Annotated in this window: 41 protein-coding genes and 2 riboswitches (2 of these 43 running past the window's edge); of the genes, 9 read left to right on the top strand and 32 right to left on the bottom strand. The window is 67.8% G+C overall.

Features of this window, described 5'->3' with window-relative positions; translation table 11 throughout:
- From AC5RWD_RS07090 to AC5RWD_RS07080, 3 genes are all read right to left on the bottom strand, one after another.
- Positions 1-953: the 5' portion of an MFS transporter gene (locus AC5RWD_RS07090; protein ID WP_494019339.1), read on the bottom strand. Its footprint begins 430 nt before the window's first position; the window shows 953 of its 1383 coding nt (coding positions 1-953); the start codon lies at positions 951-953; the stop codon falls past the left edge of the window.
- 257 nt (positions 954-1210) lie between these two features.
- The gene (gene metX, locus AC5RWD_RS07085; protein ID WP_494019338.1) at positions 1211-2425 is read right to left on the bottom strand and encodes a homoserine O-acetyltransferase MetX; all 1215 of its coding nucleotides are present in this window, start codon (positions 2423-2425) and stop codon (positions 1211-1213) included.
- Between the two features lie 12 nt (positions 2426-2437).
- Positions 2438-2553: riboswitch (SAM riboswitch) on the bottom strand.
- A gap of 106 nt (positions 2554-2659) precedes the next feature.
- Positions 2660-3976: a bifunctional o-acetylhomoserine/o-acetylserine sulfhydrylase gene (locus AC5RWD_RS07080; protein ID WP_494019337.1), complete on the bottom strand. Its 1317-nt coding sequence runs from the start codon at positions 3974-3976 to the stop codon at positions 2660-2662.
- A gap of 42 nt (positions 3977-4018) precedes the next feature.
- A riboswitch (SAM riboswitch) is annotated at positions 4019-4135 on the bottom strand.
- Between the two features lie 127 nt (positions 4136-4262).
- On the opposite strand from AC5RWD_RS07080, the gene AC5RWD_RS07075 reads away from it, so the two are divergent.
- The gene (locus AC5RWD_RS07075; protein WP_494019336.1) at positions 4263-4901 is read left to right on the top strand and encodes a VOC family protein; all 639 of its coding nucleotides are present in this window, start codon (positions 4263-4265) and stop codon (positions 4899-4901) included.
- 168 nt (positions 4902-5069) lie between these two features.
- On the opposite strand, the gene AC5RWD_RS07070 is transcribed toward AC5RWD_RS07075, so the two are convergent.
- A complete protein-coding gene (locus AC5RWD_RS07070; RefSeq protein ID WP_494019335.1) occupies positions 5070-5849 on the bottom strand; it encodes a CPBP family intramembrane glutamic endopeptidase in 780 nt (259 codons plus the stop codon).
- 111 nt (positions 5850-5960) lie between these two features.
- On the opposite strand from AC5RWD_RS07070, the gene AC5RWD_RS07065 reads away from it, so the two are divergent.
- On the top strand, positions 5961-6641 hold the full coding sequence (locus AC5RWD_RS07065; RefSeq protein ID WP_494019334.1) for a histidine phosphatase family protein: 681 nt from the start codon (positions 5961-5963) through the stop codon (positions 6639-6641).
- A 52-nt stretch (positions 6642-6693) separates the two neighbouring features.
- Here AC5RWD_RS07065 and AC5RWD_RS07060 read toward each other — a convergent pair whose 3' ends face one another.
- The 5 genes from AC5RWD_RS07060 to tdh all read right to left on the bottom strand — a co-directional run bounded on the left by AC5RWD_RS07060 (position 6694) and on the right by tdh (position 12285).
- Complete coding sequence (locus tag AC5RWD_RS07060) at positions 6694-7482, bottom strand: DeoR/GlpR family DNA-binding transcription regulator (protein ID WP_377949935.1); 789 nt, start codon at positions 7480-7482, stop codon at positions 6694-6696.
- Positions 7483-7592: 110 nt separating this feature from the next.
- Positions 7593-8804: an imidazolonepropionase gene (gene hutI, locus AC5RWD_RS07055; protein WP_494019333.1), complete on the bottom strand. Its 1212-nt coding sequence runs from the start codon at positions 8802-8804 to the stop codon at positions 7593-7595.
- 11 nt (positions 8805-8815) lie between these two features.
- Positions 8816-9952, bottom strand: coding sequence for an NAD(P)/FAD-dependent oxidoreductase (locus AC5RWD_RS07050; protein ID WP_494019332.1), 1137 nt, complete (start codon positions 9950-9952; stop codon positions 8816-8818).
- 28 nt (positions 9953-9980) lie between these two features.
- Positions 9981-11177 (bottom strand): glycine C-acetyltransferase, encoded by a 1197-nt coding sequence (locus tag AC5RWD_RS07045; RefSeq protein ID WP_494019331.1) that lies wholly within the window; start codon positions 11175-11177, stop codon positions 9981-9983.
- A 61-nt stretch (positions 11178-11238) separates the two neighbouring features.
- On the bottom strand, positions 11239-12285 hold the full coding sequence (gene tdh, locus AC5RWD_RS07040; protein ID WP_494019330.1) for an L-threonine 3-dehydrogenase: 1047 nt from the start codon (positions 12283-12285) through the stop codon (positions 11239-11241).
- Positions 12286-12417: 132 nt separating this feature from the next.
- On the opposite strand from tdh, the gene AC5RWD_RS07035 reads away from it, so the two are divergent.
- Positions 12418-13326 (top strand): LysR family transcriptional regulator, encoded by a 909-nt coding sequence (locus AC5RWD_RS07035; RefSeq protein ID WP_494019350.1) that lies wholly within the window; start codon positions 12418-12420, stop codon positions 13324-13326.
- A gap of 101 nt (positions 13327-13427) precedes the next feature.
- Here AC5RWD_RS07035 and gatB read toward each other — a convergent pair whose 3' ends face one another.
- The 4 genes from gatB to AC5RWD_RS07015 form a co-directional block, all read right to left on the bottom strand.
- On the bottom strand, positions 13428-14933 hold the full coding sequence (gatB, locus tag AC5RWD_RS07030) for an Asp-tRNA(Asn)/Glu-tRNA(Gln) amidotransferase subunit GatB (protein ID WP_494019329.1): 1506 nt from the start codon (positions 14931-14933) through the stop codon (positions 13428-13430).
- Complete coding sequence (gene gatA, locus AC5RWD_RS07025; RefSeq protein ID WP_494019328.1) at positions 14933-16507, bottom strand: Asp-tRNA(Asn)/Glu-tRNA(Gln) amidotransferase subunit GatA; 1575 nt, start codon at positions 16505-16507, stop codon at positions 14933-14935. The genes gatB and gatA overlap by 1 nt, the downstream gene beginning before the upstream one ends.
- Before the next feature lie 3 nt (positions 16508-16510).
- Positions 16511-16807: an Asp-tRNA(Asn)/Glu-tRNA(Gln) amidotransferase subunit GatC gene (gatC, locus tag AC5RWD_RS07020; protein WP_003802035.1), complete on the bottom strand. Its 297-nt coding sequence runs from the start codon at positions 16805-16807 to the stop codon at positions 16511-16513.
- 171 nt (positions 16808-16978) lie between these two features.
- Positions 16979-18448: a CitMHS family transporter gene (locus tag AC5RWD_RS07015; RefSeq protein ID WP_494019327.1), complete on the bottom strand. Its 1470-nt coding sequence runs from the start codon at positions 18446-18448 to the stop codon at positions 16979-16981.
- 199 nt (positions 18449-18647) lie between these two features.
- Here AC5RWD_RS07015 and AC5RWD_RS07010 point away from each other — a divergent pair, with 199 nt between their 5' ends.
- Both AC5RWD_RS07010 and AC5RWD_RS07005 read left to right on the top strand, forming a co-directional pair.
- A complete protein-coding gene (locus tag AC5RWD_RS07010; protein WP_494019326.1) occupies positions 18648-20360 on the top strand; it encodes a sensor histidine kinase in 1713 nt (570 codons plus the stop codon).
- Between the two features lie 24 nt (positions 20361-20384).
- Positions 20385-21047: a response regulator gene (locus AC5RWD_RS07005; RefSeq protein ID WP_494019325.1), complete on the top strand. Its 663-nt coding sequence runs from the start codon at positions 20385-20387 to the stop codon at positions 21045-21047.
- An 80-nt stretch (positions 21048-21127) separates the two neighbouring features.
- Here the strand turns inward: AC5RWD_RS07005 and AC5RWD_RS07000 are convergent, their stop codons facing one another.
- The 19 genes from AC5RWD_RS07000 to AC5RWD_RS06910 form a co-directional block, all read right to left on the bottom strand.
- Positions 21128-21511 carry a RidA family protein gene (locus AC5RWD_RS07000; RefSeq protein WP_494019324.1) on the bottom strand — a complete coding sequence of 128 codons (384 nt, stop codon included), beginning with the start codon at positions 21509-21511 and terminating at the stop codon, positions 21128-21130.
- A gap of 37 nt (positions 21512-21548) precedes the next feature.
- Complete coding sequence (locus AC5RWD_RS06995; protein WP_494019323.1) at positions 21549-22061, bottom strand: GNAT family N-acetyltransferase; 513 nt, start codon at positions 22059-22061, stop codon at positions 21549-21551.
- A 344-nt stretch (positions 22062-22405) separates the two neighbouring features.
- Complete coding sequence (locus AC5RWD_RS06990; RefSeq protein ID WP_494019322.1) at positions 22406-23245, bottom strand: inositol monophosphatase family protein; 840 nt, start codon at positions 23243-23245, stop codon at positions 22406-22408.
- Positions 23242-25533, bottom strand: coding sequence for an NAD-dependent DNA ligase LigA (gene ligA, locus AC5RWD_RS06985; RefSeq protein WP_494019321.1), 2292 nt, complete (start codon positions 25531-25533; stop codon positions 23242-23244). Before ligA ends, AC5RWD_RS06990 begins: the two co-directional genes overlap by 4 nt.
- Positions 25534-25583: 50 nt before the next feature.
- Positions 25584-26249 carry a hypothetical protein gene (locus tag AC5RWD_RS06980; RefSeq protein WP_494019320.1) on the bottom strand — a complete coding sequence of 222 codons (666 nt, stop codon included), beginning with the start codon at positions 26247-26249 and terminating at the stop codon, positions 25584-25586.
- Between the two features lie 88 nt (positions 26250-26337).
- Complete coding sequence (locus tag AC5RWD_RS06975; protein ID WP_494019319.1) at positions 26338-30810, bottom strand: type VII secretion EssC family protein; 4473 nt, start codon at positions 30808-30810, stop codon at positions 26338-26340.
- Positions 30807-31511 (bottom strand): hypothetical protein, encoded by a 705-nt coding sequence (locus tag AC5RWD_RS06970; RefSeq protein WP_494019349.1) that lies wholly within the window; start codon positions 31509-31511, stop codon positions 30807-30809. The genes AC5RWD_RS06975 and AC5RWD_RS06970 overlap by 4 nt, the downstream gene beginning before the upstream one ends.
- Positions 31512-31557: 46 nt before the next feature.
- Positions 31558-33231 (bottom strand): serine/threonine-protein kinase, encoded by a 1674-nt coding sequence (locus AC5RWD_RS06965; RefSeq protein ID WP_494019318.1) that lies wholly within the window; start codon positions 33229-33231, stop codon positions 31558-31560.
- On the bottom strand, positions 33228-35027 hold the full coding sequence (locus AC5RWD_RS06960) for an FHA domain-containing protein (protein ID WP_494019317.1): 1800 nt from the start codon (positions 35025-35027) through the stop codon (positions 33228-33230). The genes AC5RWD_RS06965 and AC5RWD_RS06960 overlap by 4 nt, the downstream gene beginning before the upstream one ends.
- Positions 35014-35892 (bottom strand): PP2C family protein-serine/threonine phosphatase, encoded by an 879-nt coding sequence (locus AC5RWD_RS06955; protein WP_494019316.1) that lies wholly within the window; start codon positions 35890-35892, stop codon positions 35014-35016. Before AC5RWD_RS06955 ends, AC5RWD_RS06960 begins: the two co-directional genes overlap by 14 nt.
- Positions 35889-37046, bottom strand: coding sequence for an RDD family protein (locus AC5RWD_RS06950; RefSeq protein ID WP_494019315.1), 1158 nt, complete (start codon positions 37044-37046; stop codon positions 35889-35891). The genes AC5RWD_RS06955 and AC5RWD_RS06950 overlap by 4 nt, the downstream gene beginning before the upstream one ends.
- 293 nt (positions 37047-37339) lie before the next feature.
- On the bottom strand, positions 37340-39763 hold the full coding sequence (locus AC5RWD_RS06945; protein WP_494019314.1) for a transglutaminase TgpA family protein: 2424 nt from the start codon (positions 39761-39763) through the stop codon (positions 37340-37342).
- Positions 39760-41040: a DUF58 domain-containing protein gene (locus tag AC5RWD_RS06940; RefSeq protein WP_494019348.1), complete on the bottom strand. Its 1281-nt coding sequence runs from the start codon at positions 41038-41040 to the stop codon at positions 39760-39762. Before AC5RWD_RS06940 ends, AC5RWD_RS06945 begins: the two co-directional genes overlap by 4 nt.
- 61 nt (positions 41041-41101) lie before the next feature.
- Entirely contained in the window at positions 41102-42073 is a 972-nt protein-coding gene (locus AC5RWD_RS06935) for an AAA family ATPase (RefSeq protein WP_494019313.1), read from the bottom strand.
- Positions 42074-42154: 81 nt separating this feature from the next.
- Positions 42155-48259, bottom strand: coding sequence for an Ig-like domain-containing protein (locus tag AC5RWD_RS06930; protein ID WP_494019312.1), 6105 nt, complete (start codon positions 48257-48259; stop codon positions 42155-42157).
- Between the two features lie 292 nt (positions 48260-48551).
- Entirely contained in the window at positions 48552-49742 is a 1191-nt protein-coding gene (locus tag AC5RWD_RS06925; protein WP_494019311.1) for an adenylate/guanylate cyclase domain-containing protein, read from the bottom strand.
- Complete coding sequence (locus tag AC5RWD_RS06920; protein WP_494019310.1) at positions 49732-50331, bottom strand: PH domain-containing protein; 600 nt, start codon at positions 50329-50331, stop codon at positions 49732-49734. The genes AC5RWD_RS06925 and AC5RWD_RS06920 overlap by 11 nt, the downstream gene beginning before the upstream one ends.
- Positions 50324-51337, bottom strand: coding sequence for a biotin--[acetyl-CoA-carboxylase] ligase (locus AC5RWD_RS06915; protein WP_494019309.1), 1014 nt, complete (start codon positions 51335-51337; stop codon positions 50324-50326). Before AC5RWD_RS06915 ends, AC5RWD_RS06920 begins: the two co-directional genes overlap by 8 nt.
- A 133-nt stretch (positions 51338-51470) precedes the next feature.
- Positions 51471-52373, bottom strand: coding sequence for an SDR family oxidoreductase (locus AC5RWD_RS06910; protein ID WP_494019308.1), 903 nt, complete (start codon positions 52371-52373; stop codon positions 51471-51473).
- 231 nt (positions 52374-52604) lie between these two features.
- Here AC5RWD_RS06910 and AC5RWD_RS06905 point away from each other — a divergent pair, with 231 nt between their 5' ends.
- The 4 genes from AC5RWD_RS06905 to AC5RWD_RS06890 all read left to right on the top strand — a co-directional run.
- A complete protein-coding gene (locus tag AC5RWD_RS06905; protein ID WP_494019307.1) occupies positions 52605-54188 on the top strand; it encodes an acyl-CoA carboxylase subunit beta in 1584 nt (527 codons plus the stop codon).
- Entirely contained in the window at positions 54185-54412 is a 228-nt protein-coding gene (locus tag AC5RWD_RS06900) for an acyl-CoA carboxylase subunit epsilon (protein WP_494019306.1), read from the top strand. Before AC5RWD_RS06905 ends, AC5RWD_RS06900 begins: the two co-directional genes overlap by 4 nt.
- Positions 54413-54462: 50 nt before the next feature.
- Positions 54463-56163: a DUF885 domain-containing protein gene (locus tag AC5RWD_RS06895; protein WP_494019305.1), complete on the top strand. Its 1701-nt coding sequence runs from the start codon at positions 54463-54465 to the stop codon at positions 56161-56163.
- Positions 56164-56398: 235 nt separating this feature from the next.
- Positions 56399-57671, top strand: partial view of a dicarboxylate/amino acid:cation symporter gene (locus AC5RWD_RS06890; RefSeq protein WP_494019304.1) — the 5' portion only. The gene runs 131 nt beyond the window's last position; only the first 1273 of its 1404 coding nucleotides appear in the window; the start codon lies at positions 56399-56401; the stop codon falls past the right edge of the window.

Here is a 57671-nt window from a genome sequence, read left to right as displayed (position 1 = left end):
TTGCGGCCGAAGCGGTCCGACAGCTTGCCGACCACCGGCACAGCGGCAAAGTGCACTGCGTGGGCGAGCAGGAGCAGCAGCAGGATCCGGCTCGTGTCGGCCTGGACCACCGTTTTCAGGTACGTGATGGAGAACGTCACCACGAGGTAGTAGAGGATGTTCTCGGCAAAGCGCAGGCCCATGGCAGTGAAAACGCCGCGCGGGTAGCGCTTGAAGACCTCGGCAACGCCGTAGCCCTTGTGCCCGGCCTCGACTTCCTTGCGGGCCTCGAGGAAGATCGGGGCGTCATTGACCTTGGTGCGGATGTAATAGCCGATCACGACGATCACCGCGGAGAGCCAGAACGCCACGCGCCAGCCCCAGCCAAGGAACGCTTCCTGGGTCAGGGTGGAGGACAGGATGAACAGCACGGCGGTGGCGAGCAGGTTGCCCATGGGCACGGCGGACTGCGGCCAGCTGGCCCAGAAGCCGCGGGACTTGCTGGGGCTGTGCTCTGCCACGAGGAGGACCGCGCCGCCCCATTCGCCGCCGACAGCGAAGCCCTGGGCGAACCGCAGGAAGACCAGGAGCGCGGGTGCCCAGTAGCCGATCTGCTGGAACGTCGGCAGGCAGCCCATCAGGAAGGTGGAGACGCCCACCAGGATGATGCTCAGCTGCAGCAGCTGCTTGCGGCCGAACTTGTCGCCGAAGTGGCCGAAGACGATGCCGCCGATCGGGCGGGCAACGAAGCCAACGGCGTAGGTGAGGAAGGCGGCGATGATGCCATCCAGCTCCGTGCCGGCATTGGGAAAGAATGTCTTGCCAAAGACCAGGGTGGCAGCCGAGGCGTACAGGAAGAACTCATACCACTCCACCACGGTGCCGGCCATGGACGCCGTGACGACTTTCTTCAGGCCTGAGGCCTTGATATCGGTTTCCTCTGTACGCCTTGCGGCGGAGCTTTCCGTACTCATTGCGAACTCCTTCGGCGTCTTCCTCGACACCACGGGGACCAGTCGGTGGCGAACGGGTGTGATGCGCACCACGAACGCCGGATTCAACGAGTATGGTCTGCCGAAGACGCAAGCTCAACGCCAAATAGTGCAGGGCACATCTGCATAAATGCACAGGGAGGAACCGGCATCGCCGCGCCACAGCAGGAAGACGGCCGCCGTGGAGGCACCGGCGTGGCCCCGGCCACGGTCGGGTTCCGGCCGAGCGGCGGCGCGCATCAATTGAGGAGGTGAGCCCTGAGCTGGGCGTTCAGCTGACCGATCTCCGTGAGGAACCCGTCGTGGCCGATCGGCGAATCGATCATGTGGACATCCACATTCCCCGGCAGGGCCTCGGCGAGTTCCAGCGACTGGGCGGGAAAGTACAGCCGGTCCGTCTCCACGGCGGCAACGAAGAAGTCTGCGGAGGCCCGCGCCAGGGCTTCCTTGAGTGTCCCCCGTCCCCGGGTGACGTCATGGCTCATGAGTGCTTCCGTGAGGGCGATGTAGCTGTTGGCGTCAAAGCGCCGGACCAGCTTGTTGCCCTGGTGGTCGAGGTAGCTCTCCACCTGGTACCGGCCGCGGCCCGCCAGGGCTTCGGCCTGCAACGGCTCTTCAGGGGTCTGGGCGTTCCTGCCGAACCGGAAATCCAGTTCGTAGGCAGACCGGTAGGTGATGTGCGCGATCCGCCGCGCGAGCGCCAGGCCCTCCGCGGGTTCGGGCCCGCCGTAATAGTCACCGCCGTTGAAATGGCGGTCCTGCCGGATGGCAAGGGTCTGCGCCTGGGCGAAGGCGATTTGTTCAGCCGTGCTCCTGGCGCCGACCGAGATGACACCGCAGCGGCGCACACGCTCCGGGAAGGTCACGGCCCATTCGAGGGCGCGGGCGCCGCCCATGGATCCGCCCACCACGGCGTGCCAGCTCGTGATGCCAAGCCGGTCGGCAAGCCTCGCCTCGGCGACGGTGGAGTCCCTGAGCGTCACCAGCGGAAAGCGTGAACCCCAGGGTTTGCCGTCCGGGGCGGTCGACGACGGTCCCGTGGACCCGTAACAGCCGCCCAGGATGTTGATGGAAATGACAAAGAACCTGTCAGTGTCCGCCGGCGCACCGGGCCCTGCGAGCTGTTCCCACCAGCCCTCCTCGTTTCCGGCACCCCGTGTGACGTGCGTGCTGCCGGTGAGGGCATGCTGAACGAGGATCGCGTTGGAACCGTCCGAGTTGAGCGTTCCCCAGGATTCGTAGGCCAGCGTCACGTCCGGCAGGAAGCCTCCGGCCTCCAGCTCCAGGCTGCCGATGTTGACATACCGGACTGTGCCATCCTCAGTGGTACCGCGGCCATCCTGACTCGTACGGCCGCCATCCTGATTTGTACCGCCGGGAACGGTGCCGTTCAAAGCAGTGCCGTGCGGAGCCCCGGCGGCCGGAAAGTCGGTGCTGCTGACAGAAATCGTCATGGGTAAACCTCTTCTACGCGCTTGCCCGCCGGCAGCTGTCCGGCAGGCCAGGTCTTCACCCGGGGCACCCCACCGCGGAAGGAGGGTTGCCGGCCAGCAAGCCGGGGCTGTCGCTGGCACTCATGACCTGTTGCCCAGTTTACGAAACAGGCGGACATCTTCGCGAAGAATGTGACGGCTGTGTGACTCCCGGCCCGCCGCCCGGGCCGGGAGTTCCACCCGCGGCACCGGAAATCAGGCGCCTTTCGCGGCGCGGAATCCGGCGTCGAGGTCGGCCAGGATGTCATCGATGTGTTCCAGGCCGACGGACAGCCGCACCAGGCCCGGGGCCACCCCAGCCACGCTCTGCTGCTCCGGCGTCAGCTGGCTGTGCGTGGTCGACGCCGGGTGGATGACGAGGGAGCGCACGTCACCGATGTTTGCCACGTGGGAGTGCAGCTCCAGGGCATCCACGAAGCGCTTGCCTGCCTCAGCCCCGCCGGCCACCGTAAAGGCCACCACCGCGCCGGTGCCCTTGGGCCCGTACTTCAGGCCGCGCTCATACCAGGGGCTGGACGGCAGCCCGGCGTAGGCTACGGACTCCACGTCGCTGCGGGCTTCCAGCCAGCCGGCCACCGCCACCGCATTGGCCACGTGGCGCTCCACCCGCAGGCTCAGCGTTTCCAGGCCCTGCGCAATGAGGAAGGCATTGAACGGGGACACCGCGGAACCCAGGTCGCGGAGCAGCTGGACCCGCGCCTTGAGGATGTAGGACAGGTTGGCTCCCAGGGCACCGTCCGCGCCGAGGTCGCGGGCGTAGACCAGGCCGTTGTAGGTGGGGTCCGGCGTGTTGAAGCCGGGAAAGCGCTCCGGGTCCTTGCCGAAGTCGAAGTTGCCCGAATCCACGATGACACCGGCAATGGCGGCACCATGCCCGCCCAGGTACTTGGTGGCCGAGTGCACCACGACGTCCGCGCCCCACTCGAGCGGCCTGATGAGGTACGGCGTGGACAGGGTGTTGTCCACGATGAGGGGAACGCCGGCCTCGTGCGCGGTCCGGGCAACGCCTTCGATGTCCAGGACGTCCTGCCGGGGGTTGGACACCACCTCGGCAAAGAAGAGCTTGGTGTTGGGCTGTACGGCGTCGCGCCACTGCTCAAGGTTGTCCGGGTCGGCCACGAACGTGACGGACACGCCGAACTTCTTCAGGGTGTGGGCAAGCAGGTTGTAGGTGCCGCCATAGAGGCTGGGGCTTGCCACCACGTGGTCGCCGGCCTCGGCGATGTTGAGGATGGCGTACGTTTCTGCGGCCTGGCCGGAGCTCAGGAGCAGCGCGGCGAGCCCTCCTTCCAGGCTGGCGATCCGCTGTTCAACGGCGTCCTGGGTCGGGTTGCCGATCCGGGTGTAGATGGGCGCGATCTCGGCGAGCGCGAAGCGGTCCGCCGCGCTTTCGGCGCTCGGGAGGACGAACGACGTCGTCTGGTAGATCGGCAACGACCGAGCACCGGTGGCATTGTCAGGCACCTGGCCGGCGTGGATCTGGCGGGTTTCGAACGACCATGCGTTGGACATGCAGGCTCCTCTGCTCAAGGGGCATGTGCTGGTCCCGGCACAGGCCCGCGCTTGCCGCCCGGCGGGCGCCGCGCAGCCAGGTCCTCACCCGGGGCACCCCGCCGCGGTGGAGGGTTGCCGGCCAGCGAGCCGGGGCTTTTTTCGCTGGCACTCATGACTGCGATCAGTGTAGGAACCGCACTGTTACGCGCACAGCTTTGTGACGAACTTCGTCAAAGTATGGACTTTTTTCCAAGTTAGGAGACCCTAAGCTGAGAGCCCCGTCACAAAGTGCCAAGATGAGGGCATGCGCATGGATCACGTCTCTTACGCCTGTGAACACGATGGCCTCGCGGCCACCACCGAACGTATCTCCTCTGCCCTCGGCGTCGAAGCCGTTAAGGGCGGAGTGCACCCCCGGTTTGGGACCCGGAACATGATTATTCCGCTGGCCGGCCACAAATACCTTGAGGTTGTTGAGGTCCTGAACCACCCGGCGTCGGACAAGGCGCCGTTCGGCCAGGCCGTCCGGGCCAGGTCCGCGGCGGGCGGCGGCTGGATGGGCTGGTGCGTCGAAGTGGACGACCTCGCCCCGTTCGAGGAGCGCCTTGGCCGCTCCGCCGTCAACGGCAACCGGAAGTTCCCCGACGGCCGGGAGCTGGTCTGGAAGCAGATCGGCATCCTGGGCCTGATCGCGGACCCGCAGGTTCCGTACATGCTCAAGTGGGAGGGCGATCCGGGACTGCACCCGTCCAACGCCTATGACAGCAATGTGAAGATGTCCAGCCTCACGATTGCGGGCTCTGCCGAGCGTGTGACCGAGTGGCTCGGCGAGCCCGTTGAACGGCCGCTTGAGGATGTCGCGGTGAACTGGGTGGCCCCGCACGGCACGCCGGGAATCCTCTCCGTCACGTTCGAAACCGCAGCGGGCGCCGTCACAATCTGACGCACTTCCTGCCCTTCACTTCGGCCGCCATCAGCGGGTGCCAACGACGCCACCCGCCGATGGCGGCCGAATCATTTTTAACGGCTGTACCCAGCCCCTCAGGATCACGAGAGCCTCAGGATCACCAGCCCCTCAGGATCACCAGCCCAGGACCTGGCCCCACGACGACTAGCCCAGCCCGACGGCCTTGCCGAACAGGCTGAAGCCCACGAACGCGACAATGTCCAGCAGGGCGTGCGCGATGACGAGCGGCATCACCCGGCGGGTTTTGGTGTAGACCCAGGCGAAGACCACGCCCATGATGGCGTTTCCAATGAAGGGCCCGAACCCCTGGTAGAGGTGGTAGCTGCCGCGGAGCATTGACGAGACAAAGATCGCCAGCGACGTGGACCAGCCGAACTTGGAGAACCGGTCCAGCAGGTAGCCCACCACGATGACTTCCTCCACGATCGCATGGCGCATGGCGGACAGGATCAGCACGGGCACCGTCCACCAGTAGGCGTCCAGGCCGCTGGGGATGATCGCCGTCGTGATGCCCAGGGCACGGCCGGCCGCGTACAGGCCCAGCGACGGGATGCCGATCAGGGCAGCCAGCCCGAGCCCCTGCAGCAGGTCCTTTCCGGGTCGGGCAAAGTTGAAGCCCAGCTTCTGGAACGCCGAACCGGCGTCATGGCCGGACCCGGAGTTCGCCCGTCTCTGGTCTGTCATGAAGTAGATCACCAGCAGGACGGGCACCAGGGCGAAAATGATGTCCAGCAGCTGGTAGGTCAGGTCGAAGTACTCGCGCGTGCTTTGTGACCTGTTCAGCGTGGACGTCCCCTGCGCCAGCGGTGCCCGGGTCATCTTGTCCAGCAGCTGCACCACGGAATAGACGGCGGACTGCCCCAGCGACAACCCCAGGACAATCCACACTTCAAACCGCAGCCGACGGCGGGAGGGAACCAACATGTTCCTATCTTGCCTCCACCTGCTGGTACTTTCCTGTCAGCTGCCGGTTCCTGCGTACTGTCAGCCTGCCGGTTCCTGTCCGGCCGCGGGCTGACCCTATGCTGGGGAACTATGAGCGCTCCCGGGAAAATCATCATGATCCGGCACGGCCAGTCGGCGGCCAACGCGGATACCTCCATCTACAACAGGGTGCCCGATTACCGGATTCCGCTGACGGAGCTCGGGCTGGAGCAGGCGAAGGCCGCCGGGGAGCGCATCCGCCGTGAGCTGGACGGACGGCAGGTGAGCGTCTACGTCTCTCCCTATCTCCGCGCCCACCAGACCCTCGAGGCACTGAACCTTGGCTCCCTGACGGAGCGGGTCATCGAGGAGCCGCGGCTGCGCGAGCAGGACTGGGCCAACTTCCAGATTTCGGGCGACATCGAGGACCAGAAGGAACTCCGCAACGCCTACGGCCACTTCTTCTACCGTTTCCGGGAGGGCGAGTCGGGCTCGGACGTGTACGACCGGATCTCCTCCTTCATGGAGACCCTGTACCGGCACTGGTCCAAGCCGGACTACTCCCCCAACGCCCTGCTGGTCACGCACGGGCTGACCATGCGCCTGTTCTGCATGCGCTGGTTCCACTGGTCGGTGGAGTACTTCGAGTCGCTGAACAACCCCGAAAACGCCGAAATCCGCATGCTGGTGCGCAACAGCCTGGGCAAGTACGAACTCGACACGCCCTTCACCCAGTGGGTGGACCGGCGGGTGGACGAGACGGTGCTGGACGCCCCGCCGGTGATTTTTTAAAACGCGCCTCCAGGGCTGGGGCCTGGCTGCCTGCGAACCAAGTGCCGTCTTTCTAGGCCCCGGCCACGATCACTTCGGTGCCCCGCGCCTCAAAGGCGGCCTTGTCTGCCGCCGAAATGCCCGAGTCGGTGATGAGCCGGGTGAAGTTGTAGCCGTCCATCGTGGCGAACGCCCGGCGGCCCACCTTCGAGGAATCCGCAATTACGTAGGAAACGCTGGCCCGGCTGGCCAGCAGCGCGTTGACCGTTGCCTCGGCCTCGCCGGTGTTGGTGGGACCCACCTCGGCGTCGATGCCATTGACCCCGATGAAGGCAATGTCCAGCACGACCTTCTGCATGATGATGTCCGTGTACGGGCCAACGAGCTCATAGGAGCGCGTGTTGAGGATGCCGCCTGTCACCATCACTTTAATGTTGGGCCGGACGGCAAGCTGCGAGGCGATGTTGATGGCATTCGTGACCACCGTGAGGGTGGGCTGGTTCGACGGCGAGTTGAGGTCTTCGCGGGTGGCCAGGATCTGTGCCAGGGCAGTGCTCGTGGTGCCGCCGCAGAGCCCGATCACCATGCCCGGGGCGATGAGTGCCGAGGCCGCCAGGGCGATCTCCTGCTTGGCCACGGCGTGGTCGTCCCGGTTGTACCTGCCCGGCAGGTCGTAGGCCAGTGCGCCGGTGGTGGCACCGCCGCGGGTCCTTGTCAGCAGCCGCCGCTTGGCCAGGCTGTCCAGGTCACGCCGTGCAGTCGCCGGTGATACGCCGAGCCGGGTGACGATCTCCTCGACTTCCACCTGGCCGGCTTCGGCAAGGAGATCGAGGATGGCCGTCAGTCGGTCGGTGCGGGTCATGCAGGGCCTTTCAGATCAAAAACGCCATCAGGAAATGACGTTTTCTGATTATATCAGACCTCTAATGATCACATTGCGTCACAGGAGGCGTCCGATGGCCCCGGCTGACACTACCGTGCGCGCACCCCGGCGCGCCAAACGGCGTGGGTGAGCGGCATCCCCGGCCGGTAGGCGAGATGGGTGGCGGACGGGGCGTTGAGGGCGTGCAGGTCCGCCCGGTGTCCGACGGCGATGGAGCCCACCGCGCGTTCGCCGTCGACGTCGTTACCGGACTCGCGCTGCAGCGCCAGGGCGCCGCCGTACGTGGCCGCGCGGACGGCCTCATGGACACTCAGGCCCATCTGCAGGACGGCCGTGGTGACGCAGAATGCCATGGAGCTCGTGTAGGACGTGCCGGGGTTGCAGTTGGACGCGAGCGCCACGGGGACGCCGGCATCCAGCAGCTGCCGGCCGGGGGCCAGCGGCTGGCGGGTGGAAAGGTCGCAGGCCGGCAGGCAGGTGGCCACTGTTCCCCGCACGCCTGTTCCTGCGGCGGCGTCCCAGCCGGACCAGCCGGCGGCGAGGCCGGTGATGTCCTGCTCCGAAAGATAGTTGACGTGGTCCACGCTCGCTGCGCCGAACTCCACCGCGAGGCGGACCCCGGGGCCGTGCCCCAGCTGGTTGCCGTGCACCCGCAGCCCCAGCCCGGCGCCGCGGCAGGCCTCCAGCACGGTGCGGGACTGCTCCTCCGAAAAGGCTCCCCGTTCGCAGAACACGTCGGCCCAGCGGACGTAGGGGCGGGCGGCGTCCAGCATGGGGCCGCAGACGAGTTTGGTGTACTCATCCGAGTCAACCCCGGCCGGCACCAGGTGGGCGCCCAGGAAGGTGACCTCGTCCGCCACGGTCGAGGCGATCCGGGCGCTCCTGGCCTCCTGCTCGACGTCCAGACCGTAGCCGGTTTTCGTCTCCAGGTACGTCGTGCCCTGCGACACTGCTTCGGCGACGCGCCCCTGCGCCAGCCGGGTGAGGTCGTAGTCGCCGGTGTTCCGGGTGGCTTCCGTCGTGACGGCGATGCCGCCGGCGCTGTACTCCTGCCCCGCCATCCGCGCCTCGAACTCGGCCGTCCGGTCCCCGGCAAAAATCAGGTGCGTGTGGGAGTCCACCCAGCCGGGCAGCACGGCCCGGCCGCCCACATCGACGGCGTCGTCGGCCGCCGGGGCGGCGTATGCCTGGCCAATCCAGGAGATCCGTTCGCCCTCGATCACCACTGCCGCGTCCTTGAGGACACGGTGCTCCGCGTCCTGGGTCATCAGTTCGGCAATGTTGGTGATCAGGGTGCTCATGGATCCATTCTTCAGCGCCGGATGGACCAGCGCGTCGCGGCCAGGGCATCCGCCGTCCGGGATACCGGACCGGCGCCCGTTTCCCGTCCGGCACTGGTTTCCTGCCCGGCAGCGGCATCCGGACCCGCCAGGATCTGGGCCGCGGCCAGTTCGGCGATGCCGGACGACGTCTGGAACCCGTAGCCGCCCTGGCCGGCGAGCCAGAAGAATCCGCGGGCCTCGGCGTCGAACCCCACTACCGGGACGCCGTCGGCCGCCTCGGTGCGCAGGCCTGTCCAGACCGTCCGGACGGGGCCGATCTCCAGCGTCGTCAGCGTGTTGAGCCGGGAGATGAGCCGCTCCACGTCCCCGGGACGGGGACGTGCGTCCTCCGCCGGGCTGGCCACGTGTTCCGACGGCGAGATCAGCACGTCGCTGCCTTCCCGGCGGAAGTAGAAGGAGTCATCGGCAGCTGCCACCATGGGGCTGCCCTCCGGCAGCGGATGGCCGACGCCGACAATCGCGGCCGTGCGCCGGTACGGCTGCAGGCCGATCTTCTCGACGCCGCTCAGCACCGCCAGCTCGTCCGCCCAGGCGCCGGCCGCGTTGACCAGGACGCCGGCGGAGAAGCCTTCCTGCCCGGCGCCGATCTCCCAGCTTGATCCAAGCCGCTGGGCGGAGTGGACGCGGGCGCCAGTGATGATGTCCACGCCGGCAGCCTCCGCACGCGCCCGGTGTCCTTCCAGGAGCACCGGGGCGTCGCACCCGAAGGACCCCGTGTCCAGGCCGGCGGCGGAGAAGGACTCCGGTTTCAGGGCCGGGCACAGCCCGAGCGCTTCCCCGTGGCTGATCAGGCGCATCTCGCCGCTGGCCTCGGCCCGCACCGTCTCTTCGTCGCCGATGAGCAGGAAGCTCCGGGGCGTCAGCACGGGCCGGGGCCGTCCGGCGTCGTCCGCCGCGATGAGCTCCAGCGTGCGGACGGTGAGTTCCTGCACCACCGGGGGGCCGTAGCTGGGTATGAGCTGCCGGGCCGAGCGCGAGGACGTGTGGTACGCCAACTGCTGTTCCGCCTCCACGAGGGCAACGCTGCACTTGCCGGCCAGCGCGGAGGCCAGCGACAGTCCGGCAATCCCGCCGCCCACAATGACCACGTCATAGGTTGATGCCATGGGGTCAATCTTTACAGATGGCCTGAACCTACGCAGCCACCGCGTCCCGGCTCTTGACGAACGCCTGGACGCAGGTCTCGACGTCGTCGGCGCTGTGCGCGGCGGACAGCTGGACGCGGATGCGGGCCGCGCCGCGGGGCACCACTGGGAAGCTGAACGCGGTCACGTACACCCCGTGCTGGAGCATCTGGTCGGCCACCTTAGCTGCCAGCACGGCGTCGCCGAACATGACAGGCACAATGGCGTGCTCGCCGTCGAGCAGTTCGAAGCCTTCCTCCGTCATCCGGCGGCGGAACAGCTCCGCGTTCCGGAACAGCCGCTCCCGCAGCTCCCCGGAGGTCTGCACCAGCTCCAGGGCTTTGATGGTGGCCGCCACGATGGCCGGGGCGAGGGAGTTGGAGAAGAGGTAGGGGCGGGCCTTCTGCCGGAGCATCGCCACCACTTCGCCGCGGCCGGACACGTAGCCGCCCGAGGCGCCGCCCAGCGCCTTCCCGAAAGTGCCGGTGAAGATGTCCACCCGGTCGGCGACGCCGGCGTGCTCGGGGGTCCCGGCCCCCGTGGCGCCCATGAACCCTACGGCGTGGGAGTCGTCCACCATCACCAGGGCGTCGTGCTTCTCGGCGAGGTCGCAAATGGCCTCCAGCGGGGCCAGGTAGCCGTCCATGGAGAAGACACCGTCGGTGACGATGATCTTCCGCCGGGCATCCTTGGCCTCCACCAGCTTCGCCTCGAGGTCGGCCATGTCCTGGTTGGCGTACCGGAACCGCTGCGCCTTGCAGAGCCGGATCCCGTCGATGATCGATGCGTGGTTCAGGGCGTCGGAGATAATGGCGTCCTCCGGGCCGAAGAGCGATTCGAAAACGCCGCCGTTGGCGTCGAAGCAGCTGGAGAACAGGATGGTGTCCTCCGTGCCCAGGAACTTTGAGACCCTGGCTTCGAGTTCGAGGTGGAGGTCCTGCGTGCCGCAGATGAACCGGACACTGGCCATGCCGAAGCCGCGATCGTCCATGGCGGACTTGGCCGCCGCGATGATGTCCGGGTGGTCGGCCAGGCCGAGATAGTTGTTGGCGCAGAAGTTCAGGACGGGCGAGCCGGCTTCGCCGATCTGCCCGGCTGTGATGTGGCTGGCCTGGGCGGAGTCGATGTGCCGCTCGGTCTTGTAGAGGCCTGCGGCGCGGATGTCGTCGAGCTCGGCGCGGAGCTGGTTCTTGATGGCTGAGTACATTGCGGATTCTCCTCGGCTGGAAACTGTCGAAAACGGTCAAGTAGGACGGGATGGGCGCGGATCAGATTTCCGACCAGTCGAGCACGACCTTGCCGCCGACGCCGGCCTTCGCGATTTCGAAGCCCTTCTCCCACTGGCTGGCAGGCAGCACGTCCGTGACAACTGCGGAGATGCTGGCGTGCAGCGCAGGGTTGGAGGACAACATGGCGCTCATGGCGTACCAGGTCTCGTACATCTCGCGGCCGTAGATGCCCTTCAGGGTGAGCATGTGCGTGACCACCTTGCCCCAGTCGATGTTGATGGACTCGCTCGGAAGCCCCAGCATGGCGATGCGTCCGCCGTGGTTCATGTTGTCGATCATCTCCGGCAGCGCCGTGGGGTGGCCGGACATTTCCAGTCCGATATCGAAGCCCTCGCGCATGCCCAGCTCCCGCTGCGCTTCCCGGACCCGCGTCTTGGACACGTCGATGGCGAGGTCCACGCCGAGCTGCCGGGCGAGCTCGAGCCTCGGGGCCGAGACATCGGTGATGGCGATCTTGCGGGCGCCGGCATGGCGGGCCACGGCGATGGCCATGAGGCCGATCGGCCCGGCGCCGGTGATCAGCACGTCCTCGCCCACCAGCGGGAAACTCAGTGCGGTGTGCACGGCGTTGCCGAAGGGGTCGAAGATGGCGCCGAGCTCGGGCGTGACGGACGGGTCCTGGTGCACCCAGACGTTCGTCTCGGGGATGACCACGTATTCGGCGAACGCCCCGTCCCGCTGCACGCCCACGCTGACCGTGTGGATGCACATCTGCCGGCGGCCGGCGCGACAGTTGCGGCAGATCCCGCAGACGATGTGGCCTTCGCCGGACACGCGGTCGCCCACTTTGACGTAGCGCACGTCCGCCCCGGTGGCCACCACCTCGCCGTAGAACTCGTGGCCGGCGATGAGCGGGGCCTCGATGATGCCCTGTGCCCAGGCATCCCAGGACTGGATGTGCAGGTCAGTCCCGCAGATGCCGGTGGTCAGCACGCGGATCTTGACCTCGCCGGATCCAGCCTCGGGTTCCGGGCGGTCCGTCAGTTCAAACCCGGCGTGTGCGCCGGCCTTGTAGAGGGCCTTCATTGGCTTCCTTACGTTCGGCATGCGGTGGCATGCGGGAAATCTCCCTTCATTAGAGCCACCTTCGACCCGTTAGCACAAGGGGAATTTTCTCAATCGACGATTAAGGAATTGCTAAGGAATAGGATGGACCGCATGGAAATCCACCAGCTCGAGATGCTGCGGGAGCTTGGCGCGCTGGGAAGCGTCAAGGCCGTGGCCGATACCCTGCTCGTCACGCCCTCGGCCGTGTCCCAGCAGCTCGCACAGCTGCAGAAAAGCGTGGAGGTGCCGCTGACCCGCAAGGAGGGCCGGAACCTGGTCCTCACCGAGGCCGGACAGGTGCTCGCGGACGCGGGGGCCGCCGTCGTCAGTGCCATGGCCGACGCGCGGATGGCGATCGGTGCGTACCACAGTTCCACGGTGGCGCCAGTGACGGTGAGCGGTTTCCACAGTGCGGGGCAGGCGCTGTTTGCGCCGCTGGCGCGGCTTCTGGACGGGCCGGACAAGCCCAAGGTGCTGCTCTCCGACGAGGACGTTGCCCAGCAGGATTTTCCCGCCCTGACGGCGCGGTACGACCTTGTCCTCGCGCACCGGATGGACCACAGCCCCAAGTGGCCGGAGGAGAGGGTGGCGGTAATACCCCTGGCCCATGAGCCGCTGGACGTGGCGCTGCCGGCCGGCCACCGGCTGGCGGGCCAGGCGGCGCTGACGGCGTCCGACGTCGTCGGCGAACCCTGGGTGACCAGCCGCGCCGGCTACTCCCCCGCGGACGTGCTCTCCGCCGTCGCAGCGGTGTCCAGCCGGGAGCTGAACATCGTGCACCGGATCAATGACTATTCCACGGTGGCGGCGCTGGTGGCCTCGGGAAGCGTGATCGGCCTGCTGCCGCGGTACACCGCGCGGCCCGTGCTGAATCGGGACATCGTGCTGCGGCCGCTGCACGGGATCAGCACGCGGCGGCGGATCGACATCCTGGCGCGTCCGGAAAACCTCAAGCGCGCGTCGGTCCGGGTGGTGTGCGAGGCGCTGCAGGACATCATGGCCCGCCTTAGCCACGCTTAAACCCCACCGGGTCGCTTACTTAAACCCAACCGGGTCGCAGCACAGGGCGTTCTGAGCGCTCAGAACCCATGTGCTGCGACCCGCTTTCGGGTTACACGCGGCTAAACAGTGACGCCGAGCTTTTCCAGGATCAGCTCGCGCACGCGGCCGGCGTCGGCCTGGCCACGGGTGGCCTTCATGACGCCACCCACGATGGCACCGATGGCCTGCACCTTGCCGCCGCGGATCTTGTCCGCCACGTCGGGCTGCGCGGCCAGGGCTGCGTCGATGGCTTCCAGGAGCGGGCCGTCGTCGGAGACCACGGCCAGACCGCGCTTCTCGACGACCTCGGCCGGGGTGCCTTCGCCGGCGAGCACGCCGTCCAGCACCGCGGAGGCCATCTTGTTGTTGATCTTGCCCGCTTCCACCATGCGGCTCAGTTCCACGATCGTGGCGGGCGTGACGCCGAGCTGGCCGGGGTCGACGTCGGCGTTCTTGGCGCGGCCCACGATCTCGCCCATCCACCACTTGCGGGCCACGGAAGCCGTGGCGCCGGCGGCGATGGTTTCCTCGATCTCATCGAGCACGCCGGCGTTGACGACGTCGCGGAATTCCAGGTCCGAGTAGCCCCAGTCCTGCTTCAGCCGCTTGCGGCGCTCGGCCGGCGGCTCGGGCAGGGTCGCCCGGAGCTCTTCCACCCACTCCCGGGAGGGAACGACGGGAACCAGGTCCGGCTCCGGGAAGTAGCGGTAATCGTCGGCGTCGGACTTTTCCCGGCCCGACGTCGTCGTGCGCGTGTCCTCGTGCCAGTGGCGGGTCTCCTGGATCACCGGCTCGCCGGAGTCCAGGACGGCGGCGTGGCGCTGGATCTCGTAGCGGACGGCGTGTTCGACGGCGCGCAGCGAGTTCACGTTCTTCGTCTCGGAGCGGATGCCGAAGCGTTCGCGGCCGTGCGGGCGCAGCGAGACGTTGGCGTCGCAGCGGACGTTGCCGCGCTCCATCTTGGCGTCCGAGACGCCGAGGTTCTTGACGATTTCACGCACCGCCGCGACGTAGGCCTTGGCAAGCTCGGGGGCGCGGGAACCGGCACCCTCGATCGGCTTGGTGACGATCTCCACAAGCGGAACGCCTGCACGGTTGTAGTCCACGAGCGAGTATTCCGCGCCCTGGATGCGTCCGGCCGAGCCGCCGAGGTGGGTCAGCTTGCCGGCGTCCTCCTCCATGTGCGCGCGCTCGATCTCGACGCGGAACACGGTGCCGTCCTCGAGTTCGATGTCCAGGTAGCCGTCGTACGCGATCGGCTCGTCGTACTGGGACGTCTGGAAGTTCTTCGGGGTGTCCGGGTAGAAGTAGTTCTTCCGGGCGAAGCGGCAGGATTCGGCGATCTTGCAGTTCAGCGCGAGGCCGATCTTGATGGAGGACTCCACCGCGGTCTTGTTCACCACCGGCAGGACGCCGGGCATGCCCAGGTCCACCTCGTTGACGTTGGTGTTGGGCTCGTCGCCGAACACGTTGGGCGCGGAGGAGAACATCTTGGTCTTGGTGTTGAGCTCAACGTGGACCTCGAACCCCAGGACGGGATCGTATTTCTCCATGGCTTCTTCGAAGCTCAGAATCGCGTCAGACATCAGTGTGAACCTCCGTGGCTCGACGGGGCGGCATACGTAGCAGCGAGGTCGGGGGCCTTGTCCAGCAGCGGACCGCCCCACTTCGCTTCCAGCAGGGATTCGAGGACAGCACCCACCCGGTAGAGGCGGGCATCCTCGCGGGCCGGTGCCAGCAGCTGGATGCCGACAGGCAGTCCGTCCTCATCGGCCAGGCCGCCGGGCAGCGAGAGGCCGGGGACGCCGGCCATGTTGGCAGGGATCGTGGCGACGTCGTTGAGGTACATCGCCAGCGGGTCGTCCAGCTTCTCGCCCAGCTTGAACGCCGTGGTGGGCGCGGTGGGGGAAATGAGGACGTCGGCCTTGGCGAAGGCAGCCTCGAAGTCACGCTGGATGAGCGTGCGGACCTTCTGCGCGGAACCGTAGTAGGCGTCGTAGTAGCCGGCCGAGAGCGCGTAGGTGCCCAGGATGATGCGGCGCTTGACCTCGTCACCGAACCCTGCGGCGCGGGTGGCGCCCATGACGCGCTCGATGGTCAGCGGCGGATCCTCGGGGAGCACGCGCAGGCCGTAGCGAACGCCGTCGAATTTGGCCAGGTTGGAGGAGGCCTCGGACGGCATGATCAGGTAGTAGGCACCCAGGGCGTACTGGAAGTTGGGGCAGGACACCTCAACGATCTCCGCGCCTGCCTCCTTCAGCAGTTCCAGGGACTCGTTGAAGCGGTTCTCGACCCCGGCCTGGTAGCCCTCGCCGTGGAGCTCCTTGATGATGCCGATCTTCATGCCGTCCACGTTGCCGAGCCGTGCCGCGGCGACGAGGTCGCCCAGCGGGTCCGGCAGGGAGGTGGAGTCATGGGGGTCGTGGCCGCCGATGACCTGCTGCAGCAGGGCCGAGTCCAAAACGGTGCGGGAGACGGGGCCGATCTGGTCCAGCGAGGACGCCATGGCGATGGCACCGTAGCGGGACACTCCGCCGTAGGTGGGCTTGACGCCCACGGTGCCGGTGACGGCGCCGGGCTGCCGAATGGATCCGCCGGTGTCGGTGCCGAGGGCCAGCGGTGCCTCAAAGGCAGCGACGGCGGCAGCGGAGCCGCCGCCCGAACCGCCGGGGATGCGGTCCAGGTCCCACGGGTTGCGGGTGGGCCCGAAGGCCGAGTGCTCGGTGGAGGAGCCCATGGCGAACTCGTCCAGGTTGGTCTTGCCCAGGATGGGCATCTTGGCGGCGCGCAGCTTCTTGACGACGGTGGCGTCGTACGGGCTGTGCCAGCCTTCGAGAATTTTGGAACCGGCCGTGGTGGGCTGGCCGATGGTGACGATGAGGTCCTTGACGGCGATCGGAACGCCGGCAAGCTCGTGCAGCTCCTCGGCGGCCTGGCCGCCGGCTGCGCGGATGGCGTCCACCTCGGCCGCGACGGCGAGCGCTTCCTCGGTGTTGACGTGCAGGAACGCGTTGACGCCGCGCTCTCCCCCGTCGACGGCGGCGATGCGGTCCAGGTGCGCCTGGGTGACCTCGACGGCGGTGACCTCACCGGCGGCGAGCTTCGCGGCCAGCTGGGCCGCGGATAGACGGACGAGTTCCGTGCTGTTGGTTTCAGTCATGTTCTAGTCCTCATCCAGGATTGCCGGGACCTTGAAGCGGTCTGCGTCCGAGTCCGGAGCGCCCGAGAGCGCCTGCTCGGCGGTGAAGGTGTGGCCCACCTCGTCCTCGCGGAACACGTTGCTCAGCGGAATCGGGTGCGAAGTGGCCGGAACGCCGTCACCTGCGGCCTCGCTCACGGACTTAACCGCGTCTACGATGACGGCAAGTTCGCCAGCCATCCTGTCCAGCTCTTCAGCGCTCATCTCAATGTGCGCGAGCCGCGCTAGGTGCGCGACGTCGTCGCGGTTGATCGCAGCCATGGATCTCCCTGCAAGTTCGGAATGGGTTTCCGAACCAGTCTACTGTCCGGGGAGGCTGTCGCGTTCCGGCTACCCGCCTTCCGGCCGCAGGCCGGATACGGGAAAGCAGAGTGCGGGAGTCATTCCGCACTCTGCTTTCCTTTAGTTATTTATCCGGGTGCTGGCTAGCTGCTAGTGGATGCCGATTGCTCCGGTCAGGACTGCTACCGCGAGCATCACGAGGGACACGACCGCGCTCCTCCAGAGAACCTTCTTGTGGTGGTCGCCCAGGTCCACCTTGGCCAGGGAGACCAGGAGCAGGATGGCGGGAACCAGCGGGCTCTGCATGTGGAACGGCTGGCCGGTGATGGAAGCACGGGCCATTTCGGCGGCGCTGATCCCGTAGTGGCCGGCGGTCTCGCTCAGGACGGGCAGCACGCCGAAGTAGAAGGCGTCGTTGCTCATGAAGAACGTCATGGGGATGCTGAGGATGCCGGTGATGACTGCCATGAACGGGCCCATGCTGGACGGGATGATCTGGACCAGCCAGGCGGACATCGCTTCGACCATGCCGGTGCCGGTCAGGACGCCGGTGAGGACAGCAGCGGCCATGACCATGCTGACCACGGCGACGATCGACGGTGCGTGGGCCACGAGCTGAGCGCCCTGGTCCTTGACGTGCGGGAAGTTCACCAGCAGGGCGATGGCCGAGCCCACCATGAAGACGTACGGCAGGGGCACGAGGTCGGCGATGAGCATGCCCATGACGGCGACGGTGAGTGCCAGGTTGAACCACTGCAGCTTGGGGCGCAGGGTCTTGCGGTTGGGGTCCAGCGCGGTGTCCGCCATGGCGGTGTCGCTGTCGTCGACCAGGATCTCGGTCCGTTCCAGGACGGCGACGGAGGAACCTTCAGGGGAACCGCCGACGGCGGGGCCTCCCGTTGCGGGGACAGGTGCGGAACCGCGGCCGGTGCGGCCGGCGCCGGCGGGGGTGCCGCCGTCGAACCCTTCAGCGGTATCCGGCGTTCCCCAGAGTTCCGGCTGTGTGGCGCGGAGGCGGTTGCGTTCCTGCAGGCCGAGGACCCAGGCGAAGACCAGCACGACGGCCAGGCCGGCGACCAGCGACGGGATCATGGGAACGAAGACGTCGTTGACGTCGATCTTCAGGGCGCTGGCGGCGCGGGCCGTGGGGCCGCCCCAGGGAACGATGTTCATGGTGCCGTTGGCCAGGCCGGCCACGCAGGTGAGGACCACGGGGCTCATCTTCAGCCGGAGGTAGATCGGCAGCATGGCGGCGGTGGTGAGGATGAAGGTGGTGGAGCCGTCGCCGTCGAGCGATACGGCAGCGGCCAGCAGCGCGGTGCCCAGGACCACCTTGGCGGGGTCATTGCCGAGCTTGCGCAGGATGAACCGGACCAGCGGATCGAACAGCCCGACGTCGATCATCAGGCCGAAGTAGATGATGGCGAACATCAGCAGCGCGGCGGTGGAGGTCATGGACTTCATCGAGTCCATGACCATGTCGCCGATCCCGAGGCCGGCGCCTGCGAAAAGACCGAAAACGGTGGGGACGATGATCAGCGCCAGCACTGGCGTCAACTTCTTCGTCATGATCAGCACCATGAAAACCGCGATCATGGCGAATCCAAGTAATACCAGCACAGCCGGCTCCTTCTAGTGAACAGCACCACCCCGGTGTGATGCGTACTACAGACGTTAGAGTGGCCCCGGTCACGGCAGTGCCTTTGGCTCAATTGATTGGCATACTGCTTATTGGGAGCATTTTGCGCATTTTGCTCAAACGCCCTGCTGCCAGCCCCAGCCGCCCTGCAGCCCGCCGAACCCACGAAGGAGTGCCAGCATGAGCCCCGCCGGCAGGCTTCCGCTCAGGTTCTCCACCCAGACCCTGCTCCTGCAGCTGGGCGTGGTTCTCCTCGTTGTGCTCCTCAGCGGGGCGGTGCATGCGTGGCTGACGTTTGAACGGCTGGGCCGCGAGGCGGAAAACCAGGCACTGACGCTGGCCCGGACCGTGGCCTCGGACCCTTCGGTCCGGGCGAAAGTGCAGGCCATCAGCCGGCAGGCCGGCACTCCCCCGCCCGCAGAGCTGAAGAACGGGCCACTGATGGCGGTGGCCGAGGGCGCCCGTGCCCGCACCGGAGCCCTGTTCGTGGTGATCACCGATGAAACAGGCCTGCGGCTGGCCCATCCCGACGCCGACCGGCTGGGCGAGCGCGTCAGTACGGACCCGTCGGAGGCGCTTGCCGGCCGCGAGGTGACCACCCGGAACACCGGCACCCTGGGTCCGTCGGCGGGTGCGAAGGTCCCCGTGTTCGCGCCAGGCACAGGTTCGGATTCCGCCTCGCGGGCCGTGGTGGGCGAGGTGAGCGTGGGCTATTCAACCGAGTCCATCGGGCAGAGCCTGGCCCGCGACATCGTGCCGATCGTGCTGACCGCGGCCGGTTCGCTGGTGGCAGGAGTCCTGGCCTCGTTCCTGCTCCGGCGCCGGCTGCAGCGGCTCACGCTGGGCCTGGAGCCCGAGGAAATCGGCGCTCTGGTGCATGATCAGGTGGCGGTCCTGGAGGGTGTGGACGAGGGCGTTGTGGGCATCTCCGCGGACGGCCGGATCAGCGTGTTCAACGCCGCCGCCCAGCGCCTCCTCGGCCAGCCCGACCTCGCCGGCCAGCTCTGGCAGGACGCCCCGGTGCCGGCTCGGCTCAAGGCCCTGACCCTGCCCGATGCCCGGGAGGGCGAGGCAGTGGAACTGGTGGCGGGCGAACAGGTCCTCGTCGCCAGCGCACGGAAGGCGCTGCACCGCCGCGAGGACCTGGGTTGGGTGGTCATGCTCCGTGACCGCACCGAACTCCAGCACCTGGCCCGGCAGCTCGACGCCGTCGGAACGATGTCCACAGCGCTGCGCGCCCAGCGGCATGAGTTCGCCAACCAGCTGCACACCATTGCAGGGTTCATGAGCATCGGCCAGCACCAGCAGGCGCGCAGTTACCTTGAGCGGCTCGCCGCCACGGGCCCGCTCAAGTTTCCCGTGGACCAGGCCGAACTGTTGCAGGACCCGTACCTGCAGGCCTTCATCGGCGCCAAGGGCGTGGAGGCCGACGAGCGGGGGGTATCGTTGCGGATCGGGCCGGAAACGCTGGTGCGGGGCCAGGTGACGGAACCGCAGGACGTCACGACGGTGCTCGGGAACCTGATCGACAACGCGGTCAACGCGGCGGTGGCGGGCACGGCCGCCGAGCGCTGGGTAGAGCTTGAGTTGCTTGACGAAGAGGGCGACGGCGGCGGTACCCTGCACGTCGTCGTCGCCGATTCCGGCGATGGGCTGCCGGACGGCGGCAATGCGGAGGCCGTGTTCGCCGAGGGATTCACGACGGCGGTCGGCGGGGTTCTCCAGGGGCAGGTCCGCGCCGCGGGCGGCCAGGGCCTCGGCCTGGCACTGGCCCGGCAGCTGGCGCGGCGGCGCGGGGGCGACGTCACGGTGCTGGAGCCGGGGAACGTTGGTGGTCCCGGCGCCGTGTTCATGGCCACGCTGCCGGGCACCACCACGGCGAAGAAAGACTGATGGATACCGGACGGGAGGACGAGGATGTCTGAGGATTTCAGGGTGCTGATCGTGGACGACGACTTCCACGTCGCCAAGCTCCACGCTGCCTACGTGGATTCGGTGGCGGGGTTCCTGGCGCTGCCGCCGGCCGGTTCGGCGTCACTGGCGCTGCAGTCCATCCACAGCCTGCGCCCCGACCTGGTGCTGCTTGACGTGTACCTGCCGGACGCCTCGGGCCTGGATCTGCTGCACCAGCTGGACGTGGACACGATGATTCTCAGTGCCGCCTCGGACGCCGCGTCGCTGCGCACGGCGTTCCGGCGCGGCGCCCTCGGGTACCTGCTCAAGCCGTTCACGGCCGAATCCCTGTCCCAGCAGCTGCGGTCCTACGCCCGGTACCGGCGGATCCTTGGCCAGCCCGGGGCGCTCGACCAGGACACGGTGGAGCGGGCGAAGCGGGCGCTCATTCCCGGTGACGTCTCGCCGTCGGCCAAGCCGCGGTCGGCAACGGAGGCGGCGGTGCTGGAGTCCCTGATTCCCGGTGAGCAGTACTCGGCAGCCGACGTCGCAGGGCGCGTTGGCGTGTCCCGGGCAACGGCGCAGCGGTACCTGTCCTCGCTGGCTGACGACGGCGCGGTCGAAATCCAGCTCCGCTACGGCACCACCGGCCGGCCCGAACACCGCTACGGCCTCCCCGCTTCCTAAGACGAAGCGCGAACTGGCAGCTAATGCCCTCAAAATGTCGATTTGGTGGCATCTTCTGCCAGTTCGCGCTACGGCCAGTGCTAGCTGGCGCTCTTCTGCGCGACGAGCTCGATCTCCACGAGCATCTCCGGGTCCAGGAACGGCAGCACGTGGACCAGCGACAGCGTGGGGCGGATCTCGCCGAAGACCTCGCCGTGCGCACGGCCGGCGTCCTCCCACTTGCTGATGTCCGTCAAGTACAGCTTGGACTGCACGACGTCGGCGAGCGTGAAACCGGCGTCGGCCAGGACCGTCTCCAGCTTCTGCAGGATGAACCGGGTCTGCTCGTAGAAATCGCTGCCGACGATGCCGCTCTCGCCGCTGGCCGACGTGGCCGAGATGTAGAGCGTGTTGTCCACCTGGACCGCACGGGAGTAGCCGAGCTTCTGTTCCCAGACCGAGCCGGTGCCGAACGTCTTGCGCATGCTGCGCCTTTCACTAGGGTTTTAAGTCGGCTCCACTCTAGGCGGGGCGGACGTCCAGCCTGAAAACCAGCAGCTTTATGTCGGTTCCGGGCACATACCAGTCGCGCTCAGGGACCCGCCGGAAGCCTGTCTTCCGGTACAGCCCGTGGGCACTTTCCCAGTCCCCGCCGGTGGTCAGAGCCACAGCACGGATCCCCTCCAGCGACCTGGCGTGCGCAATGATGGCTTCGACCATGGCCCGGCCGGCGCCACTGCGCTGCACGGCCGGATCCACGACCAGCATGCGGAACTCAAGCTCGTCGTCCAGCGCGATATCGGCATACTTCTCGCCCGCCAGCGCCAGGGTCACCGAACCGACGATTTGGCCGGCGCGCTCGGCCACCCAGATGGTGGCCCGGGCTGCGCGGGCGGCCACGTCCTGAATCTGCTTCATGTACGGATGGTCCGCGGACTCGAAGTAGCCGGCCGCCAGATAGGCGTCCCGGGTGATGCGGGCGATGGCCGCAAAGTCGGCGGGGACGGCGGGACGGACGGTGATCTGCGGCTGCACCCATCAATGGTAGTGCCGGTCGACCGATGCACTCTGCGAAACAGCTGTTTCCGTGACTGAACTATCAGGTTCCCCGCAGCTGTCCGGACACAGGCGGGAATCGCCTGCCTTGTTTCTGGTGCGGCCCGGCCGGGTTCGAGCACTTCTTCTGGGACCTTGCCGACCACTTCGAGGCCGGCCTCCCAGACCCCGCCACCATCGAGAAACTAGCGGCCGACTACGGGCTGCGCTTCGCCGAGGCACCCTGGCTGCCGGATATCATTGCGCGCTACCACCTGACACCACCGGGCGCGTGAACCACGCGGCCGGGCCGTATTCGGCCCGGGCCCCGGCGTAGCACCCGGCTACAGCGGGAACTTGCCGGACATTTCCAGCGTGCCGGCGCAGGTCCAGGCTGACAGCCGTTCCTCGGCCGAGGGACCGCCGTCGAGCGGGCTAGTGAGCCGCGGCCGCCGCACCCAGCATCCGGCCTCCTCGGCCACCAGCGCGCCCGCAGCGAAGTCGTGCTCGTTCAGGCCCCGTTCGCCGAAGGCATCGACCGTTCCATCGGCGACCATGCAGAGGTCCAGGGCAGCCGAGCCGAGCCGCCGCACGTCCGCAAAGCCGTCCACGAAGTCGCCCAGCGCCGCGAACTGCTCCGCGCGCACCTCCGGGTCATAACTGAAGCCGGTGGACAGGATCTGGCCGGTGCGGCCGGGGACCGGACCCGTGAGCTGCACCCGCCTCCCGTCCTGTTCGAGCCACGCACCCTGGCCGCGCGCAGCGTAGTACACGCGCCCCAGCGCGGGGGCATGTACGACGCCGGCCAGCCAGGCGCCGTCGGAATCGGCAACTGCCACGGAGGTGGCGTAATAGACGATATTGCGGATGAAGTTGGTGGTGCCGTCGAGCGGATCAATGGACCAGCGCAGCCCAGTCGGGTTCTCGGGACGCGAGGTCCCGTGTTCCTCGCCGGTGATGACGTCGTCCGGGCGCGCAGTGCGGATGGCGGTGCGCACGGCTTCCTCGGCGGCCACATCGAAGGCGGTGACCCAGTCGCCGGCTTCGCCCTTGTTGCTCACCGTCCCCGAGTCCAGGGCACCGTTGCTGCGTTCGGCAAGCACACCGGCACCGGCAGCGGCAGCCGCTTTGGCCACGGCCAGGAGCCCGTGTACGTCAAGGGGGCTTGCGGTATCGGTTGTCACTCGGAATCCTCCTCGTCGCCCGGAAGCGCTGTTGCCTCGGGATCCTCGGCTTCGGCCTCGGCGGTGCCGTCCCCGTCAGCCCTGGCGGGCCCGTTGGCCAGCAGCTCCCGGAATCCGTCCTCGTCCAGCACGGGCACGCCCAGCTGCTCAGCCTTGTCCAGCTTGGTGCCGGCGTTGTCCCCGGCCACCAGGTAGCTGGTGTTCTTCGACACTGAACCTGCCGCCTTGCCGCCGCGGACCAGGATGGCTTCCTTGGCCTCGTCGCGGCTGAAGCCTTCCAGTGTCCCGGTGACCACCACGGTCAGCCCCTCGAGGGTGCGCGGTGTGGACTCGTCCCGCTCGTCCTTCATCCGTACCCCGGCCGCTGCCCATCGGTCGATGATCTCGACATGCCAGTCCTCGGCAAACCACTCCTTGAGCGCGGCGGCGATGGTGGGGCCAACGCCGTCCACACTCGCGAGCTCCTCCTCGGAGGCCTGCCGGATACCGTCCATGGTGCCGAAGTGGTTGGCCAGGGCACGTGAGGCGCGGGGTCCGACGTGCCGGATGGACAGTGCCACCAGGACACGCCACAACGGCTGGGTCTTGGCTTTTTCGAGTTCCTTGAAGAGTTTTTCGGTGGTGGCTGTCGGCTTGGACGGCGTCTTGGCCGTGCCCTTGCTGTAGAAGTACGGCACCAGCTCGAACTCGCCGGTGGGAACACCTTTGGACCGCTTCTCGCGCCGTATCTTCACCGGTGCCAGGTCCCCGGGCGTCAGGTCGAACAGGGCAGCCTCACTGACCAGCGGCGGGACCTCGGGCTCCGCGGGCTGGGTGAGCGCGATCGCGGCCTCCCAGCCGAGGGCTTCGATATCGAACGCCCCACGGCTGGCAACGTGGAACACGCGCTCACGCAGCTGTGAGGGGCACGACTTGGCGTTGGGGCAGCGGATGTCCACGTCCCCTTCCTTCCCGGGGGCAAGCGGCGTTCCGCAGGACGGGCACTCCGTGGGCATGACGAAGTCGCGCACCGGAGGGTCCTGCTGGTCCCGGAGCGCCAGCACCGGGCCGACAATCTCCGGGATGACGTCACCGGCCTTGCGCAGGACCACGATGTCGCCGATCTTCACGCCTTTGGCCTTGACCACGTCCTGGTTGTGCAGGGTGGCCATGCCCACGGTGGAACCCGCCACCTTGACCGGCTCCATGATCCCGAACGGGGTGACCCGGCCGGTGCGCCCGACGTTGACGGCAATGTCCAGCAGTTTGGTGTGCACTTCCTCGGGCGGGTACTTGTAGGCGACGGCCCAGCGCGGAACACGTGTGGTGTAGCCCAGCGCGCGCTGCGTGGCGAAGTCGTCGATCTTCACCACGATGCCGTCGATCTCGTGGAGCAGGCTGTGCCGCTTGTCACCGTATTTCGCGATGAATTCCAGCACCTCGACCGGGCTGCCGAGAACCTCGAAGTACGGGCTGACGGGCAGACCCCACTCAGCCAGCAGCCGGTAGGTCTCCGACTGGCTGGCGGCCTGGAGGCCCTCGCGGGCGCCGATTCCGTGCACGAACATCTGCAGCGGTCGCTTGGCGGTCTCGGCCGGGTCCTTCTGTCGGATTGAGCCGGCCGCGGCATTGCGGGGGTTGGCCAGCGGTGCCTTGCCCGCCTCGATCAGCGCCTCATTGAATTCCGCGAACGCCTTGGACGGAATGAACACCTCACCGCGGATTTCCATCTCCGCGGGAAACCCGCTGCCGCTGAGCTGCTCCGGAATCTCCTTGATGGTAAGCACATTGTGCGTGATGTCCTCGCCGGTGTGGCCATCACCGCGGGTGGCCGCCCGGACCAGTTTGCCGTCCCGGTAGAGCAGGTTCACGGCCAGGCCGTCGATTTTCAGCTCGGTCAGCCACGCGGCGTCCGGGTTTCCGGACTTGGCCACGGAGGCCTCCGCCTTGGCGATCCAGGCCTGCAGTTCTTCGATGGAGAACACGTCCTCCAAGCTGTACATGCGCTGGAGGTGTTCGACGGCGGCAAAGGCGGCGGAGACTTCCCCACCAACTTCCTGGGTGGGCGAGTCATTGGAAACGAGTTCCGGATGCAGCGCCTCGAGTTCCTCCAGCCGGCGAAAGAGAGTATCGAACTCGGCATCGGAGACGAGTGGCTCGTCCTCCTGGTAGTACGCGAAACGGTACTTCCGGACGAGGTCCGCCAGGTTCTGGTACTCATCCCGTACGGACTCCGAGGGAATGGCTTCCGGCTCAAGCTGGTCCGTTCCGGTGGCTGAACTGTCTGTGGGGCCTGATGGTGTGCTCACAGACCTATCTTGCCTTACACGCCGGACATTTTGCCGAGGCGGCGGCCCGCCTACCAGTGACCGGGACGGTTCCGGCTCCACAGGGCGAAGGCCAGACCGCCCAGACCCACCACGAGGACGCCGCCCATAATGGCGAACAGGCCGAAGACGCCGATGCCGGAGCCCTTGTCCGCGACGATGACGGCGGCATGGCTGGCTTGGACCGGGGTGGCGATCGGTTTGGTCCAGGTGGACTCGGCCGCGGAGGTGGAGGACGACGGGCCCGGCGTGGCGGAGACAGAGGCAGAGGCAGAGGTGACCGGAACCACCGCCGCCGGTGCCGCCGGCACCGCAGCTGGCGCCATTCCGCCATCCGCCGCCGGCGTGGCCAAAGGTCCGAAGGCGGGCGCAGGGGCAGGCCGCGCCGGTGCTGGCGCCGGGGCGACGCGCGGCGCCGCTGGCGCGACGGGCTGCACAGGGGCCGGAGCAGGGGCAGGTGCCGGTGCCTTTGGCGTCGACGGCGCGGGGGCAGGCGTTGGGACGGGAGCCGCCGTCGTCGTCGGATCCGGTGAACCGGACGACGGCGGGGCGACGGGTGCCGGCGATTCGGGGCACTGTTGCCCCGACAGGCAGGCTGCCTGGGCTGCCCCGGCGGCACCGGCTACAACCATTAAAGCCAACATGGCGGCGGTAATTCCGGGCAGCAGTGCGCCCCGCAGTCGAGTGATTCGGATCATGGAAGTACCTTTGCAGCCGGGCAGGACGCTCCCGCGCCGAGTTATGTCCCGGGTATCTTCCTACGTGCTCCCGCGGATCACCAAATCCCTACTGCCGGTTTTCGGGCGGCAGCGCGATCTGGAGCTTGCGCGCCTTGCCCCTGCCAACGATGTAGCCGCGTCCCGGGATGAAGTCGGTGCCGACCCGTCCAAGAGACGTATTGAGGAGGCTGTCGCCGTCGATGTCGCCCGGATTGATCAGCAGTCCCCTCCTCCCCGACTTGAACGGTTGCGCCAGCGACCATGCCGATGACCAGGTGGAAGTTTCGGATTCCCCCACCACCCACTGGTCGGCCTTGATGGACGCCGCCACGAGCCGTTCGATGCCGGACTCGGCCAGGGTGTCCGTGAACTCCGTGAGTCCCTCGATGAAGATGGCCACCTTGCCCGGGTTGGCCGAGGCGTGGTCGGTGAGGGCTTCCAGCGCCTCCTCGACGTCGTCGGCCCCCACCAGCGAGCGGTCCCAGACCGGCAGGGACGCCACGGCGGACCTCCTGGCGGCAAGGTAAACCAGTTCGGTGTCGGGGTTGGACCGGCGCAGTGCGTAGGCCATCGTCACCAGGGCCACGGTGCGGCCGGCGCCGGGCGGGCCGGCGAGCAGCAGCGGGCCCTTGGCCATGAGCGTGGCCGGCTGCAGTGTTTCGTCGTCCACACCGATCACCGGAAGGTCCGGCAGGCCGGCAGGCAGGATGTCCAGGTCGATCTGCTCGGGCAGCCGCTCGATCCGCGGAGCCCTTTCCATGCCCTGACGGAGCATGGCTTCGCTGAGTTTGTGGACTTCGCGCGCCTGCAGGGCCAGGTTGGAGTTGCCGCCCAGGACAGCGAGCTGCACCTCGTGGGCGCCCAGCAGCCCGCGGCCGGGAGGCGAGGCCGGGCCGAGGACGTCCTTCGGCACGTCCATGGTCAGGTAGTCGTCCTCGGCGGACAGCCGCAGCACCAGCCGCCGCTGGATGGAGGCAAGCAACGACGCCGGGACGGAGTTGGGGCGGTCACCGGTGACGACGAGGTGGATGCCAAGGGGACGGCCGTCGGTCGCCAGCTGCAGGAAGATGTCCCAGAGGCCGGAGAGCTTGCTGAACTCGTAGGCCTCGCGGAAGGCCGACATGCCGTCGACCAGCACGAAGATGCGCTTTTCATCCGGCAGGCCGGCGAGCTTGCGGTACTCCCCGATGGTGGAGGCACGCACCTCGGCGAAACGTCGCGACCGGTCCTCGGCGAGGTCGTGGAGCCAGCGCAGGAGCCTGCCCACGCGCTCCACGTCGTCGCCGTCGATGATGCCGCCCACGTGCGGGAGCTCCTCGAGCATTTTTAGTCCGGCGGAGCCGCAGTCGATTCCGTAGACATGGACCGGGCCGCCGCGGGGCGTGACAGCAGCGGCGATGGCGATTCCCCGCAGCGCCGCCGACTTGCCCGAGCCGCCCGTGCCGTAGATGGCCATGTTGCCGTCTTTGTCCGGTTCGTAGAAGACGGTGGGCTGGTCCTGGCGGGCGGGGTCGTCCGCCACGCCCAGCAGGAGCCGTTCATCGGTGCGCGGGTTGGGCAGCAGGGAGAAGTCGTAGGTCGTGGCCAGCTGGTCCAGCCATGGCTTCCGCGGCGGCTGGATGGCCAGCAGGTCCGCGGCGGCGATGACGTTGGCGGTCATCCTGGCGATGTCGTTGGGCCCGGCGGGTTCGTCCTGCACGGCAGTGTCGGCGGCCGGTGTTTCCCACGCGGGACCCGACCCGAACGCCATCTCCACGATGTCGATCTGCGGGCGCTGCGGGCGTTCGGTGGTCCAGCCGCCGGCGTAGCCGGTCTGGAAACCCTGGATGCGCCCCGGGCCGGTTTTCGCCGCGCCGCGGCCCGGGATGGAGGGGTCGAAGTATGCGGCGTCCGGAACGCCAAGGATGTCCGTGGCGTCGTCCTCGTCAGCCATGCGCAGCGCCACCCGAAGGTTGGTGTTGGCACGCAGGCTTTCCTTGATGACGCCGGCGGGCCGCTGGGTGGCCAGAATCAGGTGCAGCCCCAGGGACCGGCCGCGGGCGGCAACGTCAACCACGCCGTCCACGAATTCGGGGACCTCGGTGGCCAGGGCAGCGAATTCATCCACCACGATCACCAGGTAGGGCGGGGCCTCGGGATCGGCCTCGCGCTGGAGCGCGAGCAGGTCCTTGGCCTTCTTCCGGTTGAGCAGGTGTTCGCGGTAATGGAGCTCAGCCCGCAGCGAGGTGAGGGCGCGGCGCACCAGGTGGGGCGAGAGGTCAGTGACCAGGCCCACGGTGTGCGGCAGGTTGACGCAGTCGGCAAATGCGGCGCCGCCCTTGTAGTCCACGAACAGGAAGCTGACGCGGTCCGGGCTGTAGGCAGTGGCCATGCCCATCACCCAGGACTGCAGGAACTCGGACTTGCCGGCGCCGGTGGTGCCTCCCACCAGCGCGTGCGGGCCCTCGTTCTTCAGGTCCAGGTGCAGGGGCTCCACGCCCTTGGACCCCACGAGGGCACGCAGCGAGCCGTTGTCCTTGCGGTTGGCAACGGCGGTGGAGCGGACGGAGTTGTTCTCCTGCCAGCGTTCGGCCACGGCCTGCGGGTTCTCAAGGAAGTCCTTGCCCACCAGCGCCGCATAGGACACGGCGCGCGGCAGGTTCGAGTCGTCCTCCAAAGGTTTGCCGGCGTCGACCACGGGCGAGAGCATGCGGGCCAGCTGGCCGGCCAGTTCAGCGTCGAGGCTTTCGCAGCTCACGGGGTAGGTGTGCCGTCCCAGCCGGACCTGGCCGGTGGTGGTACCGTGCTCGCCGTCCACCGCCATGAAGTCACGGCAGGCGGCCGGAAGGGACTCGACGCCGGCAGCCACCCACAGCACATGGACACCGGTATCGGGGCCGCGCTCCACGAGCCGGGTCAGCCGGCCGCGGTCCACCGGCGCGTCGTCCTCGACGATGACCAGCACCGACGGCAGCACCGGCGGCGGAACGTCCGCGGCTTCTTCGAGGATCCCGGGCCGTTGCGCGGGCCCCTCTGCTGGGCCGTGCGAACGCATCGCAGTTTCCCGGAGTTCCACCAGGTCCTCGATCCGGGCCAGCAGGCTGGTGCCGCCGGCCGAACCGGCGGCAAGGTGGTCACCGCTGAGGGGGCTGTGGCTCGAGCCGACGTGCGGCAGCCACTGCAGCCAGTCCCAGCGTTCCCTGGACCGCGCCGAGGTGATGGCGGCCACGGCCACTTCGGCCGGGGAGTGCAGGCCCACGAGCTGGAGCACCACTCCCCGTGCCACGTCATCGACGAGACCGCGCGGCCCGGCGAGGCCGAACGAGCCGGCGGACCGCAGCTGGGATACCACGGGCACGCCCTCGATCTGCCGGAACTGGTCCAGGCAGTCCTCGATCTCGCGCCGGTACTCGGTCTCGGTTTCCGCGGTGTTCGGCTCCTCGAACGGAATCCGGGACGGCACCGTGCCGAGCCCGAACCGGAGGGCCAGGAACCCGGAGTGTTCCGGCCGGTGGGTCCAGAGCAGGGGGCCAAGCTTGTAGATGGAGTCCACGGTGTCACTGACGGACGGCGCTTCCTGGAGCCGGACGGCCCGCTCCACGCGCTGCAGTTCGGTGCTGTCCTGCCGGAAGGCTGCCATGGCCTCCCTGAACTGCTTCACCTGTTCCTTGCGCTCGCGCTTGTTTTGCAGCTTCTGGTCCACATAGTGGCCCACGATGAACAGCGGCATCATCAGCATGAACAGCATGGACAGCAGGCTTTGGGTCACCGTGAACATCACCGCGCCCATCATCAGCGGAGCAATCAGCATGATGTAGGGGAAGGGGTGGTGGTCCTGCCGCTTGGGTCCGGCCGGGGGGACGCGCTTGGCGGGGGCGAACCGGGGCACCACCCGCGGCGAGCGGTTGAAGTCCACCAGCGGCGAAGTCGGAGCTGCCGCTCCGCTGCGCGCCAGGGGCACCACGGTCAGCTCGGTGTCGCCCAGCGTGACGGTGTCGGAGGAATTCAGCGTGGCCCGGGTGACGGGCAGCCCGTCCATCTGGAGGCCGTTAGCGGAGTTCGTGTCGACAATCTCGATGCTCTCCCCCACCGTGATGCGCGCATGCCGCTTCGACGTCAGCGGGTCGGTGAGCCGGACGTCCACGTTGCGGTCCCGACCGATGTAGCTGGTGCCGGAGGGCAGCGAAAACTCCCGGCCGACGTCGGGCCCGGAGACGATCCGGAGCGTCGCCGCGGCGGGGCCCCGGTCCGCGGCTGGGCCGGAGTCGTTCGGATTACCGAACTGGTCGCTCACCTGCGTAAGCGAGACGACGGATCCGGGCCGCAGCCCGGATTCCAGCAGGTTGTCCGCGCGGTCGAGGACGATGCCGCGCATACCGCCGGCCACGAACGCCTCGTCGATCCGGAGGGAAAGGTTCGGCGGAGCGGGCTGCTGCCGCCGGGCGGGATCGGCGGTCCACAGTTCGGTCGCGATGTCCGCGACGGTGGCGCGGCCATCCACGGTGACGGCCAGGTCCTTGGCCTCGGCAGGGTCCCGGCGCAGGGTCAGTCGGATCCTCATGCTTCGACGTCCCCGCACATCTTTTCCAGGAGGTGCAGGTCGTCAGCGGTGACCAGGTGCGAGGTGACCGCGTGCTCCACGAGGCGCGCCCGGCGGTTGGTGGCCAGCTTGCCACCGCCTCCGCGAAGGCCGGCCACTCCGGCGCGGTCCAGTTTGTCGCACACGTTGTCCAGCTTCCGGTTGAACCGGGTGATTGCCCAGCCCAAGGTCCGGGCCGCCTCTGCGGAGGAAGGAATGGCACTGAAACCCGTGCCTTCGCGCCGGAGCATGGGCTCGGCGAGCGCCACGATGAGTGCTTTCTGGGAGTCCGTGAAGACCACGGGGCCGATGGTGGTGTCCCCGCCACTGGCTTCGCTGCTGGTCTCCTGCCGGAACGACGGCGTTTTCAGGTGGACGGCGAATTCGTACGTGGTGGGACCGGCCGTGAAAATGACGCTGGTGTGACTGAAGACGAGCGGCAGCCGGGCGCCGGGTGAGAGCCACGCCTGCATGCCGCCGGATCCGTCGGCCACCGTGGCGGAGAGCCGGCTGCCCACATTGCTGAGCCACCAGATGCCGTTGTACCTGGCAATCTGCAGGAAGCGCCGGTGCAGGTACGGGTTGTCGTCCACCTCGAGGTCGCCCTCGCGGCCGATGCTGAAGATGTCCTCATCGGCCGGCTCGTACCACTCGCCACAGAAGTCGATGGCCAGGTCTCCCATGTTCCGTGCCTCCTCGATGGGCAGTGTCGTTGTTTTCATAAGCCGGCTACTCCTGAAGGCATGCGATGGAATCCGAGCCGCCCGGCGAGGCGCTGCCGTCGGCCCTGACTATGATCACTTGGAGGCAGATGGGCGGCTCATTGAAACCGGAAACGAAGGTCCTATTGATCTTTGTAGTTTCAAAGGGGCCCTCCTCCTTTGCCGACTTGGCCCGAAACTTGAAGGTGTCACCTTCTCTGGGCTGCGGGTTCGTCCAGGAAAAGACAATGATGTTTGGATCCTCTGGCTTCCGCGCGGCCGCGAGGCCTTCTACGTCCGGCACCGTCCCGTTGTCCAGGGGATCCGCCGGCTGCTTGCTCACCTCCGGGGATTCGATTGGGCTTGGCGTCTGGGGCGCGGCGTTGGCCACCACCAGGCCCACGCCGACGGCGAGGGCCAGCATGGTACCGCCGGAAATGGCGAGCCAGAGGTTTCGCTTGGAGTGGTCCTGTGCGGGGACGCCCGCAGGTCCGTCCACTGCCTCCGGCGGCTGGGCCGAGCGGTGGACGGTCGTGTCGGCGGCACCGGTGTAGCCGGTGTCTGCTGCGTGGAAGGAGGGGCCGGCTTGGCCGGTACTGCCTCCCGCGGGGCCGCGCAGGACCGTAGCCTGCCCCCGTTCCTGCAGGCCGCCGTCGTTCGTCCCCTCAGGATCGGGGCCAGCGGGCACGTCAACGCCGGCAGGGAACAACGGCTTGGTCCACGCCGGAAAGGTGGGCGCACTCCCGGTCCGGTCGGGGTCGATGGAGGCGACGTTGCGTACGCGGGTCTCCTCCACGCCGTCGTCCAGGTGCACGTCCTCCGGAAGGCGCTCCTCGAGGACCTCGAAGGGCGTCACGGACAGGTTGAGCTCCGCCTGGATCCGCTGCAGCGCCAGGGCGAAGGCGTGGGCCGACGAATAGCGTGAGGCCGGCGACTTGGCCATCGCCGTTGCCAGGGCCAGTTCAAGGGATTCGGGCACGTCCGCGCGGCCCAGCCGGGATACGGGCATGTTGGTGATGCGCGAGATGAGCTCGCGCTGGGAGTTGTCCGCGCCCGGCAGCACGAACGGTGACCGTCCGGCGAGCAGTGTGTACAGCGTGGCACCGAGGGCCCACACGTCCACCAGCACACCGTCGACGTTGCCGTCCGTGAACTGTTCCGGCGGGGACCAGGGGATGGACATCCCGGCGTCCTCGTCGACGTCGCCGGCCAGCGTGCCGGAAATGCCGAAATCAGTGAGCGCCGGACGGTGATAGTCAGTGACCAGGATGTTGGCGGGCTTGATGTCGCGGTGGGCGATGCCGGCCCGGTGCGCCGTTTCGACGGCGGACGCCACCTGGATGCCGACGGCCAGGACCTCGTCCACGCTGAAGCGCTGCCGGCGGTACCGGACGTCCAGGCTGGGCCGGGAGCAGTACTCCATGGCGAGGTAGGAATGCCCGTCCTCGGTCACCTCGGCTTCAAAGATGGTGACGATGAAGGGGTGCGACGACAGCTGGGCCATCAGGTTGGCCTCGGACTCAAAGCGGCGGCGGGCGCCCTCCGTCTTGAGGCCGGACAGCAGCACCTTCACGGCCACCTTGCGGCGCGGCCGGTCCTGTTCGTAGAGGTAGACGTCAGAAAAACCGCCCGATCCAAGCAGGCTGACGTAATTGAAACCGGGAATGCGGGGCGGTGGCGCCGCCGGCCGCTTGGAACTCACAGGATCTCCTCAAAGCGCAAGGACACGTCATCGCCGAGTTCTGCGATGTCGCCGTCCAAAATAATGGCCATTTCGTTCTGGGCAAGGCGCCGCGGCGGTTGGCCCTCGCGGATCAGCACTGTGCCGTTGGTTGCTTTCAGGTCGCAGAGCATCACGTGCCAGCCCTCCAGCCGGACCTCCACGTGCGACCTGGAAATGTCGCCACCGGGGCTGGCAACCTGGACCAGCCGCGGCAAGGTGCCGCCCTGGACCCGGGACACGGACGGCTGCCGCCCGATCACCAGCGACTGTTCGAGGTCGATCAGGTCCCCCGTGGACAGCCGCAACCGGCCCAGCCTTGGGCGCGGCACCTGGATGGCGACGTCCGGCAGCTGCGCCCCGCAGGTGAAGCACTGTCCGCTGGTGGGAGGGTTGGCGTGGCCGCCGTGGCAAACACGGGCCAGCACTAGGGGGCCGTTGCCCGCCGCCGCACCTTGGCCGGGTTCCTGGCCCTGCCCTGCCTGCTGTGCTCCGGACGCGGGAAGATCGCTCTTGAGCACGGTCTGACCGTCGTGGTCGCCTTCCGGCGCCTCGCGGGGTTCGGGCACGGGGACAAACGACGGCGGAACCTGGGTTCCTGAGAACGACGGCGGGATCTCCGGTCCGGGGGCACGGTCGCCGCCCGTCGCCCACGGCACGGAGTCGATCAGTCCTGACGGAGAGGGGGCTGACGGGGGCGCGAACTCCTGGGCCGCTGTTTCCTGGGCTGCTGTTTCCTGGGCTGCGGCCTCCTGAACTGCCGTGTCCGGGACTGCCGACTGCCGACCAGCCGCCTCCGGAACGGCCCTTTCCCCGGCTGCGGGAGCACCGCCGTCGTCCTCCTGGCCGGTCCGCACGGCGGCGTCCTCAATGCTGCGCACCACAGTCTTGTCCCAGAGGTGGTCGTACGAGCTGGTGAGTTCGGTGGCCGGGCTGAATTCCTGACCCGGAGCGCCCTGGGAGGGTGCTGCCTCCGGCAGTGCTTCCTGGCTCAGTGATTCCTGGCTCAGTGATTCGTGGGGCACTGATTCCTCGGACAGAGATCCTTGGGGCAGTACTTCCTCGGGCAGCGTCCCGGCAGAGGCAGTGCCCGTCTCGGTGAATCCGGTGACGGTTTCCTGCAGTCCCGCAACTGTCTCTGCCGACACTTCTCCCGCTGGCTCTGACACCAGGGAAATGTCCTCAGCGGGCGCCGCGATGGTCTCGGCCGACGCCTCCACAGGAGGTGCAGCGGAAGACGTTGCAGCGGTTTCCGCTGGGAATGACGGGGCACGCCCGGGCCCGGTGACACTGACACGCAGCGAACTCAGAAGCACCGCCCCTTCCAGCACCGGCAATTCAGCCGCAGGCAACGCGGCGGGCGGCATTCCAGCTACGGAACCCGGCGCTGACGAACCGGACTGCGCTGACGCGGCGGCGGGCACCGCCACGCTGAACCACTCGGGTGCGTCCAGCCACCGCTCCGTCCAGGTGGTGACATTCCGGCCGTCGAGTTTCACGGGACCGGACGGGAGCTGGACTGTCATGTCGATGTCGCCGCGCAGGAATACCCGCAGTGAGTCGCTGAACCCGATGATCCCGAACCACGGGCTGGCGGACAGCGGCGCACCGAACCCGCCCGTCACGGCAGAAAGGACCTCGGCTGGATCCGGGCCTTTCGCCAGCAGATCCCACACCGTGCTCACCAGCGGGGCCGGAGTGGCGGGGTCGAGGATCACAGCAGTTCCCGACCGGATGAGGCCAAGCCATCCGCCGGAGACATAGCTAGCTGCGGCCATTGACGGCGTCCTCGCTTCCGGCACGCGGCAGCGTGTCCTCCTCTTCCGCGTCGGCGGCGGTCCGGGGTGCCGTCGTCGCGATGCCGGCGTCGTTGAGCACGTTCCTGGCGTCGACGACAATCACCGTAATGTTGTCCCGGCCGCCGCGCCTGAGCGCTGCCTGGATCAGGGCATCCACGGCCTCCTGGGGATCCTCGACCGTGCTGAGGATGTCAAGCATCTGTCCGTCCGTCAGCTCCCCGTTGAGACCGTCCGAGCACACCATCACCCGGTCGCCTTCCTCAATCGGCAGGAGCCAGTAGTCGGCTTCGGTCTCGTCGCCCGCACCCAGCGCGCGCGTCACGACGTGCCGGCGCGGATGAACAGCAGCCTCCTCGGCGGTGATCTCGCCACTCTCGACGAGCTCCTGGACCTCGGAGTGATCCACGCTGACCTGCGAGAGCCGGCCCTGGCTCAGCCGGTATGTCCGGGAGTCCCCGATGTTCATGACAAGCCAGTAGGGAACACCCATCTGCTCCACCACCACCACGCCGCTGAGCGTCGTTCCGGCCCGCGAGCCGGTGGCCGAGCGGATCGATTCGTCGGCGCTGGCGAGGTACTGCTGCACCACTCCCGCGGTGGCTGTCCGCTCCCCCGTGGCCAGTTGCGGCAGCTGTGCCAGGGCCCGCACGCACATGCCGCTGGCCACCTCGCCGGCTTCATGGCCGCCCATGCCGTCAGCGACGGCGAACACGGGATCCGAGGCTATGTACGAGTCCTCATTGAGCTCGCGGCGAAGGCCGCGGTCCGTTCCGTAGCCGTAGCTGAGCCTGAGGCCGGGCTCTCCGCCGGTCCCTGGAGTTCCGGCCACCTGCTGTGAATTCATGCGTGTCCTACGGTAAAGGTGCGGTCCCCGAAATGAACTGTGGTTCCGGGGCTGACGTATGCGGGCACGCCCGGCTGCAGCGCCGTGCTCATGCCGTCGGGCGTGGTGACGGCGCTGCCGTTGGTCGAATGGCGGTCGGTAACCCAGATGCCGGTGCCGTCCGTGAGCAGGTGGAGGTGCGTCTTGGAAATGGTCCTGCCGGGGTCCGGGACCGGCAGCAGTTGCGCCTGCGACTCCCCGGCGGCGGGGGCAGGATTGCGGCCGATCAGGACGGTCCGCTCCAGGCGGAAGTCGCGGCCGTCGTCGAGCGTTATCCTCAGCACCGCCTCCGGCGCGTCCTGGCGAACCCCGGCGCGCACCTGGGTTCGGTCCATCGCGTCGTCGGGATGGACGGCATCGACCGGGTGAACGGCAGCATCGGGATGGACAGCCGGGGCTGCGGGCGGAAGCGGCTCAATATGGGCCTGCGCAGCAACCGGGCCGGGGGCAGCCGGGGTCCGGGAAGCAACCGGGGAGGCCACCTGCTGCACCGGGGGCAGGTCCAGGGGTGCGAAGCTGTAGGGGCCTTCGATGCCGCCGGTGGCCACGGGGTTGCGGCCGTTCACGACGTCGAACACGAGGGTCTTGGCCGCATGGTCATGCCACCCGCGGAGCCCGCCGTTCCGGTCCCAGACGCTGGATACCACCACGGCGACGGCCGAGGCCGTCCCCAAAAGCAGCAGCGGCCCCAGGATCAGCGGGGCGGCGTCGAACCACTTGAAGACGGCCACCAGTACCGCGGCAAGGACGGACAGCAGGAGGCCGGCACCGGTCACGATGCCCCGCAGGAACACGGCGCCGAGGCCCGGCGCGTAGCCGTCCTTGTCGGCACTGCGGATGCCCATGAGCTGGTTGCCGATGGTGTTGCCTGACCGGCCCTCGACACCTGCGAGCGCGAACGCGTAGACAAGGGTCAGTCCGGCTCCGATGCTTCCAAGGAGCGTCAGCAGGCTTGTGTCATAAATGATGAGTCCGGCACTGCGCGTGCTGGTGATATTTGCGAACCCGAAGGACAGCAGAATCGTCAGGACTGCCACCGGCGCAAGCCAGTCGAGAACGGCTGCGCCGAGGCGTTTGCCCGGCGCCGCTGGAACCAGCGCAAGAGTGCCTGACATGTCCGATCCTTCCCCCAGCCCTACCGGGATGCTACCGGGAATTGGAGCGGCTTGCCTCACGCCGCGGCGGGCTGCGGCTTCCTGACCCGGGCGGGCCGACCGGTTGACAATGGCTCCCCTGTTGGGCAGCGGTGTGCCGCACGCACCGCAAAAGCTCGCCCCGGCGCGGACAGGCTGCCCGCAGCGCAGGCACGGCCCTGTTCCATCCGCAGCGACCGGCCCGGCAGCTGCAGGCCCGCCGGTTCCAGGCCCCTCGCCGGTTCCAGGTCCCCCGCCGGTCATAAACGAACCGTTCACCGCCGGAACCCCCGCGCGGCCAGGGCCGTCCTGGCCTCGGCCAGCAGCGACCGGGGCGAGAACCGCGCCCGCTGCCGCCGCCAAAAGCCGACCGTTCCCGTCATCTCCTTGAGCGAGCCGTCCACGACGTCCCAGTACTCCCGCACCTCATCCTCACTCGGCTGGCCCGCCCCGAAGATGGAGGCGTCGGCCCGGTGCGCCAGCAGGGTCGTGGTGGTCCCGGTGGCGGGGAACGCCGCAGCGACCACGGCCGCCGTTTCCCTCCTGGTTGCACGGCTGTCCACGGCGGCGCCCAGGTCCGTTGCCAGGCTGAGGACCTCGTTCCAGCCCCCGCCGACGCGCTGGGCAGGATCGCCGCCGGTGAAGCGGGCTTTCCGGCGCCGGGACTTGAGCAGGGCCACGAGCAGCAGCGGCAGGGCGAGGATGCCAATCGGAATCATGGCGATGCCAATGGCCGCGAGGATGGGACCCCAGAACAGCCAGGGATTGTTCTTCTTCTCGTCGGCGTCGAGCGCGTCGGGAGAGGAGTCCGGCGGCAGATCGGCCGGTTCCTGCGGCGGTGGCGGCGGCTGCAGGACCTGGGGCTTCGGCTTGGACTTGCTTTCCGGATCAGGCGGAATGGGAATGTTGTCCTTGGGCGGCGTGGGGTCGAAGGCCACCCAGCCCACCCGGTCGAACGCCACTTCCACCCAGGCATGGACGTCCTTGCCCAGGATCCTGATCTCGCCCGCACCGTTCTCCGGGCTCTTGGGGTCCGGATAGAAACCCATCACCACGCGTGACGGGATGCCCAGGTGCCGCAACATCAGGGACATCGCCACGGCGTACTGCTCATCGTCGCCCAGCATCTGCTTGGCGGTCAGCAGGTCCCGGATGCGCGCCGCGCCGTGCCCGGAGACGCTGGGAAGCTGCCCGTCGGCGATGAGCCCGTTGCTGAAGGCGCCCTTCTTCTGGAAGTGGGCCTCGATCTGCCGGACCTGGTCCACGGCGGTCGGGGCGTCCGCGGCCAGGTCATTGGCCTGGGCACCCACCACCGGCGGCACGTCGGCAGTGTCCGGAAGGCTGGCCCGGGCGAAGTCGTATTGGGTCAGCTGCCCGTGCTCGAGCTTCACCGGGTCCGAGACCTGGACAGTGTAGGTGTCGCCCCGGGACAGCCCTTGGGTGGTCACCGCAGTGTCGGTTCCGGAGTTGAAGTACAGCCCCGAAGCGGCACCGGACGAGCCCGGGCCGAAGCTGAGTCCGGTGGTCTTCCGGCCGCCCGGAACGAAGTAGCCCTGGTAGTCATCAATGGTGATGTTCAGGCTGTAGTCGTTCGTCGGCACCGCGTCCGTGGAGCCGGCAAGGGTGTTGAGCGATTTCGCATCGCCCACCTTGCTGAAACTGCCGGAGCCGTTCGGGTCCATCGTGTAGTTGGTCCCGTTGAAGGAATCGAGTGCCCCGAGCCGGACGCGCGCGTCCTTGGGCAGCCCCTTGACGGTGAACAGGGCGTCGTCCTTCTTGTCCTTGACGAAGTTCCGGAAGCTCGCCAGCGGCGTGACATACGCCTTGGGGTCAAAGGGCGGTACGACGACGTTGCGGAGGACGCGGCGCTCGTCGCCGCCGGCGATGAGCGGCGATACCGCCGCGGTGATACCCACTGTCGCCGCCAGCACGGCGGCACCGGCCGCCAGGCGGCGCATGCGCACTTTCGCAGCCAGGCCTGCGTCGTGCTGGGGACGGTTCACCGAGACCTTGTGAGTGTCGCGCCGGCGCAGGGCGTCCCGCCGGAAAGTGGCCCAGGCGATGCCCACCACCGTCAGCGCGATGCCCCTTTCCACCGTCAGGAACCCGGCGTTGGTGCTGAAGGCGATGCCCGTGACGAACAGAACCAGGACAGGCAGCAGCGGCCAGTAGGGGCTCCGGATCCGCCAGGTCAGGATGCCGGCGGCAACTGCCGTGATGAGTGAACTCAGGAAGGGGACGATCAGCACGCCGCCTGCGGCGCCCACCGGCACTCCGACTGTCAGCATGTCCTTCCACGCGAAGACGACGCCTAGCAGCAGCGTCCGCAGTGATTCCAGGCCGGGCAAGAAGCCAGCCACCGCGGCGTCGGGCACGGCCAGGGCAGTCCCCAGAACCAGGTAGGCGCCGAAGGCCAGTGCTGTGGTGATCAGCAGGCCCAGCCGGAAATGGGCGTTGGCGGCAGCGACGGCCAGGCCCAGGATGATCCCGCCAAAGCCGGCCACCAGGTAGTGGGGGTCGCCGCCGAAGCTGAGGCTGAACCCGAGGACACCCAGCCCGAGCAGAATGGTGAGGGCACCGGCGTCGAGCACAAAATGCCACAGTGGCCGGCCGTCCGCGAATGCGGACCCGGCAGCAGGCCGCGCTGAACGACGGGCGCTGTCTGGACGGCGGGGGCGGAGACCGGTGGCCTCACTCATGCTGCAGCCTTTCGCAGGACGGAGGGAAGGTCGGCGAGGTCGCCCACCGTGAGGACGGTCAGGTCGCCGATGTTGGCGCGGGCCGGGGCAGCACCAAGGTCCATGCGCACGGCGAGGCTTCGGACGCCGGGCGGCACCGAGGCGGCGGCCGAGCGCAGCTGGGTGGGCGTCACGTGGCTGCCCACGACGAAGAAAACCACCGAGGCGTTGGGCACCGTGTCGGCGAGTGTGCGTGCGAGGTCGACGGCGGTCTTCCGCAGCGGGGTGCCTGCGATCCGGGTCATGTCGTCCAGCATGTTGCGGCCGGTCTCGCAGCGCAGCGGACCGGACTGCGTCAGGACGTCCAGCTCGCGCTGTTCGCGGATGGCCTGCCGGCCGATCGACGCGGCTGCCGATATGGCCAGCTCGAATTCCTCTTCCGACGCGTATTCGTCCGTGTTGATGGACAGCGAAATGGCCAGGTGGGCGCGGCGGGTTTCTTCGAACTGGCGGACCATGAGCTTGTTGGTCCGGGCGGTGGTTTTCCAGTGGATGTGCCGCCGGTCATCGCCCGGGACGTAGTCGCGCAGCGCGTGGAAGGAAACGTCCGCGCTGGACAGCTCTGTGGTGGGCATGCCCTCGAGGTCGCGGATGAAGCCGGCGGCGGAACCGGCCAGCGCAATGGTCCGTGGGTGCACGTAGAGGTCCCCGGGTTCCGTCCAGAGCACCTGGCGGCGGAGCAGATGCAGCGGATCGGCCCGGACTGAACGGACCGGACCCACCACGATCACAGCCCGGCGGGCCGTGGGGATGGTGAAAAGGTCCTCGTGCACCTGCTGCGGCTTCATCCGCGGGAGGTGGAACACGGCGGTGGCTGCCCCGACGGGCAGTTCGAGGTCAGCCGGCAGGAGCGGCCGGGCCGAGGTGTTGGACACGGCAATGCTTCCGACGGCGCTGTCCCCCACCGCCACCCTGGTCCGGGCGAGGTCGAGCACCACGCCGTAGGAGGACCGGCCCAGGATGAAGCCGACGGCGATGACGAAAAGCACCAGCGCCGCGATGGCCGCCGCCGTGGCTTCCTGCCAGCCGTAGGCACTTCCGGCCGCCCACAGGAGAACCGCTGCGGCCAGCACGGACCAGCCCAGGACGCTGACCACGGACAGGACGGGCCGGACGCGGCGGCCCCACACGCCGTCGGCCGTCCGCCAGGCCGGACCCAGCGCGAGGCGCACCGTGCTGCCGGCGTCCGACCACAGCCTGGCCGGGCGGCTTTGGAGCCGCGCCCCGGGCAGCCGCATTTCGGGAAGCCGCATTTTGGGCAACAGCATTTTGGATAGCCCCACCCTAAACCGCTGCACGCTAGACGGCGGCGCGCTGCTGCGGCGCTGCGACATCGGCCAGGACGCGTCCCAGAACGGCTTCGGCCGTTGCCCCGGAGAATTCGGCCTCGGGGTCCATCACGAAACGGTGGGTCCAGACGACGGCGGCAAGGTCCTTGATGTCGTCCGGCAGGACGAAGTTGCGTCCCTGGCTCGCTGCCCAGACCTTGGCCGCCCGGACCATGGCGAGGGCGCCGCGCACCGAGACGCCCAGGCGGGTCTCGGGGGCGTTGCGGGTTTCCTCGCAGAGCCGGGAGATGTACTCAAGCACCGCGGTGTCAACGTGGGTGGTGGCGGCGAGGTCCGCCATGTCGGCCACGGCCTGCGTGGTGATGACCGGCTGCAGGTCCCGGGACCGGTCTTTGAGGTTGGTTCCGCCCAGGAGCTGGACGGTGGAGGCGTGGTCCGGGTACCCGATGGAGGTCTTGATCAGGAAGCGGTCCAGCTGGGCCTCGGGCAGCCGGTAGGTGCCGGCCTGCTCGATCGGGTTCTGGGTGGCCAGCACCATGAACGGGCGGCCGGCTTCGTAGGTGGTGCCGTCCACGGTGACGCGGGACTCCTCCATGACTTCCAGCAGCGCCGACTGTGTCTTGGGCGAGGCCCGGTTGATTTCGTCGGCAAGGACGATGTTGCTGAAGATCGGGCCCTTGTGGAATTCGAACTTCTGGGTCTTCTGGTCGTAGATGGTGACGCCAGTGACGTCCGAGGGCAGCAGGTCCGGCGTGAACTGGATGCGGTTGTTGGAGCCCTGGACGGTGGCCGCCAGGGCCCGGGCCAGCGAGGTCTTTCCGGTGCCGGGGGCGTCTTCGAAGAGGACGTGGCCTTCGGCGAGCATCGCGGTGAAGGTCAGGCGGATGACGTGGGCCTTGCCCAGGACGGCCTGGCCCACATTGGCGACGAGCTTCTCGAACGTCCCTGCAAACCAGGCGGCCTGCTCGCTAGTCATTGTCATGGTTGTTCCTATTCTGTGTCATTCCAGGCATATTCGTTCCCAGCAGGCGGTGGCACTCAACAGGGCTGTGACGTGGCACGGTCAGCACTGCCCCACTCCCGGGCCGCGGACGTCCACGGTGATGCCCTTGACGTACCAGCCGGAGTGTGGCCCGCCGTTCATCAGGTACCAGCGGCTTCCGTTGTTGTAGATGTCCGACCAGCAGGGAGTGGGGATCCAGCCGTCCGAATAGGACACCCAGTTGGCGTCGCTGCCACCGCAGCTGCGCGTCGCGGCGTTGTACCGGTCAGGGACACCGGGCTTGCCGGGGCAGCTGTTGTTGTCGGACTGCTTGACCCTAACCTCGGTGAGCGGGGGCGTCGGATCTGCGCCGGATGTGGCGGTGGCGGAGTCGGAACTGCCGCAGTCCTTGATTGCGTCGGTTCCGTTGCATGCGCGGACCGCCAGCGTGTGGCGCTGGCCCCAGCCTCCGCCGGCATGGTTGTACTGCCGGGCCAGGCCCACGGACTTGAACCCGGTGCCGTCAAAATTCACTTCATAGCGGTTGATGGGCCTGCCGTTGTCGTTCGGCGCGCTCCACGTCCAGTGCACCTGGCTGTCCCCGACGCCGGATGTGCCGCCGGTAACCACCGGCGCGGCAGGCGGACCGTACGGAACGGCCGAGCCGATGGCTTTGCCGTCACCGGAGACGTTGTTCTTGGTGGAGGAGGCAATGATGTTCACCGTGACGTTCTTGCCGTTGGGCTGCCCGTATATGGTGCCGCCGCCGGCGCTGATCGGCCCTGACCCGTAGGCGGTGGACCACCGGTACGCGATCTCCGACGCCTGTGAACCGTTCCGCTGGGCCTCCGTTAACGGTGTGAACGTGACCTTGAGCTGGCCGGAGTTGCCGGGCGCCGATACTGATCCGCCGCTCACTGTCCCCGGCTTGCCGGCGGCCCGGACCGGTGCCGACTGTGCACTCGTTCCGGACGTTCCTGCCTTGTTCGTGGCGGAAACGGTGAACGCATAGTCCGCCTCGGAGTTGTCCACGGTGACGTTCAGCGACGTTCCGGAGGCCACCTTCTGGCTCTTGACCACGGACCCGCCCCGCAGCGTGGTCAGCGTGTAGGCGGAGACGGCGTCGCCGTTGTTGTCCGGCGCCGTCCAGCTGACGTTCAACTGGGATTGGGGGCCCACGGAACCGGCGCCGGCCGCGGTGGGGGCTGCGGGCGTCACCGGAACCCCGGCCGGCACCTCGGCGGCGGAGTAGGTACTCCATTCCGACGGGTCCTTGGCATCGTTCCGGGCGAGCACGCGCACCTTGTAGGCCACGCCGTTGGTGAGTCCCTTCCAGACGTAGCTGGTGGATGTCAGGTTCTGGATCTGCGGGTTCTGGCCGCTGGGTGCCGGCGAAATCTCCAGATCGTAGGATTTGACCGGCGAACCCTTGCTGGCCGGCGCCTTCCAGGAAGCGGAGAGCTGCTTGTCGCCGAACTTCAGCGACGGAGCCAAGGGCATCTCGGGCTTGACGTCGGGCCGGACCTCAGCCGAAGCCGGTGAACGGTCGGACTCGCCGAATTCGTTGGTCGCTGTCACCTGGAAGTGGTACTTCGTGTTGTTCACGAGGTTGTTCAGGGTGCACGAGTTGGCCGGGCAGTCCTGCGTGTAGCCGCCTTCGCCGTACACCGTGTACTTCGTGATCGGCGCGCCCCGGTCAGCCGGCGCCGTCCAGTTCAGCAGGGCCGTCTGGTCGCCGACGCTCTGTGCCTGGGGCGTGGCGGGGGGGAGCGGCTTGTCCTTGACCGTGAGCCGGATGCGGGCGGTGGCGTAACGGGAGGAGTCCTCGGTCCTGTCCCCCACGGTGTAGGACGCAATCAGGGTGCCGGAGAACCCGGCCGACGGCGTGACCGTCACCGAGTCGCCGCTGATGGCGGCAGTGCCCTGGCCCGTTTCCGTGGCCACGCCGATGATTTTCAGCGGCGTATCCGGGAACGGGTTGGCATCGTTGGCCAGCACCTTGACTGTCACCGGCTTGCCCGCCGCGGCGTTTTCCTCCACGTCGTCGTTGGCGACCGGCTTGGCCCGGTTGGTGGCCGTGACGGCGAGCCGGAACGTGGCGGTGGATTCCAGGCCGCGGGGGTCCTTCGCCTTCACCTGCACGGCGCCGCCGTCACCTGTCCTCGCGCCGTCCTTCGCCGAGACCTTGAGGGACGCGCCGTCGATGGCCACGTTGAAGCCCTGGGGAACCGCGCCGGCGACCTCGTACTTCATGTTTGCGGCGTCGTCGCCATCCGGGTCGGTGGTCAGTTTGGCCAGGTCGGCGGCGGCGGAGTCACCCAGCGGAACATCCACCGAGCCGCCGAGCAGTACCGGCGGGTTGTTGCGGTTGGGATCCGGCAGCACCCTGGTACGGATGCTCAGCGTGGATTTGAGTCCTGCGGGGTCATCCGGTCCTGAGCCGTCCGTCACCTCGAACGTGATGGAGCCCGGGCCAACGTAGTCCTTGTCCGCCGTGTACCTGACGGCGGTGGCGTTGCCGGCCACCGGGTTGCTGCCGTCCGCGCCGATCAGCTTGATACGGTCGGTCTGGGTCAGCCGGGGCGAACGGCCGTCCCGCACCTTGACCCATTCGGCGAGGTCTGCGGTCACGGACTGGCCCGCAACCACTTCAAGGACCTCGTCCTTGGCCAGGGTGGGAACCTGCTGGCCCAGGCCCGGCACCCAGATGATCGCCGTCGACTTCTGGCCGTCGACGTCCTCAACCGTGTAGGGCACCAGCTGTGGCTGCTCGGTCAGCTCCACGAACATGTTGCCTTCCGGCCCCGGGCGCGCGGTCTCGGTGGCGCTGCTGATCCTGAGGTTCTCGCCCACGCCGTCGGGGTCTTCGTCATTCTTGAGGACGGGCACGTCGACCGCGGTTTTACCGAGCGTCTGCGCGGAGGTCACCCGGTCATCCCGGGCGATCGGTGCCTGCAGCGGGACGTTGCTGTCCACCACCATCCGGATGGCTGCCTGGGCGGTGGCTCCACGTTCATCGGCCACGGTGTAGCGGACATTGACGGTGCCTTCGGCGGCCGGTGCCTGCAGCAGGATGCGGCCGCTTTGCTTGCTGACTGTGGCCTTCAGAGCGGCATCGGCCTCAATGCCGTCGGTGAGGATCCGAATCAGGTCCCCGTCCGGATCAGTGTCATTGCCGGCAGCATCGACGACGATCTGCCGCCCGGGCCGGACCTTGACCTGGTCGTCCACGGGAGCGGGCTTCTGGTTGGTGTCGCCGCGTGGTGCGATGCCCACGGTGACGGTGCCGGTGTTGACGGCGCCCTGCCGGTCCACCACCTTGTAGCGGAACGTATCGGTTGCGGCACCGTTTCCGGCCGCGACGAAGTCGATGAAGTTGCTGCCCGCCGTCGCGGTGCCCATGCCGGGCGTGCTGTCGATGCCGGTCAGCTGGACGGAGTCGCCGTCGGGGTCAATGCCGTCCAGCGGCACCGGAATGCGCACCGTGCCGGCCGCCACCACCCGCGCTGTCAGGTTTTTGGGCTGCGGGCGGGAGTTCTCGGCGCCCTCCAGCGGCAGGATGTGGATGGTGACGGCGGCGGCGCTCTTCTGGCCCTGCGGGTCCACCGCATTGTAGATGGCGCGCACGGTTTTTGGCTGGCTCCCCGCGATGAACCGGAGGGTGTTCTCCGAGACGAAGCCCTTGCCGTCCTCCGCCGGAACGGCCTGCGGCAGGACCGGGTCAAGGGTCAGCTTTTCACCCTGCGGGTGGGTGTCATTGTCCAGGACCGGGATGGTCACGACGTCGTTGACGCGGACGTTGACCTCGTCGGGCTTGGGCTGCGGCGCCTCCACCACAGCCGGGGCAGGAACGGGCACCACCGAGACGCTTCCGGTGGCGGAGGATTTGCCGTTGGACATGGTGTAGCGGAACAGGAAGGGGTCCTTGGTGCCCGCGATGTCGGTGATCCGCAGGACGCTGTGGTCAATGACGCTCACCGACGCCGTGGCGTTCTCCGGCACCGCGACGGACTGCAGGACCAGGACGCCGCCGGAGGGGTCCGAGTCGTTGGCCAGCGGGTCCAGCAGCACGCTGCCGCCCACCGGCAGGAGCGCCACGTCATGGACGGCGACGGGATTTCCGGCGTCCTTGCCGGATTCCACATCCACCCGGATGAGGCCCTGGCTGCTTTGCGGTCCGTTGCTGGCCAGGTACGTCAGGTAGACAGGTCCCGGGGTCCGGCTGCGGAAGGTGAAGGTGCCGCCGTCGGTGACCGGGCCCAGTTCTGCAGCTCCGCTGGCTTCCACCTGGGCGAGGCGCAAGGCGCCGCCGTTGGGATCGACGTCGTTCTTCAGCGGCGTGATGACCAGGTCCTGGCCCACCACTGCCGTGACGTGGTCGGCGTTGACCACGGGAGCGAGCGCTCCCGGCGGCTGGACGTTGACCACAACCTTTCCCGTGGTGGTGGCGCGGCCGTCCCAGACGGTCACGGTGACGCTTTTCTTGCCCGCCGAGGCGCCGGAGTCCTGGAAGGTGAGCAGGCCGTCGCGGCGGACCTTGACCTGGTCCTGTTCGTTGTCGGCGGTGGCTGACATCAGGACGAGGTCGTCGCCGTCGGTGTCGGCCCAGTCCGTAAGGATGTTCTGGCTGACGGTCTTGCCCTGCTCCACCAGGAGGGTGGTGGGATCGCCGCGCTTGAAGGCCGGGGGCCGGTTCTCGTCCGGCCCGACGACGCTCAGGCTAACCCTGCCGCCGGCGGACAGTCCGCGCCCGTCCGCCGCGGTGTAGTCGAAGGTCTCGGTCCCCGGCGCGGCGTCGGCCGGCACCGTGATCTGGAAGGCGGACCCGCCGTAGATGCCTTCAATGCTTCCGGCCTGCGGGCCTTCCGCACCGAGTGAGGCGGTCAGCACGTCGCCGTCGGGGTCGGAGTCGTTGTCGAGGACGCTCAGGACGGTGGTCCGCCCGGGCCGGACGCCGACGGCGTCGGGTTTCGTCTCGGGGGGACGGTTGGGTTTGGTGCGGTCCGGCAGCACGTTGATGGTGTTGTCGTCGGCCGACTCCTCGTCGGGGTCGTCAGCCTGGTTCTTGGGCGGGACAACGTCGTCCCAGTTGTTGACCAGCTGCATGTTCTGGTTGACTAGCCACACGTTTCCCGAGTTCACGTCGTTCAACACCACGACGTCCCGGTTGACGCGGAACACGTAGCTGGGCGACGAGCTGGCTTTGGGTACGGCCACGTTTTTGTTGTCCGAGTCCTTGACGCAGTCCCGGACGTACTTGTTGGCCCCGGACCACGCCGCGTGGATGCAGCCGTCCAGCTGTACCGGCGCTGCCGGCACCCCCTGGCCGCCGAAGGTCACGGTCTTCGCGGCGGAGCCGTTCAGGGGCTGTTTGAGGAGTGCTTTGGTGGTGGCCACGGCCACGGAGTCCGACGCCGGGCCTGACTGCTGGAGCTTCGCCTCCCGCGCGTCGGCCAGCGGCACTTCGCGCCCGCCGGGCAGGAACAGTTTTCCCGCGGCCGCGTCCAGGACCACAGGCTGGTCCCCCACGACGGCGAGCTGGAGGTCCCCGGCGCCTTTCAGCCCGTCCCACGTACTGTGTTCGGTGCCGGTGGCTGCCCCCGCGGCGTCCACCGTGGTCATTGTCACCTGTCCCGTCTTCGGATCAGCCGAGTAGATCCGGTCATCCGGGCCGACGGCGGAGACGAGGCCCGGGGATCCCGCCACGGCGGGCTCGCTGGACTCCTCGTCGAAGGCGTTAACGGTGGACGCGGACATGGCCCACATCCTGCCGGAGGAAGGGTCGGTGACCGAGATGACGTCGGCGCCGAAGCTCACCTGCGCGGTGCCGGGCAGCTTCTTGTCGCCGCCCAGCCTCAGGTTGGCCGCGGACACCTGGTTCAGGGTGGAGCCGGATTCGTCGTCGACGAAAACCTTGCCGGCATTCTGCAGGACATCGAACGTGGTGCTGGCCGGGGTCACGGCACCGTCAAGGACCCGCGAGGGGTAGTTGAGCCGACCGACGGCGTTCCGGGCCTTGCTGACTACCCAGACGCCGCCGTCGTTAAGGTCAACCTCGGCAGTCTTGAACCCCGGGTAGATGACAGCACCGGCCACCAGCGCCGCAGCTGCAGCGGAAAAGACGGTTCCGGTGACGATCTTGTTGCGGCGTTTCCCCAGCCCCAGCTTGCCGAACAAAGTTGACACAGCGTTATTATTCCCCTGAAATCACAGCCGCCTGAGCGCGGCTTACTGGCCCCTGATGTTCATCACGGGCCGGTGACATTCCGCCACTCCCCCATAGAGACGCCGGAACAATTCTGAGTTTCGACTATGACATGGGCGCTGCCGGCTTGTCCAAGAGCGGCCCTGGGGCCGCCGGTTACCCCGCCAGCCTACCCGCGCAGTCCGGTCCGGGCGATGGGGAGGACTGCCCACCCTGGTCCCATTCGCCCGCACCAGCATTTGCACCGGGCCGGGGGTCCGGGCGCCAGGAACCCTAGTCCAGGACCAGGCCCCGTCCCCGTCCGCGTGCCAGGGTCACCGGCTGGATCTCCCCGAATCCACGGACGTTCTCCACGTCCTGGGGAATGAGCACGAACCGCTCGTCCTGGTCCAGCGCGGCCGCGGTCATCGAATCGACCAGCACCGTCCCCGGATCGGCCAGCGTGGTGAGGCGGGCGGCAAGGTTGACGGTGGGCCCGTAAATGTCGCCGAGGCGGGAGAGGATCCGTCCCCAGACCATGGCAACCCGCGCCTCGGGCAGGATCTCGTCCTGGGTGAAGGCCTCGGCGAGGGCAAGCGAGATTTCGGCGCCCGCCGCCGGTGTCTCGGCGATGTAGAGGACTTCGTCGCCCACGGTTTTCACCAGCCGGCCGCCGCCCACCGAGATAATCTCCGCGCACTTGTTCTCGAACCGCTGCACCAGTTTGGCGAGCGTCTTCTCGTTCATCCGGCGGGAAAGGCTCGTGTAGGACACCAGGTCCGCGAAGCCGACGGCGCGCGCCAGGGGAAGCGGTGCGTCGTCCTCGTCACCCTCGCGGCCTTCCTCGCTGGCCTGCAGCCCGGCTTCCGCCCGGACGGCCAGCCGCTGGACTCCGGCGTTGAGCTGGCGCCGCCAGGAGTAAACGAGCATCTCCTCGAGGGGGTCCACCAGCGCGGGAAGTTCATGGACCAGGCGCTTGCGGGCCTGGGCGTCCGTGAGCCCCTGTTCGTGGACCATGTCCTCAACCAGCGCCTCGATCTGCCACACCACCATGCGGTCCGTCATCTGCCCGATGGCACGGGTCACCGAGATGGCGGCCTCCTCGGTAAGCATCCCGGCCCGCACCATGCCCACAGCCGTGGACAGGGCGGCCTGGTCGCGTTCGGTGAAGGCGACGTCGTCATCACCGAAGTTGGGGAAGCCCAGTGCACGCCACAGCTTGCGCGCCGAGAGCAGCGACAGGCCAACACCGCCCGCCACCTCGCGCCGGCGCAGCTTGCGTTCCCCACCCAGAAGCCTTGCCTCAAGGGATTTTGCCGCGATTCGTTCCGCGGACAGGGTACCGGTGGGCGGATTTTCGACGACGGCGTCCGTCACCTCCCGGTGACCGGTGCCCTGCGCGCCGGCCCCGTCTGTGCCGGCCTCCTGCGTGCCTGCCTCTTGCGTGCCTGCCTCCTGGCCGCCGCGCTGATCCTCATCGTTCATCTCTTCCACCTTCTCTCACATCCCGCGGAAACCGGGCGCCGGGCTCATCCGGCGCCTGACCCAATCCAAATGGTTCGTCTTCCGGAAGCTCATCAAGGGCATCCAGCAAGAACCTGTGGAAGGTGGCAACTTCCGGCACATCCTTCAGCACGGTGCCGAAATGGTGCCCGGCATCCAAGGATATATTCCCCGAACGCAACATCCGCTGGAGCATCGACTGGCTGATTGTGACATTACGCACTGAATCCAGGAAAACCTGCCAGTCCCGGCGCCGGAGCACGCCGGAGCGCGCCAGGACCCGCTGGCTGGTCAGGAAATACCGTGTGCTCTGCCACCGGAGCAGCCGTGGCAGGCAGTACCCCAGCAGGATCCACAGGCCGGCAAGCACGCACCCGGCGACCGCCCAAAAAGTCCATTCGCCGGTGATGACAGGGGCCAGCACGGACAGGCCGCCGCGGATGATCCACGCGCTCGCAAATGCAGCAACGGCGGGCACCACAATGAAAACCACCGCCGGGAGGAACAGCACCCTGGGCTGCGGGCGGGTCACCACGATGACCTGCTCGCCCGGGAGGAGTTCTCTACGCATAACCGCTTTCGCCGGACCCCTGCTTGTCAGAGCTGTGCTTCCCGGGGGTCCTGTCGGAGCCGTGTTTCGCGGAAGCCTCCGGCGACCACGGCCGCAGGTGGACCACGTCCCCCGCAGTCACCACGTGCTCATGGGCAGAGGCATCCACCACCAGCAGGGAGCCCGAGTCATCAAGCCGGGAAGCGTGGCCGATGATTTCGTGGTCGCCCGGCAGCTGGGCGCGGACCTGCTGACCCAGGGTGACCATCGCCGTTTCGACGCGCTTGTGCAGCGACGGCCCGGCGGCCAAACCGGCCGTGGCGTCGCCGTCGGCATTGCAGAAGCTGCGGTACAGCGTGCAGAAACGGGACAGGTAGCTCTTCAGCAGCGCAGTGCGGTCCACCGTTGCGCCGCCCTGCAGCTGGACGGACGTGGCTGTAGGCACCGGCAGCTCGTCCTCGGTGAGCGTGACGTTCAGCCCCGTGCCGAGGATGACGGGTGGCACCGTGCCGTCGCCCAGGGGGCCGAGCTGGGCAAGGATGCCGGCGATTTTCCCGCCGCGCACCAGCACATCGTTCGGCCACTTCAGCTCAGCGGGAAGTCCCGCTGTCTCCTCCAGGGCGTCGCGCAGCGCAACGGCGGCCAGAAGGGAAAGCCATGAATAGGTCTGGGTGGGCAGCGGGCGGCCGTCAGCATTGACGGGCCGCAGCACCAGCGAGACCAGCACCGAGCTGCGGGCAGGCGCTTCCCAGGCGCGGTCCAGGCGGCCGCGGGCGGCAGTCTGATGTTCCGCCGTCAGGACTGCCAGGTCGGGCCAGGCCTTGGGATCCACGGTCACGGCCCGCAGAAGGTCGGCGTTGGTGGACCCGGTTGACTCCACGACCGTCAGCTGCGCGATGCCGGTGCCGGCCAGGAAGTTGGCGTCGGACAGGGCGTCCCGGTCCAGCGCCGGCCGGTCGGGCAGCCCCTTCGCTCCGGTCAGGTTCTCCTGCGGTCCACGGCTATCGTCAGGGCGTGCGGCATCCATAGTTGAATCCTAGCGACTCGCCGGCCTGCGCGGCCGGGAAAGCCCCGGTCAGCAGCCTGCTCACAGGAAGATGGCAGCTAACCGGAAGATGCGGCCCGCAGGATGCTGCCGCCGGTTTACGGAAGGTGCCAACTCACAGGAAGATGTCCTGGACGAGGTCTGCCTCGGCAGCACCCAGGCTGTAGGGCCGGAAATCCGTAACTCCGGCCGCGGCCAGGACCTGCTCGTCCGTGTAGAAATTGCCGGTGTTGGTGCCGGCAGCAGTGGTGCTGCCCGCCCGGTCCGCAGCCCCCGTGAGCACGGCGTGGGCGGCGTCGGCCATGATCTCGGGACCGCGGGCCGCCCGGACTATTGCCTCACCGCCGGCCATGTTCCGGATGGCGGCCGTGTCGATCAGCGTCCGCGGCCACAGTGAGTTGACGCAGATGCCGTCGTTCCGGAGTTCCTCGGCCAGGCCCAGCGTGGTCAGGCTCATGCCGTACTTGGCCATGGTGTACGCCAGGTGGCGGCCCGCCCACTTGGGGTCGAGGTTCAGGGGCGGCGAGAGCGTGAGGATGTGGCCGCCGGAGGACCTGCGCAGGGCCGGCAGGGCCAGCTTGGAGAGCAGGAACGTGCCGCGGACGTTGATGTCCTGCATGAGGTCGTAGCGCTTCATGTCCACCGCATCCGTCGGCGAGAGGTCGATCGCCGAGGCGTTGTTGATGACGACGTCGATTCCGCCAAAGCGGCCGACGGCGGACTCCACGGCACGCGCGACGTCGTCGTCATTCCTGACGTCCCCCACCAGTGGCAGGGCACTGCCGCCGGCGGCCTCCAGTTCTTCGGCCGCGCTGTAGACGGTACCTTCGAGCTTTGGGTGCGGCTGGCCGGTTTTGGCGAGCAGCACCACGTTGGCGCCGTCTCGAGCTGCCCGCCGGGCGATCGCCAGGCCGATGCCGCGGCTGCCCCCTGACATCAGGATGGTCCGGCCCTGAAGGCTGCCGGTGGCCTGGTAAGGGGTAGCCGGAACAGCGTAAGCGTCGTTGCTTGAAGTCATAGGGACACTCTAGCGGCAATTTGTTACCCGCGAGTAACATCGGCGCTTCCGTCGGCGCTACGGACGAAAATTGTAGGAACCCTACAGCGGTCCCGGCAATTTGCGTCATTAGACTAGCCACCAGGGCTTTGGATTTGTACGGATGCTACTTAAACCGGCAGCCAAAGCCCCGCGTTACGCTGCCGCAGCAGAACAGCCACAGCACAACAGCTACAGAGCCGGAGACACTTCATGAGCCACGATCTGACCACGACGGCGGGAAAGATTGCCGATTTCCGCGACCGCCAGGCCCGTGCAGAGCAGCCCTCCGGCCCCGAAGCCATCGAGAAGCAGCATGCGCGCGGCAAGAACACGGCCCGCGAGCGCATCGACTTGCTCGTGGATGAAGGCTCCTTCGTGGAGTTCGACGCCCTTGCTGTCCACCGCTCCACCGCCTTCGGCATGGAGAAGAAGAAGCCGCTCGGTGACGGCGTCGTGTCGGGTTACGGGACCGTGGACGGCCGGCTCGTGGCCCTCTACAGCCAGGATTTCAGCGTCTACGGCGGTTCCCTGAGCCAGGTCAACGGCGAAAAGATCGTGAAGGTCCAGGAGTTCGCGCTGCGCAACGGCTGCCCCGTGGTGGGCATCAACGACGGCGGCGGGGCCCGGATCCAGGAGGGTGTTGCCTCGCTGGCCATGTTCGCGGACATCTTCCGCAACAACGTCCACGCCTCCGGCGTCGTGCCCCAGATCTCCCTCATCATGGGCCCGTGCGCCGGCGGCGCTGCATACTCCCCCGCGCTGACCGACTATGTGGTCATGGTGGACAAGACGTCGCACATGTTCATCACCGGCCCGGACGTCATCAGGACGGTCACCGGCGAGGACGTGGACATGGAGACCCTCGGCGGCGCCCGGCAGCACAACGCAACCACCGGCACCTCCACCTACCTGGCCTCCGACGAGGCCGATGCCATTGAGTTCGTCCGCGAACTGCTGGACTTCCTGCCCTCCAACAACCTCTCCGAGGCGCCGGTGCAGGAGCACCAGCAGGAGCTGGAACTCGACGACGACGATCTCGCACTCGACACGCTGGTCCCGGACTCCGCGAACCAGCCCTACGACATGCGCAAGGTCATCGAACAGATCGTCGATGACGCCCACTTCCTGGAGATGCAGTCGCTGTACGCTCCGAACGTGATCATCGGCTACGGCCGGGTCGAGGGCCACACGGTGGGGATCGTGGCCAACCAGCCGCTGCAGTTCGCCGGCACCCTGGACATCTCGGCCTCCGAAAAGGCGGCCCGCTTCGTCCGCCACTGCGACGCCTTCAACATTCCCATCATCACGCTGGTCGATGTTCCCGGCTTCCTGCCGGGCAAGGACCAGGAGTTCCAGGGCATCATCCGCCGCGGAGCCAAGCTCCTCTACGCCTACGCCGAAGCCACCGTGCCCAAGCTGACCGTGATCACCCGCAAGGCCTACGGCGGTGCCTACATTGTGATGGGCTCCAAGAAGCTCGGGGCTGACCTGAACCTTGCGTGGCCCACCGCCCAGATCGGTGTGATGGGCGCACAGGGCGCCGTCAACATCCTCTACCGGCGCGACCTCGCCGCCGTTGCCGAGGCCGGGGGCGACGTGGAGGCCAAGCGTGCCGACGTCATCCGGCAGTACGAGGAAGAGCTGCTCAACCCGTACCAGGCCGCGGAACTTGGCTATGTGGACGCCGTCATCGCGCCCTCGGACACCAGGAAGCAGATCATCAAGGGGCTGCGGGCGCTCCGCGACAAGCGCGCCAGCCTGCCCACCAAGAAGCACGGGAACATCCCGCTGTGACCGCCCCGAATCCGGCGGCCGAACCGGCCGCGACCCTGTTCTCCGTCACCAAGGGCGAACCGACGCCCGAAGAGCTGGCGGCGCTTACCGCCGTCGTGCTTTCCCTGGGTCCCGCCGCAGCGGCCGGCCCAGCCAAGCCGAGCACGCGGCACTGGGTGCGGCGCCAGCAGCTGCGGCTGGAGCCGACGCCGGGTCCGGGCGCCTGGAAGCGAAGCCGGGGCTGAAAAATTCAGTAAGTCTTTCATAACCGGAACCCCGCGGTTAGTCTCGTGGGGTGACTACTGAATCTGCCGCCCCAGCGCGCCCCCGGACCGCCATCGACGCCGTCGCCGACGCCCACACCGACACACTCGTTGCCCTGGACCCGAGCCTGGCCACCACGCTCGGCATCCCGGGGCATGACACCGAGTTCCAGGACTTTTCCCCTGCCGGACTCGCCAGGTTCGCCGCCGCTGAAAGGAAGACCCTTGAGGCCCTCGAGGGGCTGGAACCCGTTGACGACGTCGACGCCGTCACCCTCGATGCCCTGCGCGAACGCCTCGGCCTCCAGCTGGAGATCCACGACTCGGGCTGGAACCTCGCCGAGCTGAACAACATCGACTCCCCGGCGCAGAACATCCGGTCCATCTTCGACCTCATGCCCACGGACACCGAGGAGCACTGGGCGAACATCGCGGCCCGTACGCACAGCGTGCCGGCGGCCATCAGCGGTTATATCGAGTCCCTGCGGACAGCCAAGGACCGCGGCAAGGTCTCGGCCCGGCGCCAGGTGTCCATCGTGATCGAACAGACCACCAAGTACGCCGCAGAGGATGGTTTCTTCGCCAAGCTCGCGGCCGAAGCCAAATCAGCTGACGGCCCGCTGCCCGCTGAACTGCAGGAAAAGCTCGACGCCGGTGCCGCCGCCGCCCGGGCGGCGTACGCCGGGCTGGCTGCGTTCCTGCAGGAGGAGCTGCTCCCCGTCGCGCCGGAGAAGGACGCCGTGGGCCGGGAACGCTACGCCCTCGCCTCGCGGGTGTTCCTTGGCGCCGCCGTCGACCTCGAAGAAACGTACGCGTGGGGCGTTGAGGAACTCGAGCGGATCATTGCCGCCCAGGAACAGGTCGCCGGGCAAATCAAGCCGGGCGCCTCCATCGCGGAGGCCAAGGAGATCCTCAACACCGATCCCGCCCGCCGGATCAAGGGAACGGATGCCCTGACGGCGTGGATGCAGGAGCTGTCCGACCGCGCCATCTCCGACCTCGCCGGCGTCCACTTCGAGATTCCCGACGTCATGAAGACGCTGGAATGCCGGATCGCGCCCACCGACGAGGGCGGCATCTATTACACGGGCCCGACGGACGACTTCAGCCGGCCCGGCCGGATGTGGTGGTCCGTGCCCGCAGGCGAGGACTCCTTCACCACGTGGGCCGAAACCACCACGGTGTTCCATGAGGGAGTGCCCGGCCACCACCTCCAGGTGGCCACCGCCGTCTACCGGCGCGAACTGCTCAACAGCTGGCGGCGCAACGTCTGCTGGACCTCGGGACACGGCGAGGGCTGGGCCCTGTACGCCGAGAAGCTCATGGAGGAGCTCGGCTACCTCAAGGATCCGGGCGACCACATGGGCATGCTGGACATGCAGCGGATGCGGGCCGCCCGGGTGGTGTTCGACATCGGGGTGCACCTGGAGCTTGACGTCCCCGCACGCTGGGGCACCGGCACGTGGACTCCGGAGAAGGGCTTCGATTTCCTCAAGGCCAACCTGGACATCAGCGAGGGCAACCTTCAGTTCGAATTCGCGCGCTACCTCGGCTGGCCGGGCCAGGCCCCGTCCTACAAGGTGGGACAGCGGCTGTGGGAACAGATCCGCGAGGAACTCGAAGCACGGCCGGACTTCGATCTCAAGGCCTTCCACACCAAGGCACTGAACATCGGCTCCGTGGGACTCGACACCCTCAAGCGCGCCATGCTCGACTCGGCTGGCCACCGCTGATCGATCCGAGTTTTTTGTCCAGATATGGCGAGATATAGGCCTCCGAAGTCGCGATATCCGGACGAAAGCTCCAAGCCACGGGGAGATGTTTGCCACAGGCCCGGCGGGAATAACTTCATAAAAGCGCGGAGTGGCGGTGATTTTCCGGCGTTCTGGCGCTTACCGGGCATTGAGTCCGCGTAATATTTCTCAATACCGGGTGGTAGCTGTATTTTGTGCGGCCTAGCTTGTTGGGGTGAGCAATCAAACCACTTCATCCACGGCCGGGCGTCCCGGCTTCCAGCTGCCCAGGTGGGCAGGTTCCTTCGGCTTCCAGATCATTGCGGCCCTGATCGTCGGGCTGGGGCTTGGCCTGCTGGCCAAGTACACCGGCAGCACCAAGACGAACCCCAACGGGCTGGGCGCCACGCTGCAGACCATCGGCTCCAGCTACGTGTCGCTGCTGCAGACCGCCGTCGTGCCGCTGATCTTCACCGCCGTGGTGAGCTCCATCTCCAACCTGCGTGAGGTCTCCAACGCGGCGCGGCTGGCCTGGAACACGCTGCTGTGGTTTGCCATCACATCGCTGGTCTCCGTCCTGATCGGCACCGGCCTGGGCGTGCTCCTGCAGCCGGGCGCGAACACCGGAATCTCCGGCGACGCGGAGTACGACGGCAAGCAGGGCGACTGGTGGGCGTTCCTGATCGGCCTGTTCCCCAAGAACTTCCTGGGTCTTGGGGCCAGCTCCACCGTCACCGACTCCGGCGCCGTGACCACCTCCGTCAGCTTCAACGTCCTGCAGATCCTGGTGATCGCCATCGCCGTCGGCGTTGCCGCCCTCAAGGTGGGCAAGCAGGCCGAGCCGTTCCTGGCCCTCAATGCCTCTGCGCTGGCCGTCATCCAGAAGGTGCTGTGGTGGATCATCCGCATCGCACCGCTGGGCACCGTGGGCCTGATCGGCAACGCGGTAGCCGTCTACGGCTGGGACACCATCGGTTCGCTGGGCAAGTTCACGGTTGCCATCTACATCGGCCTCGCCCTGGTGCTGTTCGGCGTCTACCCGGTCCTGGTCCGCTCCCACGGCCTGTCAGTCAAGCAGTACTTCTCCGGCGCGTGGCCGGCCATCCAGCTGGCCTTCGTTTCCCGCTCCTCCATCGGCACACTGCCTCTGACCCAGCGCGTCACCGAGCGCAACCTCGGCGTTCCCCGGGGCTACGCCTCCTTCGCCGTTCCGCTGGGCGCCACCACCAAGATGGACGGCTGCGCGGCCATCTACCCGGCTGTGGCGGCCATCTTCGTAGCCCAGTTCTTCGGGATCCAGCTCGACTTCAGCCAGTACCTGCTCATCGCCCTGGTTTCCGTCCTCGGGTCCGCTGCGACGGCGGGAACCACCGGCGCCGTCGTCATGCTGACGCTGACCCTCTCCACGCTGGGACTGCCGCTGGCGGGCGTCGGACTCCTGCTGGCCATCGACCCCATCCTGGACATGGGCCGCACGGCGGTCAACGTCGCCGGCCAGGCGCTCGTGC

It is taken from the genome of Arthrobacter sp. CMU6, from assembly GCF_059090205.1.
This window is presented reverse-complemented; position numbering and strand designations above follow the sequence as displayed.

Bases quoted from the DNA above. Each gene is read 5' to 3' on its own strand.
- AC5RWD_RS07070 (WP_494019335.1), bottom strand. From the start codon at position 5,849: ATGTTGGTTCCCTCCCGCCGTCGGCTGCGGTTTGAAGTGTGGATTGTC.
- gatB (WP_494019329.1), bottom strand. From the start codon at position 14,933: ATGTCTGACGCGATTCTGAGCTTCGAAGAAGCCATGGAGAAATACGAT.
- AC5RWD_RS07060 (WP_377949935.1), bottom strand. From the start codon at position 7,482: ATGACCCGCACCGACCGACTGACGGCCATCCTCGATCTCCTTGCCGAA.
- AC5RWD_RS06915 (WP_494019309.1), bottom strand. From the start codon at position 51,337: ATGGATGCCGCACGCCCTGACGATAGCCGTGGACCGCAGGAGAACCTG.
- AC5RWD_RS07050 (WP_494019332.1), bottom strand. From the start codon at position 9,952: ATGGCATCAACCTATGACGTGGTCATTGTGGGCGGCGGGATTGCCGGA.
- AC5RWD_RS07065 (WP_494019334.1), top strand. From the start codon at position 5,961: ATGAGCGCTCCCGGGAAAATCATCATGATCCGGCACGGCCAGTCGGCG.
- AC5RWD_RS06970 (WP_494019349.1), bottom strand. From the start codon at position 31,511: ATGGGAGACCTGGCCATCGACTTCTGTGGCGAGTGGTACGAGCCGGCC.
- AC5RWD_RS07010 (WP_494019326.1), top strand. From the start codon at position 18,648: ATGAGCCCCGCCGGCAGGCTTCCGCTCAGGTTCTCCACCCAGACCCTG.
- AC5RWD_RS06980 (WP_494019320.1), bottom strand. From the start codon at position 26,249: ATGATCCGAATCACTCGACTGCGGGGCGCACTGCTGCCCGGAATTACC.
- AC5RWD_RS06910 (WP_494019308.1), bottom strand. From the start codon at position 52,373: ATGACTTCAAGCAACGACGCTTACGCTGTTCCGGCTACCCCTTACCAG.
- gatA (WP_494019328.1), bottom strand. From the start codon at position 16,507: ATGACTGAAACCAACAGCACGGAACTCGTCCGTCTATCCGCGGCCCAG.
- AC5RWD_RS06950 (WP_494019315.1), bottom strand. From the start codon at position 37,046: ATGTCAGGCACTCTTGCGCTGGTTCCAGCGGCGCCGGGCAAACGCCTC.
- AC5RWD_RS07045 (WP_494019331.1), bottom strand. From the start codon at position 11,177: ATGTACTCAGCCATCAAGAACCAGCTCCGCGCCGAGCTCGACGACATC.
- AC5RWD_RS07000 (WP_494019324.1), bottom strand. From the start codon at position 21,511: ATGCGCAAGACGTTCGGCACCGGCTCGGTCTGGGAACAGAAGCTCGGC.
- AC5RWD_RS06945 (WP_494019314.1), bottom strand. From the start codon at position 39,763: ATGAGTGAGGCCACCGGTCTCCGCCCCCGCCGTCCAGACAGCGCCCGT.
- AC5RWD_RS07035 (WP_494019350.1), top strand. From the start codon at position 12,418: ATGGAAATCCACCAGCTCGAGATGCTGCGGGAGCTTGGCGCGCTGGGA.
- AC5RWD_RS06960 (WP_494019317.1), bottom strand. From the start codon at position 35,027: ATGGCCGCAGCTAGCTATGTCTCCGGCGGATGGCTTGGCCTCATCCGG.
- AC5RWD_RS06955 (WP_494019316.1), bottom strand. From the start codon at position 35,892: ATGAATTCACAGCAGGTGGCCGGAACTCCAGGGACCGGCGGAGAGCCC.
- tdh (WP_494019330.1), bottom strand. From the start codon at position 12,285: ATGAAGGCCCTCTACAAGGCCGGCGCACACGCCGGGTTTGAACTGACG.
- AC5RWD_RS06905 (WP_494019307.1), top strand. From the start codon at position 52,605: ATGAGCCACGATCTGACCACGACGGCGGGAAAGATTGCCGATTTCCGC.
- hutI (WP_494019333.1), bottom strand. From the start codon at position 8,804: ATGAGCACCCTGATCACCAACATTGCCGAACTGATGACCCAGGACGCG.
- metX (WP_494019338.1), bottom strand. From the start codon at position 2,425: ATGACGATTTCTGTCAGCAGCACCGACTTTCCGGCCGCCGGGGCTCCG.
- AC5RWD_RS07080 (WP_494019337.1), bottom strand. From the start codon at position 3,976: ATGTCCAACGCATGGTCGTTCGAAACCCGCCAGATCCACGCCGGCCAG.
- gatC (WP_003802035.1), bottom strand. From the start codon at position 16,807: ATGGCTGCGATCAACCGCGACGACGTCGCGCACCTAGCGCGGCTCGCG.
- AC5RWD_RS06920 (WP_494019310.1), bottom strand. From the start codon at position 50,331: ATGCGTAGAGAACTCCTCCCGGGCGAGCAGGTCATCGTGGTGACCCGC.
- AC5RWD_RS06935 (WP_494019313.1), bottom strand. From the start codon at position 42,073: ATGACAATGACTAGCGAGCAGGCCGCCTGGTTTGCAGGGACGTTCGAG.
- AC5RWD_RS07075 (WP_494019336.1), top strand. From the start codon at position 4,263: ATGCGCATGGATCACGTCTCTTACGCCTGTGAACACGATGGCCTCGCG.
- AC5RWD_RS06925 (WP_494019311.1), bottom strand. From the start codon at position 49,742: ATGAACGATGAGGATCAGCGCGGCGGCCAGGAGGCAGGCACGCAAGAG.
- AC5RWD_RS07005 (WP_494019325.1), top strand. From the start codon at position 20,385: ATGTCTGAGGATTTCAGGGTGCTGATCGTGGACGACGACTTCCACGTC.
- AC5RWD_RS06975 (WP_494019319.1), bottom strand. From the start codon at position 30,810: ATGAGGATCCGACTGACCCTGCGCCGGGACCCTGCCGAGGCCAAGGAC.
- AC5RWD_RS06940 (WP_494019348.1), bottom strand. From the start codon at position 41,040: ATGCGGCTGCCCGGGGCGCGGCTCCAAAGCCGCCCGGCCAGGCTGTGG.